The sequence below is a fragment of the Jiangella sp. DSM 45060 genome (assembly GCF_900105175.1).
GTDB lineage: Bacteria > Actinomycetota > Actinomycetes > Jiangellales > Jiangellaceae > Jiangella.
In genome coordinates, this window is record NZ_LT629771.1 from 1,249,071 (window position 1) to 1,306,741 (window position 57,671).

The following is a 57,671-nucleotide window of genomic DNA, read 5'->3' on the forward strand; positions in this document are numbered from 1 at the left end:
CGGATCGTGCTGCCGCTGGCCTGGCCCGGCATCGCGGCGGCCGCCGTCCAGGGCTTCATCAGCGCCTGGAACGAACTGCTCATCGCCGTCACGTTCCTGCGCAAGGAGGAGCTCAAGACGCTGCCCGTCGCGCTGCAATCGTTCTTCAACGAGTACTTCGTCGACTGGGGCGGCGTCATGGCCGCTTCGACGCTGTTCTCCATCCCGATCCTGGTGTTCTTCGGGCTGATCCAACGGCGACTGGCCCAGGGCTTCGGAGGCGCCGTGAAGGGATGATCCGGCCCGCTGTGCCCAGCCGCTGAACCCGGGGCGGCTCCCGAGCCCGCCAGATTCGTGGACGGCCTCCGAGGGTTGACGGCGATTCACCCGGAGTGGTTTCATCGGGATCTTATCTCATACAACTCTGTTGCACTATACACAACAACTGGAGTTGCCATGGATGCCGACTTCCGACCCACTCCTGTCAGCCGTCGGCGGCTGCTTCAAGGTGCCGCAGCCGTCGGCGCGGCCACGGCCGTGCCGGCGATGCTGGCCACGCCGGCGCACGCGCTCGCCGGCTGGCCCACGTTCACCTATGCCGGCCTGCCGTTCGATCGGGAGAGTCTCGCCTACAACCCCACCGGCGAGCTCATCTTTCCCTGCATACGGCGAGCCGAGGGGCGGGCACCGGATCCGCTGGCGCGGTACTACCTGTACTACGCGCCGCATGACGCACCGGGCGGCATCTGTCTGGCGTACGGCGACTCGTTGTCCGGGCCGTTCACCGAGTACGCCGGAAACCCGATCGTGTCGCGCACGTGGTCACCGCACTACAGCGTCTCGCACGTCTCGTCGCCGCACGTCCTGTGGAATGAGTCGAATCGCCGCTTCTACCTGTACTTCCACGGCGAGAACACCACGACCCGGCTGGCGCGGTCCGACGACGGCGTCCACTGGACGTACGACAGCATCGTGATCACCACCGCGATGCTGCCGAGCAACGTCACCGAGACGTCGTACGCCCGGGTGTTCCGCCACACCATTCCGAGCAAGTCCAACACGTACCTCATGCTGTTCATGGGCAACCAGGCCGGCACCCGGAAGATCTTCCTCGCCTGGTCGAACGACCAGCGTGCGTGGTCGGTGCGACAGACTCCGGTGGTGTCCCCGGCGGCCGACGGTGAGGCACAGATCGGCAATCCGCACCTCGTCATCAAGGACGGCGTCCCCCACGTGATCTACAACGGCTCCTCGGGGCCGATCTATGTGACCCGGGTCGGTGCGGAGTTCGACCAGGAGGCACACCTCGGTGTCCTGCATCGTGGCTCGGCGGGCTTTCCCGACCACGGCCGTACGGCGGCGCCGTCGTTCGCCCAGGAGGGCGGCACCATCCACATGTTCACCGAGAGCGGCCCGAGGCTCGACGCGCGCATCGCCCGGTCGACGGCTCCGGCTGTTGCGGGCATCTCGTTCCCGACCTGATCGTCGACCGCCGGCAGTGCGGGGCGACTACGCACCGAGGTCGTGGCTGACGAGGCGAGCGGTGCGGACACAGGCTGAGCCGAGCTCGTCGCGGTGGTCCTTGACGCGATAGGTCGGTCCGGACACGGTGACGGCGGCGACGGGTTCTCCTGACGCATCGGTGATGGCGGCGCCGAGCCGGATGACGTCGTCGTGGCGGTTGACCGTGGCCCAGCCGTGGGCCGCGGCCCGTTCGATCTCGGTGCTGAGATCGGCGAGATCGGCATGGTTCTCGACCGGCTCCGGTGCCAGCCGCGCCAGCACCGCGGCCCGCTCGTGGGGAGTCAGAGCAGCGAGGATGGCCCGGCCCATGGCCGTCACTCGCAGGTCGAGCCGGCGCCCCACGGAGGAGCGGACGAACAACGACCTGTCCGGCTGGTACTCGTCGAGGTACACCACCGAGTCCCCCTCGCGGACCGCGAGGTGGACCGTTTCTCCCGTCTGATCCCGCAGCGCGCGCAGGTGGGGGCCGGCGACGTCGCTTAGGTGGGCCTTGCTGACCTGGAACGCCTGGGTCAGGCGCATCGCCCTGCCGCCGAGCGTGTAGTGACGATCCTTCTCGCGCTGGCGCACGTAGCCACGCTCGCGCAAGGCGCTCAGCAGGCGTGAGGTGGTGCCTTTGTCGAGATCGGCTGCCGCGGCGACGGCGGTGACGCTGATGCCGTCGGGTGCGGCCGCGACGATCTCCAGCAACGTGAGCCCGCGGAGGAGTGTGCGGGCGGCTGGCGGATCCGGCGCCTCAGCGGCCATGCGGTCATCGCCTCCGACCTGGGTTGACCGGTCTCATCTGACGCAACGTGATCGCGCCGAAAACAAGCTGCCATCGCAGGTCCTGGTCGTCAAACGTGCTGGCCGCCGCCGATGCCAGGCAGCGTACGGGCGAGCTGCGGGTCTTGACAGGTCGTGCCCGGCGGACCACCATGTCTCACATGTTAAGTCTATGTTGCATAGAATGCAACAGCGCCCAGGGTGTCGGGCTGTGACCGCCGGTGCGCTGCGGGGGAAGGTCGTCGTGGTCACCGGCGCGGCGGGTGGCATCGGCGCGGCGATCGCCAGTGCCTGCCACCATGCCGGTGCGACGGTCCGAGCAGCAGACCTGCGGCCCGGCGACGTCGAGGCTCCGTGGCGGAGCGACCTGCTCGACGTGACCGATCCCGCGGCCACCCGCGCCTTCGCCGAGGCGGTCGCGGCCGACCACGGCGGCATCGACGGCCTCGTCAACAACGCCGGCATCAGCGACAAGCGGCGTCTCGAGAACCTGGACGACGCGACGCTGGCGGCCATCCACGCGACCAATCTCGTCGCTCCCGTCACCATGGTCCGCTCCGCGCTGCCGGCGCTGCGCGATGCGGCGAGCATCGTGAACATCTCGTCCATCAGGGCGCGTCTCGGCTTCTCCGGCGACGTCGCCTACCTCGCCGCGAAGGGCGGCCTGGAGGCGGCAACCCGCGGCCTCGCCGTCGAGCTGGCGGCACGTGGCATCCGAGCCAACGCCGTGGCTCCCGGCGCCATCGAGACCGACCTGAATCGGCAGGTGCTCGACGATCCCGACACCCTCGCGCGGGTGGTGGGGCGCATCCCACTCGGCCGGACCGGGAAGCCGGCAGACGTCGCCGGCGCCGTCGCCTTCCTGCTCAGCGACGCCGCCGCGTTCATCACCGGAACCGTGCTCGACGTGGACGGCGGCCAGACGATCTACGGCTGACGCCGTACCCCTACCCGGCCTCGGCGCACAGCGCCGGCGCCTGGATCCCCAACCGAGAGGACACTGCCGTGACCGGCATCTACGACTATGACGTTCCCGTACTCGACCTCGTGAAGCGCTACCAGAACCTGTACTCCGGCGCTGTGTACGACGTCCTGGACGAGATGGGGCTGCCGCATCAGGCGCTGGCCACCGACCTCAAACCGGTCCTGCCGACCATGGTGGTCGCCGGCCCGGCGTTCACCATGAAGGGCATCCCGGACTCCGCGGGCAACCCGGAACTGCGGGCCCGGCGCATCCATATGTTCACGGACATGAAGGCGACCGGCGTTCCGCTGATCGACGTGCGCGACTGCAGTTTCGACATGCAGGCGGCGCACTACGGCGAGATGAACGCCACGGTGGGCAAGTCGTGCGGGGTCGTGGGCGCGGTGATCGACGGCGGCTGCCGCGACACCGCGTTCCTCATCCGCGACGAGTTCCCGGTCTTCTGCCGCTACCAGTCGCCGGTCGAGGCCTACCGCCGCTGGAGCTACTACGAGTGGCAGCAGCCCGTCGCGCTTCGCGGAGCCCTCACGGCCGTCGTCCCCGTCAACCCGGGCGACTTCGTCTGCGGCGATCTCGACGGCGTCGTCATCGTGCCGAAGGACGTGGTCGTCGAGGTGCTCGAGAAGACCGAGGACCTCGTCGAGCGGGAGAACGGCGTGCGCGCGGAGTTCGTCTCGGGCGGTGACCCGGTCGAGATCTACCAGCGTCACGGCCGGCTGTGACCTGAGCGCCGGTCCGGCTGGTGAGGGAGGATCGATGGCAGACGTGCTCATGACGGCGCCGGCGCGGCCGAACGAGGCGACGCGCCCGCCGGCAGGCGGGGACGGCCGGGCCCGGCGCGAAGCGCTCTGGGGCTACGGCTTCATCGCACCGCAGGTGCTGGGCTTCCTGGTGTTCGTGCTCGGGCCGCTGGTCGCCGTCTTCTATTACAGCTTCCACGACTACAACACGTTCACCGGCGACATGTCCTTCATCGGCGTGGAGAACTATCGGGAGCTCGCGTCCAGTGGGACGTTCGCCACCGTCCTGCGCAACACGGCGGTGTTCTCGCTGGGCGTCATCCCCGCCAACATCGTCCTCGGCATCGCGCTGGCCGTCCTGGTCAACCGGCAGTGGCCGGCCATCGCCTTCTTCCGGACGGCGTTCTTCGTGCCCGTCGTCATCTCGCTCGTGGCGTGGTCGCTCGTCTGGGATTACCTGCTGCAGGCCAACGGCGGGCTCAACGCGGCTCTCGACGCCGTGGGCATCGACGGCCCGAACTGGCTGGAGGATCCGGCATGGGCCATGGTCGCCGTCGTGGTCGTGCAGGTCTTCAAGGTGGTGGGGATCAGCATGATCCTCTTTCTGGCCGCTCTGCAGGAGGTGCCGCAGGAGGTGGTCGAGGCCGCCCGGGTGGACGGGGCCGGGACGTTCGCGATCCTGCGGCGCATCACGCTGCCGCTGATCAGCCCGACGATCCTGCTGGTCGCCATCCTCGCCACCATCAACTCGCTCAAGGCGTTCGCGCAGGTCTTCCTGCTCACCGAGGGCGGGCCGGGACTCTCCACGACCATCCTCGGCTACTACATCTACGACCAGGCGTTCGAGGCGTTCAAGAACGGCTACGCCAGCACGCTCGCGGTCGTGCTGTTCGTGATCGTCCTGGCCCTGACCATCGCCCAGTGGTGGACCCGCAGGAGGTGGGTCTTCAATGAGTCGTGACGACACCGCCACCGTCCCACGCTCCACCGGACGAGCACGCCGGGCCACTGGGCGAGGGGCGACGTATCTCGTCCTCACCGTTCTCGCGGTCCCGTTCGTCTTCCCGGTGTACTGGATGGTGGTCACCGGACTGAAACCGCTCGGCGAGGTGTTCGCGAACCCACCCGTCCTGTGGCCGGCCTCGCCGCAGTGGTCGAATTACCTGACACCGTTCCGCGACGGCGAGTTCGCCCGTCAGTTCCTCAACTCGACCTACATCGCGACACTCTCGACGCTCGGCGTGCTGGTGGTGGCCTCGTTGGCCGGCTACGCGTTCGCCCGGATCCGGTTCCGTGGCAACACGGTGTTGTTCATCATGCTGCTCAGCGCGCTGCTGATCCCCGTCGAGGTGACCATCATCCCGCTGTTCCGGCTGATGGGATGGTTCGGCTGGATCGACACCCACTGGCCGCTCATCCTGCTGCCCGTCTTCGGCGGGTTCAGCGTCCTGGGCACGTTCCTCATGCGCCAGTTCTTCCTCGCCCTGCCCGCGGAGCTGGAGCAGGCGGGGCGCGTGGACGGCCTCGGCCGCTGGGGTCTGTTCTGGTACGTCGCGCTGCCGCTGGCCCGCCCGCCGCTGGCGGCGCTCGCGATCCTGGCTTTCCTGAACAGCTGGAACGAATTCCTCGAACCGCTCGTCTTCCTGCGCTCGCGGGAGCTGTGGACGATCCCGCTCGCGCTGAACTCGTTCGCCGATCCCAACACCGGAATCCCGATCTGGAACGTCCAGATGGCCGCTACCAGTCTGAGCGTGCTGCCGGTCCTGATCGTGTTCGTCTTCGCCCAGCGGCATTTCGTCCAGGGCATCGCCGGTACCGGCATCAAGTGAGGCACGTCGACAGGCCGCGATCCATCCGACTCGAGAAGGGCAGTACCCGATGAAGAGATACCGCCGGTCCCTCGTCGCGACGACGACAGCAGCGTCGCTGCTGGCAGTCGCGGGCGCATGCAGCGGTTCCGACAACACCGCCGGCGACGACGACAGCCCGGTCGACCTCACCATGACCGTCTGGACGGCCGACGAGGAGGTCATCGGCACCTACGAGACGATGGCGGAGGAGTTCCGTGAGATCGACCCCCGCCTCGGCAGCCTGACCGTCCAGTCGATCCCGTTCGACAACTACCTGGGCCGGCTGACCACGCAGCTCAGCGGTGGCGACGCGCCCGACCTCGGCTGGCTGGTCGAGGCGAACATCCCGGCTCTGGCCGAAGCGGGCGCGCTCGTGGACGTCGGCGACGCGCTGCACGACTTCGAGGGCTACGACTTCGACGACATCGTGCCCGGCACCCTCACCGGGGTCGAGCGCGAGGACGGCCTGTTCGGCTATCCGTTCGCCAGCACAACGCATCCGATCATCGTCAACACCGACCTGTTCGCCGCCGCGGGCGTCGACAGCCCGGTCGAGCTGTTCGAGCGGGGGGAGTGGACGTGGGAGAACCTGGCCCGCGTCTCGCGCGAGCTCGTCCAGTCCGGTGCAGCGGCCTACGGCTTCGACATCCCGCAGTTCCAGTACAGCCAGTACACCCAGATGACGCCGTTCCTGAAGGCCTTCGGCGCCGAGGCGTGGCCGGAGGGCACCCAGTGCGGGTACGACAGTCCCGAGGCGGTCGAGGCCGTGGAGTTCATCCGGACCATGGCGTTCGTCGACGACTCCTTCCCGGCGCCGGGAGAGACGTCGAGCTTCCCGACCGGAGACACCGGCATGTACCTCGGCCCGCCCAGCACCCTCAACAACCTGACCGACGCCGGCTTCGCCTTCGACCTGGTCCCGCAGCCGGAGGGATCGGCAGGGTTCGACCCGTTCTTCGGTCAGGCCGCGGTGGTCGCGTTCAGTAGCGGCGACGACATCGATGTGGCGTCGGACTTCCTGGCGTACATCAGCACCACCGAGAGCTCTCGGCGGCTGATGAAGTTCTTCATCCCGCCGCGCGCGTCGCTGCTCACCCCCGAGCTCGTCAGCGAATCCAACCCGATGATCAGCCCGGCGGCGGCACAGCGGTCCCTGATCGACACTCTCGACACGGCCGAGCAGCTGTCCTTCCCGCTGGCCATCCCCGAACTCGAGAGCGCGATCCGTCCGGTCATGGATGGGCTGTGGCAGCCGGAGGCCGACGTCGCCGCCGTGCTCGCCGAGGTCTGCGACGTGGCCGAGCCCATTCTGGAGTCGCAGTGAAGATCGCGGAGTACCTGCGCGTCGACGATCCGCCGCATCTGTGGCCGCTGATGCGCCAGTGCGGCGTCGACCACGCGGTCCTGCGGTTGCCCGAGGCCGCGGACGGCACGATGCCCTCCGATCTCGCGGCGGTGCGCACTGCCGTCGAGCGGGTGGAGAAGGCGGGGTTCGCCGTCGAGGCGATCGAGCCGATTCCGCCGATGGAGAAGGTCAAGCAGGGGTTGCCCGGGCGCGACGAGGAGATCGAGCACGTCCACCACCTGCTGGCCACGATGGAACGGCTCGGCGTGCAGATCCTCTGCTACAACTTCATGGCGGCCTTCGGCTGGGGCCGGACGCGGTGGGCCGAGCCCGGCCGGGGTGAGGCGCTGGTGACCGGATTCGACGTCGACGACCTCGAGGCGCTGCCCGCGCACGACGTCGCGCTGTCCGAGGACCGGATGTGGGCGAACTACGAGTACTTCGTCCGGGCGGTCGTCCCGGTGGCCGAGCGGCACGGCATCCGGCTGGCGATGCACCCGGACGACCCGCCGGTCTCGCCCTATCGAGGGGTTGCCCGCATCATGCGCACACCCGAGGCCATCGAGCGGGCGATGAGTCTCAGCGACAGCCCGGCGCACGGTCTGACGTTCTGCCAGGGCACGTTCTCGACGATGGGTGCCGACATCCCGGCCACCATTCGGCGCTTCGCGGACCGGATCCGGTTCGTCCACTTCCGGGACGTCCGAGGGACGCCCGACCGGTTCGTCGAGACCTTCCACGACGAGGGGCAGACCGACATGCGCGCCGCGATGGCCGCGTACGCCGAGATCGGCTTCGACGGCCCGCTGCGCCCTGACCACGTGCCGACGCTGTTCGGCGAACCCCACGACCGGCCCGGCTACGAGGTGCTGGGCCGCCTCTACGCCGTCGGCTACCTACGCGGCTTGTGGGAGGCCGTGGCCCACCCGACGGACCTGGAAGGGGATCGAGATGACCGGTGACGTCCGCCCGTCCCGTTCGCTGAACCGGCGCACCCTGCTGCGTGCGGCCGGCGGCGCCATGACCGCCCTGGGCTGGACCGGGGCCGGCGGGCTCCTGGCGCCGGTCGCGGCACGCGCCGGCGCCGCCGACCCGCTGGCGCTGATCCGGGAACGGCGACGACACCTGCTGGTGGGCGACGGCTCCTCCGGCGATCCCGACCTGGCGCGCATCGTGGCCGGCGTCGACGCCGAGGCGGCCCGGCTCTGGGCGGCGATGGAGCGGGACCCGGCGCGGCTCTTCCTCTGGCCGGACGTGGCCAGTCGTACGGATCCGAGCCATCACCGTGTGTCCTACGACAGGCTGCGCACCATGGCATCGGCCTACGCGACGCCAGGTTCTGTGCTCGCGGACGACCCGGCCCTGGCCGGCGACCTGATCGCCGCGCTGGACTGGCTGTACGACCACCGTTACAACCCGGAGCTGCCGGCCGTGGGCAACTGGTGGGAGTGGGAGATCGGCGCCCCGCTGCGGCTGAACGACATCAGCGTGTTGCTGCGCGACTCACTGGGGCCGGAACGGCTCGGCCGCTACATGGACGCCGTCGGGCATTTCGCCCCGAACGTCAGCGGCAGCGGCGCCAACCTGGTGTGGCGCTGCTCGGTCGCCACCCTGCAGGCCGCGAACAGTGGCGACCCGGCACGGCTGGCGACGGTGCGCGACCGGATCGGCGAGGTGTTCCCGTATGTCGCCGACGGCGACGGCTTCTACCGCGACGGCTCGTTCATCCAGCACCAGGACTTCGCGTACACCGGCGGCTACGGCACGTCGCTGCTGCTCTACCTCAGCGACTTGCTCGCGCTGCTGGCCGGTACCCCATGGGAGAGCACGCACCCGGATCGCGACAACGTCTTCGCCTGGGTGTTCGACGCGTTCGACCCTTTCCTCCACCGGGGCGCGATGATGGACATGGTCCGCGGCCGGGAGATGTCGCGGTACTACCAGACCGACCGCATCACCGGACATGTCGTCCTGGGCGCTGTGCTCTCGATCGCCCAGTTCGCACCCGCGCCCGAAGCCGCCGCTATGCGGGCCATGGTCAAGGGCCACCTGCGAGCCGACACCCATCGAGACTTCTTCGACTATGACCCTGAGGCGACCGAACGCACGCGGGTCGGCACGGCCGCCCTGGCGAAGGCCGTGCTCGCCGGCGCGGCTCCGGGCCGCGGTGACCTCGTCGCGCACCGTCAGTTCCCGGCCATGGACCGCGTCGTGCACCTGCGCGAGGGGTTCGGCATCGGCATCTCGATGTCGTCTCGCCGCACGCGCACCTACGAGGCCATCAACAACGAGAACTCCCGAGCCTGGTACTCCGCCGACGGCATGACCTACCTCTACAACGACGACCTCGGCCACTACACCGACCAGTTCTGGTCCACCGTCGACTGGTACCGGCTGCCCGGCACCACCGTCGACGACCGCTCGCGGGAACGCGCGACCACGTACCGTCCGCCCACGTCGTGGGCCGGAGGCGCGGTACTCGACGACCGCTACGGCGCGGTCGGGATGGACCTGAAGGCCGACGGCGCGAGCCTGGTGGCGCACAAGTCGTGGTTCTGCCTCGACGACCAGGTGCTCTGTCTGGGCGCCGGCATCACCAGCACCGACGGCCGCCCGGTCGAGACGATCGTGGAGAACCGCAAGTACGCCGAGGGCGCCGCACCGGCGGTCACGATCGACGGCCGCGCCGTCACGCTCCCTGACGGCGAGGACGTGGTCCTGGCCGGGGCCCGGTGGCTGCACCTCGACGGCGCCGGCGGCTACGTGTTCCCGGCGCCGGCCACCATCCGCGTCCGCCGCGACACCCGCACCGGCCGGTGGACGGACATCAACCGCCAGGTCAGGCAGGACCCGACACCCCACACCCGGACGTACGTCTCGGCCGCGATCGACCATGGGACCGACCCGGACGCGGCGACCTACGCCTATGCGCTCCTCCCGGGAGCGTCGGCTGCCGACCTGCGCCGGTACGCCGGCAGCACGGTGGACGTCGTCGCCAACACGGCTGCCGTGCAGGCCGTCCGGGTCCGCCGGGACGGCCTGGTGCTCGCCACCTTCTGGGCAGCGTCGGGCGGCGAGGCCGCCGGAGTCGCGGTCGACTCCATGGCCGCGGTGGTGACGCGGCGTTCTGGCGACCGGCTCGACGTCGCGGTGTCCGATCCGACCCAGGAGAACACCGGCGCGATCCTCGTGGAGCTCGATCACCCGGCCGGTCGGCTCGTGGAATCCGACGACCGGATCACGGTGCTCCAGCTCGCGCCCACGGTCCGGTTCGAGGTCGCTGTCGACGGCGCGGCGGGACGCAGCCTCGTCGCCCGCTTCGCCGTGTGACGAGGCGATCTCCAGGAGCCATTAATCGACAAGGAGTCTTAGTAGGCACTTGTAGAAAGATGCCGTGAATCAATAACGTCGGTGCCGTGACGAGACACCATCGAACCGACGAGCTGGTCCGGGCGCTGTCCGGGGTGAACTCCTTCCCGGTCACGCCGTTCGACGCCCGCGGCGGGCTGGACCTCGACCGGCTCGCCGAGCACGTCGACCATCAGGTGCGGCACGGCGCGACGTCGGTCTTCCCGGCGTGTGGCACCGGCGAGTTCGCGGCGCTGTCGCCGGGTGAGTGCCGCGACGTCGTCGAGCAGACGGTGCGCACGGTGGCCGGCCGGCTCCCGGTGATCGCCGGCGTGGGCATCAACCTGTCCGTGGCGCGGGAGCAGCTGGCCTCCTTCGAGCAGGCCGGGGTGGACGGCGTCCTCCTGCTGCCCCCGTACCTGGCGCCCGGTGATCCCGAGGCGCTCGCGGACTACTACCGCGGCGTGATCACGGCCACCGATCTGCCGGTCCTGCTCTATGTGCGCCCCGAGGCTCCCCTCGACGCCGACGCGCTGCTGCGGTTGTGCGAGCACGCCAACGTGCTGGGGGTGAAGGACGGCAGCGGCGACGCCGAGCGGCTGTCCCGGCTGGCCGGCGCGCTGGGCGAGGAGCGCGTCGTCGTCAACGGCATGCCCACGGCCGAGCTCTCGGCGGCGGCGTTCCGCGGTCTGGGGGTCGGCGGGTACTCGTCGGCCGTCTACAACTTCGTCCCCGACATCGCGATGGCGTTCCGGCAGGCCGCCACCGATCTCGACGGCGCGCGGCAGGAGCAGATCCTCGAGGCGTTCTACCGCCCGTTCGGCGCGCTTCGCGATCGTCGTCGCGGCTACGCGGTCAGCCTGGTCAAGGCGGGGGTCTCGGCCCTGCTCGGGAGCGTCGGCGCCCCTCGGGCGCCGTTGCCGGCGGCGGACGACCGGACCACCCGCGCCCTGATCGACCTGGTCGAGAAGGCGCGCGCCGAGATCGGCAGCGACTCCGAGCGATAGCCAGAAGGAAGGACGCGACGATGCGTGCTCCGAGACACCGAACCTGGGCCGCCGCCGGCGGCGGGGCGCTGGCCGTTGCCGTGCTCGCCGCGCTGGTGCCGGCCCAGGCGGCCCAGCCGCCGCATCCGGGCCCGCCGGCGCACGCGATGCCGCCGGCGCAGGCCGAGGCGACCGTGACGGTCGTCGTCGCACCGGACGGCGACGACGACAATCCGGGGACGGCCGGTGCGCCGCTGCGCACCCTGACGGCGGCCCAGCAGGCCGTCCGCGATCTCAGCAGCATCCCGGACGGCGGAGTGGCGGTGCTGCTGCGCGGCGGACGGTACGAGCTGGACGACACGCTCGCCCTCGACGCCCGCGACTCCGGCCGCGACGGGCACCCGGTCACCTGGGCGGCCTGGCCGGGCGAGCGGCCGGTGCTCGACGGCGGCCGGGTGATCGGCGGGTGGACGGTGCACGACGCGGCGGCGGGCATCTGGTCGGCCCCGGCCGGCGGGCTCACCGCGCGCCAGCTCTACGTCGACGGCGTCCGCGCCACCCGCGCCCGCACCGAGACGTTCACCGGCGCCACGTCCACCGACGACACCGGCCACGTCACCACCGACACCGGCCCGCTGAGCTGGCACCGGCCCGAGGGAGTCGAGCTGGTGTACCGGCGCATCTGGACCCAGCCGCGCAACCTGGTCGCGTCGGTGGCGCGGACGTCGGACGGCCGGACCCGCGTCACGATGGCGCAGCCGGGCTGGGGCTACAACCGGCGCAAGGGCGGCACCGCCACCACCACGCCGCCCGCATGGATCGAGAACGACTACACGTTCCTCGACGAGCCGGGCGAGTGGTACCTCGACCCCGTCGCCGACACCGTCTACTACCTCCCGCGTCCCGGCGAGGACCTGACCACCGCCGACGTCGTGCTGCCCGCCGTCGAGCGGCTGGTGACGGTGCACGGCACCGCGGCGGAGCCGGTCCACGACATCGTGCTCGACGGCCTGACGTTCGCGCACTCGACCTGGCTGCAGCCCAGCGGCGAGCTCGGCGGCCACCCGGACATCCAGGGCAACCTGGTGCGGCTGCCGGAGCCGGGCCAGGACAACCGCGTGGCGCCGATGCTCGTCACGCCCGGCGCGGTGCACCTGGAGCACGCGCACCGCGTCGACGTGACGGACTCCGTGTTCACCCGGCTCGGGAACGCCGCGATCGACGTCGCCCGCGGGTCGCGCGACGTCGCCGTCGCCCGCAACCGGATCGAGGACGTCGCCGGCGGCGGGGTGCAGATCGGGGAGGTCGACCTCTCCGACGGCTCGCTCGCCTACGACACCACCTCGCCGTACGACACCAAGAACTACGCCCCTGCCGACCAGCGCGACATCATCCGCGGCATCGACGTGACGGCGAACCTGATCACCCGCATCGGGCTGGACTACGCGTCGGCCGTCGGGGTCTTCGCCGGCTACACGCAGGACGTCACCATCGCGCGCAACGAGCTGGCCGACCTGCCCTACAGCGCCATCAGCCTGGGCTGGGGCTGGGCCCAGCCGCAGCTGCTGGCCGGCTCCGTCGCCCGCGACAACGCGATCGTGGGCAACACCATCCGCGACGCGATGTCCACGCTGCAGGACGGCGGCGCCGTCTACACGCTCGGCGCCCAGCCCGGCACGGTCATCCAGCGCAACCTCGTCGCGAACTCCGCTCTCGCGTTCTACCTGGACGAGGGGTCCAGCGGCATCGACCTCGCCCAGAACGTCTCGACCGGCTCGGCCGTGCTCAAGCTGCAGCAGGACTTCACCAACCGGCCCTACCCGACCGGCGCCTTCGACAACACCGTGAGCGAGACCTACTGGCAGGGCGCCTCCGGTCCCGCGGCCGACGGCGTCGTGTCGCGCCAGAACGGCGACACGACGCTCACCGGCAACGTGCGGGTGCCCGCCGGGACGCAGTGGCCGGCCGCGGCGGACCAGATCGCCCGCGAGGCGGGCATCCCCGGCGGCGACTGGGCGGTCGGCGACCCCTACGCCGCCTTCCACCTCACGTCGACGACCGGAGGCCTCGAGGACGGCGAGGCGGTGGCGAACCTGACGGCGCGGGTGGCCCGGGCCGCGAACGTCGACCCGGACGCGGAGGTCCGCTGGGTGCTCGACGCCGGCCCGGACCTCGCCGGGCGTACCTTCGCCATCGGCCAGAGCCAGGTCACCACCGACGCGGCCGGCCGGGCGGTCTTCGGCGCGCCGCAGCGGTTCGGCGACGCACTGGACCTGCAGGGCATGGACGGCCGGGTGCTTCAGATCAGCGGGCCCGTGCCACCGGGGACGCACGAGTTCCGGCTCGGTCTGGCCGACGTGGCCGCCGCCGGAGCCGAGGCGCTGGTGTGGTCGGCGCCGCACGAGGTGGTGGTCGCACCGGAGACGGTGCTGTTCACCGAGGACTTCGACGCGACGGCGACCGGCTCGCTGCCCGCGGGCTGGAGCACCACCGGGACGCCGGGCACGGCGTCCATCGTGGCCGATCCGGACGGCACGGGCCACAGCTTGCGCGTCGACCACCCCACCACCGGGTCGTCGTCGTTCACCACCCAGCTGCCGTTCGCCGCCCAGGGCGGTGACCTGGTGCTGCGGCTGCGGATGCGGGCGGAGCAGACGACGGCGATCGGCTACGGCCCGTGGCTGCGTGACGCGGCCGGCGTTCAGGGCCCGATGGTGGCCTTCCTCGACGACGGCTCGCTCGGCGTCTACCGCACGAACGCCTGGACCGGCATCGGGCCCTATCAGGCCGGCCGCTGGTACGACCTCACCCTGAGCATCGACGTCGCGGCCCGCGGCTACGACGTCGCCGTCGACGGCGTGGTGCTGGCCACCGGTGTGCCGTTCCGCGGCGCCGCCGGCGACCTCGCGCTGCTGCAGTTCGGCGCCTACTCCGGCGACACCGGCCGGTTCCACGTGGACGACATCGCGCTGTCGCGCATCGACACCTGAGAAGGAGACACCTGTCATGAAGGCTGGATGGACGGCGCGGGCCACGGCCGCCGCGGTGGGCGCCTTGCTGCTGACCGGCTGTTTCGCCGGCTCGTCGGACGACGACACCACCGGGAGCACGAGCGGTGACGGCGACACCGTCAGCCTGCGACTCGCACACGGGTGGACCGGCGAGGTGCCGCAGGCACGGGCGTTCGAGCCCGCCGTCGAGCGGTTCCAGGAGGAGCACCCGGAGATCGACCTCACCGTCGAGACCGCGGCCGGCAACGAGATCAAGACGCTGGTCTCGTCCGACATGGCGGCGGGTCGCGAGCCCGACGTGTTCCTGCACTGGGGGACCCGCGACACCTCGCCGTACGTCGAGGACGACCGGCTGGCCGACCTCACCGACTACCTGGACGAGAACCCGGAGATCCGCGACCGCTACGAGGACGGCGCGTTCGACTCCGTCACCTGGGACGGGCGCGTCTACGGGCTGCCCATCGGCGCGTACGCCCAGGTCCTGCTGATCAACGAGGCGGTCATGGACGCCGCCGGCGTGGAGCCGCCGGCCGACGAGGCCGACGTGCTGCGCGCCGTCGAGGAGCTCGTCGCCGCCGACGTCATCCCGCTGGCCGTCAACGGGACCGCCGAGCGGTACCTGTTCGAGCTGTTCCTGGCCCGTGAGCTGGGCGCCGACGGCCTCGACGGCGTCGCGACCGGCGACGCCGCCACCCGCGACGCGATCGCCGCGGCGGCGGCGAAGGTCATGGAGTTGCGCTCGGCCGGCGCGTTCCCGGAGGGCGCCGAGACGCTGCAGACCCTGCAGGCGCTGGAGCTGTACAACTCCGGCGCGGCCGCGATGTTCTACAACGAGACCTGGACGATCGGGAACCTCGCCGAGTCCGTCATCGAGACGACCACGCTGTCGACCTACCCGGGCGAGGACGTGCGCACCCTGGCCGGCGCCGGCTACTACGTGTACATCAGCGCCGACGCGTGGGCGGACGAGAACCGGCGCGAGGCCGCGCTGACGCTGGCCGAGTACCTGGCCGGGCCGGAGGTCAACACCGACCTCGTCGACATCTCCTGGTATCCGTCGCCGATGCTGGCCGACCAGCTCGACGTCGACACCGCCGCGCTGCCGCCGCTGGTGCAGGACATGCTGCAGACCCGCACCGACGCCGTCGCGTCCGGGGAGTTCGCCGACAAGCTGGACGAGAAGCTCACCGCCGGGGCGTTCGAGAGCCTGACGTCGCTGTCCGAGCGGTTGTTCATCGGCGAGCTCACGCCGGAGCAGTTCGCCGACGAGTTGCTCGCGGCGACCGCGGCCGACCCGGCGAGGCTCTGACGTCCATGGCGGCACCCTCGGCGTCCAGCGCCGTCACCCACGCGGACCCGGCCGGGCGTACACCGTCCGGCCGGGCCGCCGGTTCCGCGCCGGCGGCGCGCGGGCCGGTCCGGCCGCGGCGGCGCTCCCGGCTGCGGCGCAACCGGTACCGCGGCCGCAACCTCGTGGTGCTGGCGGCGTTCCTGCTGCCCGCGGCCGCGCTGTACGGCTGGCTGTTCGTCGGCGCGGTGGGCCAGACGGTCCTCTACAGCTTCTACGACTGGAACGCGGTCAGCGACCCGGTCCCCGTGGGCCTGGACAACTTCACCCGGCTGGTGTCGGACCCGGTGTTCGGGCAGGCGCTGGTCAACACGCTCTACATGACCGCGTTGCTGGTGTTCGTGCAGCTGCCCGGCGCGTTCCTGCTGGCCTGGTTCCTGTACCGGCGGGTCCGCGGCTGGCGGTTCCTGCGCACGGTGTACTTCCTTCCGGTCGTCATCTCGACCGCCGCGGTCGCGCTGCTGTTCGGCTTCCTCTACGAGCCCAACTTCGGCGTGCTCAACGCGCTGCTGGAGCGCGTCGGCCTGGACGACCTCGGCCGCGACTGGCTGGGCGACCCGCTGACCGCGATGACCGCCGTCTCCGTCCCGCTGTTGTGGAAGGAGGTCGGGCTGATGATGATCATCCTGCTGGCGGCCATGCAGGGGCTGCCCGGCGAGGTCCTCGAGGCGGCCGAGATCGACGGCGTCAACGGCTACCAGCGGCTGCGTCACGTCGTGCTGCCGCTGCTGTCGCGCGCCATCGGCCTGTGCTTGCTGCTGTGCATCACGACGGCGTTCAAGGTGTTCGACTTCGTGCTGCTGATGACCGGCGGCGGGCCCGGCAACCGGACCGAGATCACCGGTTCCTACCTGTACGCCCAGGGGTTCGAGCGGTTCGAGTACGGCTACGGCAGCGCGGTCGCGGTGGTCATCACGGCGGTCGTCGTGGTGGTCGTGAGCATCCCGCGGCTGTTCCGGCTGGTCACGGGGAGGAGGGCGGCATGACGACGGCACCGACAGGGGCGCGGCGGCGGCCGCTGCTGGCGGCGGCCCGCGGGTCGTTCGTCTGGGGCTACGCGGCGATCACCGTGTTCGGGTTCGCGTTCGTGGCGATCTCGGCGTTCAAGTCCAACGCGGAGATCTTCGCCGACCCGTTCGCACTGCCGGAATCGTGGGGCTTCGCCAACCTGACCCGGGCCTGGACCACGGCGCACATCGGCGACTACTTCGTCAACACCGCGTTGGTGGCGGTCGTGACGACGGTGCTGAGCACGGGGCTGGCGGCCACGGTGGCGTACACGATCGTGCGGATGCGCTTCCCGGGGTCGTCGCTGGTGTATCTGGCGTTCGCGATCGGCGTCGGCGTCCCGCTGCAGGCACTGCTGGTGCCGACGTTCATCGTCATGAACAACGCCGGCCTGCTGGACAGCCTGACCTCGCTGGTCCTCGTCTACACCGCGTTCGCGCTGCCCAAGGCGGTGTTCCTGCTGGCCGCGTTCATGAAGGACGTGCCGGCGGAGCTCGAGGAGGCGGCCCTCATCGACGGCGCGGGCGAGCTGACCATCTTCCGCCGCGTGGTGCTGCCGCTGTGCAAGCCCGCGCTGGCGACGGTGGCGGTGCTGGAGTTCCTCGGCGCGTGGAACGAGTACGTGTACGCGAGCGTGCTGATCCGCAGCCCGGAGAACCGGACCATCTCCCTGGGCCTGGCCTCGTTCAGCTCCGAGTACGCCAGCGACTACGGCCTGATCGCCGCCGGTGTGCTGATCACCGTCGTCCCCGTCGTCATCGTCTACGTCCTGCTGCAACGGCACGTCGTCGCCGGGCTGTCCACCGGCGCACTGAAGGGGTGAGCACGTCATGACCGCACGGACCATCGTCGACGTCCGGGCCACCGCGCACACGCTGCCGGTCGACCCGCCGTTCCGATGGCGCGACGGCCTGCCGGCGTCGGGGACGACCCGCGACGTGACGCAGCTGGAGATCGTCGCCGACGACGGCACCGTCGGCGTGGCGGTGCTGCCGCGCGGCGCCATCGGCGTCGACCTCGTCGAACGGCGCATCCGGCCCACGCTGACCGGCCGCGACGCGCTGCTCACCGAGGACTGCTGGGCGGCGCTGCACGAGGCCGACCGCGTCGAGCACTTCCCGCCGTACGCGCTCGGCCCGGTCGACGTCGCGCTCTGGGACCTCAAGGCGAAGGCGGCCGGGCTGCCGCTGTACGCACTGCTCGGCGGCGCCCGCACCCGCATCCCGGCGTACGCGAGCACCGTCACGTACGACGACGTCGACACCTACCTCGCCGTCGCGGACGAGTGCCTGGGCGCCGGCTTCACCGCGATCAAGTTGCACGCCTGGGGCGACGTCGCACGCGACGCGGAGCTGGCCCGGCGGCTGCGCCGGCACGTCGGCGACGACGTCGACCTCATGTACGACGGGTCGGGCGCGTTCGACCTGCGCGACGCGGTCCGGCTCGGGCACGTCCTCACCGACCTCGGGTTCGGCTGGTACGAGGAGCCGATGCGCGAGTGGGCGCTGGGCCCGTACGTGCGGCTGCGCGAGGCCGTGGGCGTGCCGATCCTCGGGCCCGAGACGACGCCCGGCGTGCACCACGCCGTCGCCGACTGGATCGCCGCCGGCGCCGTCGACCTCGTCCGCACCGGCGTGCACTACAAGGACGGCGTCACCGGCGCGCTGCGCATCGCCCACCTCGCCGACGCGCACGGCCTGCGCGCCGAGGTGCACGGCGGGGGCGCGGCGAACCTGCACCTGGCCTGCGCCATTCCGAACACGACGTACTACGAGGTGATCGTCGCCGGGCGGCCGGCCCGGCCGCGGTTCCCGGTGACGGCCGACGGGTACGCCGAGGCGCCGCAGGGGCCGGGGACGGGGGAGAGCGCGCTGTGAGCCGGGGAGCGGTGCTGCTGACGGGTGCGACCGGACTGGTCGGCGACGCGCTGGCCGAGCGGCTGCGCGCCGACGGCTGGCGGGTCGTGGGGGTCGGGCTGGACGCGGGCGGGCCGGACGACGTGGTGGCCGACCTGGCCGACGACGCCGATCTCGCGCGAGTCGAGCGGCTGGTCGGTGAGGTGCCGGAGTTGCGCGCCGTCGTCACCAACGCGGGCGTCACCGGGCCGCGCCGCCGTCCGCAGGACGTCACCGTCGCCGACTGGGACGCCGCGCAGGCGATCAACGTGCGGCCGGTGCTGGCGCTGTCGCTGGCGGCCGCCCGCCGGTGGATCGCCGCGGGCGAGGCGGGCGCCGTCGTCACCGTCTCGTCGCCCGGCGCCACGCGCGCCCACCTGCACCGGGCCGTGTACGACGCGACGAAGGGCGCGGTCGAGGCGTTGACCCGCGCACTGGCGGTCGACCTGGGGGAGCACGGGATCCGGGTGAACGCCGTCGTGCCGGCGGCCGTCGGCGGCGACCACCCCGACCTGCCGCTGGGCCGCGGCGCCGCGCCGGAGGACGTCGCCGCCGCGGTCGCCTTCCTGGTCTCGGACGAGGCGCGGTCGACCACCGGGCACTGCCTGGCCGTCGACGGCGGGCTGCTGGCGCAGGCGCGCAGCCGCGGCGTCGCGATGCGGGCGGACCGATGAGCGGCGACAGCACGGTCCGGGCGGTGCGGCTGACCCCGGTCGCGTTCGCCGAGCCGCCGCTGCGCAACTCCGCGGGCGTGCACGGCCCGGCCGTGTCACGGCTGGTCATCGAGGTCGAGACGGCGGCCGGCGCGGTCGGCCTGGGCGAGACGTTCGGCGACCCGGCGGTCCTTGCGGCCGCGCGCTCGGCGGCGGAGCGGCTGCCGGGGGTGGACGTGTTCGACCTCGCCGCGCTGGGGCGCGTGGTGGGCGTCGACCCGCTGGTCGACGGCCAGCCGGACATCACCGGACCGGCCGAGGTGCGCGAGCCGGGCACCTTCGCCGGGACCACGCGGGTGAAGGCGTACTCGGCGTTCGAGGTGGCGTTCCTCGACGCGCAGGGGCGGCTGCTCGGGCGGCCGGTGCACCAGCTGCTCGGCGGCCGGGTCCGCGCCGAGGTCGACTTCTGCGGGTACCTGTTCTTCAAGTTCGGCGCGCATCCGGGCGAGCCCGTCGACGACTGGGGCGAGGTCCTCGATCCCGCCGCGATGGCCGGGCTGGCCCGGCGGTTCGTCGGCGAGTACGGCTTCGGCGCGCTCAAGCTGAAGGGCGGCGTGCTGGAGCCCGCGCTCGAGGTCGAGACGCTGCGGCTGCTGGCCGCGGAGTTCCCCGGCGTCGCGCTGCGGATCGACCCGAACGCCGCCTGGACCGTCCCCACCAGTGTCGGCGTCGCCGAGTCGGCGGCCGGGCTGCTGGAGTACCTGGAGGACCCCACCGCCGGGCTGACCGGCATGGCCGAGGTCGCCGCGGCCACGCCGACGCCGCTGGCCACCAACATGGTCGTGACGTCGTTCCGGCAGATCCGCCGCTGTGTCGAGCTGGGCAGCGCCGGAATCGTCCTGGCCGACCATCATTTCTGGGGCGGGCTGCGGGCCACCCAGCAGCTCGGCGCCGTCGCCGCGTCGCTCGGACTGCGGCTGTCGATGCACTCCAACTCCCACCTCGGCATCAGCCTGGCCGCCATGGTGCAGGCGGCCGCCGTGCTGCCCGGGCTGGCCTACTCGTGCGACACCCACCACCCGTGGACGGTCGAGGACGTCGTCGACGCGCCGGTCATCAAGGAGGGCCGCGTCACCGTCGGCGATGCTCCCGGCCTCGGCGTCACCCTGGACCGCGACCGGCTGGCCCGGATGCACGAGCGCTGGGTCCGCCACGGTCGGGGCCCGCGCGACGACGTCGCGGCGATGCGCCGGCACGTGCCCGGCTGGGCGGACCGGAGGCCGCGATGGTGAGCGGTGCGGCGCTGCTGGCCTACCCCTGGGAGTTCGCCCTGGATCCCCCGGCGGGCGAGGCGATCGCCGCCGCCGGGGTGTCCGCGGTCTGTGTGGCCGGCGCGTACCACGCCGTCCGGGCGCTGCGGCCCCGCGGCGACGCGCCGCGCGTCGTCGACGTTCCGCACAGCGCGGCCTACTGGCCGGTCGAGGCGCGGCGGTACCCCGCGCGGCTGCGGCCGGCCGCCCCGCCGCGTCCGTGGGCCGGCAGCGCGGTCGCGGCGATCGGGTCGTGCCGCTCGGCCGGCCTGGCCGCGGGTGCCTGGCTGAGCGTGCTGCACTCCACCCGGCTGGCATCGTCGGCGCCCGACCTGGCGCTGGTCAACTGCTTCGGCGACGTCTATCGCCACGCCCTGTGCCCCGCCCACGCCGAGGTCCGCGACTACGCGGCCGCGCTGGTGCGTGACGCGACGGACCGGCTGGCCCCGGACTGGGTCGAGCTGGAGGCCGTCGGCTACCACGGTTTCCGGCACGCGTCCCTGCACGACAAGGCCGGGGTTCCGGTCAGCGACGACACCGTGTACCTGCTGTCGCTGTGCTTCTGCACGGCCTGCCGGCGGCTGTTCGGCGCGCGGGGCGGCGATCCCGGGCGGCTCGCCGGAGCCGTCCGCGACGAGGTCGCCCGGCGGCTCGCGGGTGGGGGCGACGCCGAGCTGGACGTGGCGCTGCGGGCCGAGCTGGCCCTGCTCGCGCAGATGCGCGACGGCGTCGGCGCGGAGCTCGCCGCGGCGGCGGCCGAGCCGGCGCGGTCGGCGGGGCTGCCGGTGGCCGTGCACGTCGGGGTGTCGCCGCAGACGGTCGGATCGCGCTCGCCGCTGACGCCCGCTCTCGCCGGGCTGGCCGACGCCGTCGTCGTCAGCACCGACGGCCGGGCGCCGGACGATGCCGCGCGGGACCTCGCGGGCGCGGTCGCCGCGGCGGGCGACGCGTGTGCGGTGCTGGCCAGCGTGCGGGCGTTCCCTCCGGATGTGCGGTCGTGCGACGAAGTGGCCCGGCGGGTGCAGGACGCCGCGGCCGCCGGCGCCGCGGGGGCGCGGGTGCACACCTTCGGGCTGATTCCCGACGAGCGGCTCGAGTGGATCGGCTCGGTGGCCGCGTGGTGATGGCTAGGATCGTCGGCGTGCCCGACGAGTCGTGGAACGGACGGGTCGAGCTGCGGCAGCTGCGCTATTTCGTGGCGGTCGCCGAAGAGCTCCACTTCGGCCGCGCGGCTGCCCGGCTGCAACTCGCGCAGCCCGCGCTCAGCCAGTCCATCATCGGCCTCGAACGCGCCATCGGCGTGCAGCTGCTGCGCCGCACCACGCGCACGGTCGAGCTGACCGCCGCCGGGCGGGTGTTCCTCGACGAGTGCCGCCGGGCGTTGCTGCAGGTCGGCGCCGCCGTCCAGAGCGCTCAGCGGGCCGAGCGCGGCGAGGCGGGGCTGCTGCGCATCGGCTACGTCGTCTCGGCGAGCTACGAGATCCTGCCGCCGATCCTGGTGGCGTTCCGGCGCCGGCACCCCGGCGTCGGCCTGCAGCTCATGAGCCGCAGCGCGACGGAGCAGGTCGCCATGGTGCTCGACGAGGCGTTGACGGTCGGGTTCGTCCGCGAGTTCCAGGAGACCGACGAGCTGGACAGCGAGCTCCTGGTGGACGAGCCGCTGGTCGCCGTCCTGCCCGCCGACCACCCCGCCGCGCAGCGAGCCAAGGCCCGGCTCGCGTCGCTGGCGGACGACTCACTGCTGATGTTCGACCGCGACCGCGCTCCCGGCATGTACGACAAGATCGTCTCCAGCTGTGTCGACGCCGGGTTCACGCCGCGCATCGTTCAGCAGTCGTCGGACGTGCAGAGCGTGCTCGGCCTGGTGGCCGGCGGCATGGGTGTCACCGTCGTGCCGGCGTCGTTCCGGCACCTGTCCATCGACGGTCTCGTCTACCGGCCGCTGTCCGGCACCGGCACCCGGATCGGGCTGTACGCCGTCTGGCGGAAGGACGGACGCACCAGCGTGCTCGACGGTTTCCTGGACGTCGCCCGCGAGCACGCCGGTCAGGTGCGGGGCCGGCGATGACGGCGGTGGAGCTGCCGTCACTGGGTTTCGGCGGCGCGTCCATCGGCAACCTCAGCACCGAGGTGAGCGACGCCGACGCCGCCGCCACGGTGGCGGCCGCGTGGGAGGCCGGGATCCGGTACTTCGACACGGCGCCGCACTACGGTCTGGGGCTGTCGGAACGGCGCCTGGGCTCGGCACTGTCGTCGTACGAGCGCGACTCCTACCTCGTCTCCACCAAGGCCGGCCGGCTGCTGCGGCCCGTGGACGGCGCGGAGCCGGGCGTCGACCGCGGGTTCCGTGTGCCGGCCACCCACGAGCGGGTCTGGGACCTCAGTGGCGACGGCATCAGGCGCAGCCTCGACGAGAGCCTGGTTCGCCTGGGCCTGGACCGGGTCGACGTCCTCTACCTGCACGACCCCGAGCAACGGCTGCCGGAGGCGCTGTCGACCGCCCTGCCCGCGCTGGTGTCGTTGCGGGAGGAGGGCGTCGTGCGGGCGATCGGCGTCGGCTCGATGGACCTGCCGGCGCTGTCGGTGCTGGTCGCCACCGGCGCCCTGGACGTCGTCATGATGGCCGGGCAGTACTCGCTGCTCGCCCAGCCCGCCGCGGCGTCCTTCCTGCCCGAGTGCGCCGGGCGCGGCGTGGACGTGGTGGCGGCGAGCGTGTTCGGTTCGGGTCTGCTGGCGTCGCCGTCGCCCGGCGCCGACGCGACCTTCCGGTACGCGCCGGCGCCGGCAGCGCTGCTGGAACGGGCCCGGGTCCTGGCCGGGCTGTGCGCTCGCCACGGCGTCACCCTGCCGGCGGTGGCCCTGCAGTACGTCCTGCGGCATCCAGCCGTCCGGTGCGCCGTCGTCGGCATGCAGCGGCCGGACGAGGCGGCCGCCAATGTCCGCGCGGCCGCACAGGCGGTACCGCTGGAGCTGTGGTCCGAGCTCGCGGCCGCCGGCGTCTCCGTCCCGGCGTTCTGACGCGGCCGCTCGAGGATCCGCGGTCTCCACCGGCGCCACGGGCCCTCAGCGTGGCGCTGGGGCGCAGCTGGCGCGGCAGTGGTGGTCGAGTGGGATCATCACCCGCGCCGGATCGTCACCGGCTGACCGCCCGTGCAGGAGGCCGGCCAAGAGGAGGGCGGCCCGTTCGCCGGTGGTGTGGAAGTGCGGGTCGTAGCTGCACACGGCCGGCCACAGGAACCTGCTGATCGAGTTGTCGAACCCGATCACCGTGAGTCGCTCGGGCACCGGGACGCCCAGCTCGCGGGCGGCGTCGAGCACGCTGTGCGCGACGTGGTCGTTGTAGGCGAGGATCGCCGTGGGCGGCTGGCCCGACACGGGCAGGCCGTGCGTGAGCAGCTGCCGGGCGAGGTCGCCGCCGGCGGTGTCGGTCAGGGGTCCGGCCGCGCGCACGATCGGCGCGTCGGCGGGGTCGAGGCCGAGTTCGGCGACGGCATCGTGCCAGCCCTGCTCGTGGTCGAGCGCCGTCGAGGTCGGGGCGGAGCCGCGAGGGAAGACCGCGGCCATCCGGCGATGGCCGAGGCGGTGCAGACGGCGGACGGCGTCGCGGGTGCCGGCCACCCAGTCCGGGGTCACGCAGTTCACCGCGAACGCGTCCGGCTCGTGCCCCAGATGACGGTTGACCAGGACGTAGGGCGTGCCGGCCCGTTCCAGCGGCTCGAGGTCGCGCGCACCCAGCGCGGCCGGCGCGACGATGAGCAGACCGTCGGCGCGGTCCTCGGCCACGAAGCCGGCCAGCTCTGCCGACGGATCCTTCGACTCCATGGCGGCGAGCTGGACGTCCATGCCCTGCGCCGCCGCGCCGGACAGGATGCCGGTCAGCGTCGGGCCGTAGGCCGAGCCGTGGAAGCGAGCCGCGGGCAGGCCGAGGCTGACCACCGCGCAGCGCAGGCTCGCCTGGCGGCCCATGGCGAGGTGGCGGGCGCGCAGACTGGGACGGTAGCCCAGGCGCTGGGCGAGCTGGGCGACCCGCAGCCGGGTGGCCTCGGCGACGTCGTCGTAGCCGGCCAGGGCGCGCGAGACGGTGGTGATGCTGAGCCCGGCGGCCGTGGCGACGTCGTGGAGGGTGACGCGGCGCCGCTGGTCGCGTGCCGCGGCGCTGTCGTTCTGTGTCACGTGCGCCCTCCGATCGCGACCGGCCGGCAGGGGAGCGCGACCTCGCGAAACTCGGCCGAGCGTAGCACCAACGCTCGTCCAAAGCGATGTGGGCTGCCCCTTGCCGGGACTCCGCCGGGCTGATTGGATTCTCCCACCGCTCCACGTCACCGACGCAAGGGAGTTCCGAGTGCCGGCCCAAAGCGCTTTGAGAACGGACCAGATCGCCGAGGACCGGGAGGGCGCGCCGTTCACCGGCTGGACCCGTGCGCACTGGGAGGCGACGGCCGACGCGTTGCTGCTCGCGCCGCGCCGCTACGCCACGGCGTCGAACGCCCTGGTGCACCTGCCCGGGCCGGCCAGCAGGTCGGGGCGCTGGAGCGACGGCCTGGAAGGCTTCGCGCGCACGTTCCTGCTGGCCGGCTTCCGGCTCGCCGGCGCCGGCGGCGACGACCCGCACGACCTCGCCGGCTGGTACGCGCGCGGCATCGCGGCCGGCGTCGATCCCGAGTCGCGCGAGCGCTGGCCGCGGCTCACCGAACGGCGGCAGGCGCACGTCGAGGCGGCGTCCGTCGCGATCGGCCTGCACGAGACCAGGCCGTGGATCTGGTCGCGGCTCTCCGACCGTACCCGCGCACAGGTCGTCGACTGGCTCGGCGACATCGTGGGGCAGGGCGGCTACGGCAACAACTGGGTGTGGTTCCAGAACATCGTCGAGGCGTTCCTGCGCACCGTGGGCGGCCCGTGGGACCCCGCCGACATCGAGCGCAACCTCGCGGCGCACGAGAGCTGGTACGTCGCCGACGGCTGGTACACCGATGGTGGCGTCCGCAACTTCGACTACTACGTCGGCTGGGCGATGCACTTCTACCCGGTCTGGTACTCGCGCATCCTGGCCACGGACGCCGATGCCGGGTTCGCCGCGACGGTCCGCGACCGGCTGCGCCGGTACCTGCAGGATGCTCAATACCTGGTCGCCGCCGACGGCGCACCGGTGCTCCAAGGCCGCTCGCTGACCTATCGGTTCGCGATGCTGGCGCCGTTCTGGGCGGGCGCGGTCGCCGACGCACAGGCGCCGGGCGCCGCGGTCGACGCCGCGACGGTGCCGCCCGGCGTGACCCGGCGGCTGGCCAACGGCGTGCTCCGGTACTTCCTCGGCCACGGCGCCCGCGACGAGCGCGGCCTGCTGCCGATCGGCTGGCACGGCGCGTTCCCGCGCATCCGGCAGTACTACTCCGGCCCGGGGTCGCCCTACTGGGCGAGCAAGGGCTTCGCCGGACTCGTGCTGGCGCCGTCGCACCCGGTGTGGACGGCGGAGGAGCGGCCGCTGCCGGTCGAGTCCGGCGACGTGCACCGCGTCGTCGAGCCGCCCAGCTGGATCGTCGCCGCGACCCGGTCCGACGGCATCGTGCGCGTGCTCAACCACGGCACCGACCACGCGGCGGTCCCGGCGGCCGCGGCCGACCTGCCGTTCTACGCCCGGCACGGCTACGCGACGCACGCGGCGCCCGAACTCTCGCACGGCGACGCGCAGGCGCCGTTCGACTCCCACGTCGCGCTTCTCGACGCCGAGGGCCGGCCGAGCCATCGGACGCCGCTGCGGCGCGTCGACGCCGGTCCGGATGCCCTGGCGTCGAGCGGCCGGGCCCACTGGCTCGAGCTGTCCGCTGCCGCCGGCACCACCCAGGACACCGAGAGCATGCGGGTCGGCCCGTGGCTCACCACCGCGACGCTGGTCCGCGGCGGCGTCGAGGTGCGGCTGGCTCGGGTCGACCCCGTCCCGCCGGACTTCGGCCGTCCGGGCACCGCCGCCGCTGACGACCCGGACGCCCATCGGCTGGTCGATCCCGGCCCGTGGCGGCTGCGCTTCGGCGGCTGGGCCGTGGCGAGCGACGCGGCCGCGCCCGCGCACCGACTCGGTGACCGGCACGCCGCAGCGACGACCGAGAGCGGTCTGACCAGCGTGGTCGTCGGCTGCGACGGTGTCGACGACGCCGGCGTGCGTGCGTCCGCTGGGTCGAACCCACTCGGGCGGTGGTCGGCGACGCCCTGGGCGCGGACGAGCGCGCCGATCCGCACCGGAACGGTCTACGCCGCCGTCGTCGTGCTGGCCGGAGTGCCGTCGGCGGCCGACGACGCCGACCGCACCGCGGTGCGCATCGCCGACGCCGACGCGAGCGTCACCTGGCCCGACGGCACCTCCGTCAGCGTGCGGCTCGCCGCACCGGACGCGGCCGGCTCGCGGTGACGGCGCCGGCGGCGTTCCTCATCCCCGATCGAGCCTGGGACGAGGTGACGCGCAGCCTGGCGGCCGACGCGCGGGCGCGGGCCGTCCTCGCCGCCGAGTGCGCCGAGCTGCGCCGGGGCGGATTGCGGAGCGTGACGGACAAGCCCGTGCCGGCGCCGAGCGGCTCGCCACACGACTACCTGAGCATCGCACCGTACTGGTGGCCCGATCCGGCGCGGCCCGGCGGCCTCCCGTGGGTGCGGCGCGACGGTGAGGTCAACCCCGCCTACCACGACCACGACAACGCCCGCCTCGACGCCATGTGCCTCGCGGTGTCCTCGGCGGTCGTGGCCCATCGCGTGACCGGCGACGCCGGCCACGCCCGCTTCGCCGGGCGGTATCTCCGGCACTGGTTCCTCGATCCGGCCACGCGGATGAACCCGAACCTCGTCCACGCCCAGGCCGTTCCGGGCGTCACCGAGGGCCGCGGCATCGGCATCATCGACACCGCCGGGTTGATCTACCTGCTCGACGCGGTCTGCCACCTGGAGCCCGGACGGCACTGGTCCGCCGGTGACCTCGACGGCCTGCGGCAGTGGTTCTCCGACTACCTCGACTGGCTGCTCATCAGCGAGCACGGCCGCGTCGAAGGCGCCGAGGCGAACAACCACGGCACCTGGTACGACGCCCAGGTGGTGGCGTACGCGAGCTTCACCGGCCGGACGGACGTGGCGGCGCGGCAGCTCGAGCGGTGCTCGATGGACCGGCTGACAACGCAGATCGCGGCGGACGGCAGCATGCCGCACGAACTGCGGCGCACGCTGTCGCTGACGTACTGCGCGTTCAACCTGCTCGGTCTGCTGTGCCTCGCGTCGCTGTCCCAGCACGCCGGCATGGACCTGTGGCGGCACGGCGACGCGCTGCCGCGTGCGGTCGGCCACCTGGCGCCGTTCCTCACCGGGGAGCGCGCCTGGTCGCATCCGCAGATCGTCCCGTTCGACCCGTACGTCGTCGCGCTCGTGCTGACGCTGACGCCGGGGCGCGGCTCCGACGCGGCCGCGCACGCCGAATGGCCGCACCACCGGCTGATCTTCTCGCACGCCAGGGTCGCCAGTCGCCGGTCCGGCCGGGGCGCCGCCCCGGCCGGACCGCCCGCTCAGGGGACGTCCTGAACGGTGGCCACGACCTCGTCGAAACGGACACCGCCCGTCTGGCCCGAGACCAGGCCGGACTTGTCCAGCACCAGCGCGACCCTGGTCGCGGGACCGTGCCACACGCCATCGTCGGCGCCGCCGAAGTGCAGGTAGCCGGCGCCGCTGTCGAAGTCGGACACCACGATCTCCTGCCAGGCGCCGGACGGCGTGAAGGCCAGGTTCTGCTGGTGGGTCTGGCCGGTGCTGTCGGTGACCCGCAGCCCGACACGCTGCACCGTCGTCGCCCGCACCCAGAACGTCAGCTTGCGCAGCGCGAGGCCGGAGACGGGGCGGGAGATCTGGACGTAGTTGCCGCCGCCGGTGAAGTCGCCGTGCAGCACGCCGGCCAGGGCGCCGCCCATGACGTAGGTGTCGTTGCGCTGGAACGTCCCGGTGGCGCCGGGGAACTCCGGGCCGAGGCCGAGCGCCCAGCCCTCGCTCGGCCCCTCGAAACCGCCGATCACCACGTCGGCGCCGATGATCCGGCGCGGCAGCTTCTTGTACGACCAGTCGGTGTGGTCCATGGTGACCGGGTCGAAGTTCGGGAACGAGACCAGCCCGTAGTTGGCCTCGGTGTAGGAGTCCGTCCGCACCGGCTGGGTGAGCAGTTCGTAGAGGACGAGCGCCTCGACGTGCGGATGCGCCTCGCAGATGGCGCGGATCTGGTGGTACCAGTTGACCTGGCGCTGCTGGTTCTCCGCGTCGCTGCGCGTCTGCGACGGCCGCTCGTTGGTCTCGGCCACCCAGATCGGCAGGCCGTACTCGGACCAGAGCCAGTCGAAGACGTTGGTGATTCCGCTGACCGGGAGGCCGGCGATGCCGCGCTGCATCTCGGCGTACCAGTGCCAGTCGATGAAGTCGAGGTCCACGTTGTCCAGGACGTAGCCCTGCCACCAGATCGGGAAGTAGCCGGACACCGACACCGACGTCTTCGCCGTGGGCCGCACCGACTTCAGGCCGGCGTTCGCTCCCTTGATCCAGTTCATCGCCCGTTCGCATTTCGGCAGGTCGAAATCGCCGGCGACCTCGCCGTCCGGGCTGAGCAGCAGTTTCTTGAACAGCTCCCACTCGTTGCCCAGGTTGTAGTGGGTGAACATGTGGCCGTAATCGGTGGCGAACCCGGCCATCAGCGCGTAGCCGCGGTCGTAGTTCTCCTGTGGCGAGATGTCCGGCGAGTAGTTGTCGTACACCATCGGCAGGCAGTCGATGCCGGCGTCGGCGAGCAGGCCCTGCATGGTGAGGAACTTGGTGTGGTTGGTCGACCGGCCGGCGGCGTCGGTCTTGATGTCGGTGCGGTAGACGTCCATGCCCATCGCGGTGAGCATGGCCACCTGGGTGGCGTAGGGGACGCCGGGCTCGGCGTCGGCGTCGTACGCCTTGGTGTTGTAGGGATGGCCGTTGGCGCCGAAGCGCAGCGGCGTCGCCGCGGACGACTGGCCGGCCGTGGCCAGAACGGCCGGGAGGGGGAGGGCCGCGCCGGCGGTGGCCAGGCCGGCGGCCTTGAGCAGTTCTCGACGGGTCGGTCGCATCGTTGCCTCCGGTGGTCGAGTGGAGCGGGGGTGGGGTCGGGGCCCGGCCGGAGCCGCCGGTGACGGCTCCGGCCGGGCCGGCGGTCACGGGTCCAGGCGGAAGGGGAGATAGCGCGCGGGGTCCTTGGTGGTCGCGATCCCGTCGCCCCAGGCGATCCAGCCGTCGCGGCCGGTACCGTCGTTCTCGTTGACGATGAGCGAGAAGCTGATCAGCCGGTCCGCGGGCCGGAACGGGGTCAGCTCCGACCAGGGGACGGCCAGCTCGTAGACGGTCTCGTCGGTGTCGTCGTGCCGGACGATCGCGACGTCCACCCCGTCGACCACGCCGACCGGACGGCCACCGGCGGCGAGCCAGCGGTAGACCTCCGGGCCGTCCGCGGTCAACGTGAGTCCGAGCTCGTCCCAGGCCCGGGTCTCGCCTGGCAGACCGGCGGCGAAGCCGAACTGGAAGCCGTCGCCGGCCCAGACGCCGTCACCGGAGGAGGTCTGGCTGTGCACGTCGTCGTGGATCCGCGCCGACAGGTAGACGTTCTCCTCGTCCCACGTGGTCCAGACCTGGCCGGAGAGGTCGTCCGGGCCGATGTGGCCGGAGAGCCGGTTGACGCCGTCGGCGAGCAGGTCGAACCCCGGCACGTCGCCGAGGTCGTCCAGGACGCCGTCGACGGTGATCGGCCGGTGTGCGATGGGCGCGATCGTGTCGTCGGCGACGATCGACACCGAGCCCGCGCGCACGACGTCGGCGACGCCGGGAGCGGTCAGCCGCAGCTCGTACGCGTGTCTCGCCTCGGCGAGCCCGTCGAGCGGGAGGTCGACGTCGACGCCGGCCCCGCCGGCCAGCGTCGCCGGCACCTCGGCGGTGCCCGAGGTGTCGCCGATGGTCCACTCCAGCGCAGTGAGCTCGACGTCACGGCTGGCGGCGTTCGTGACGGTCGCCGTCAGCACGTGCGCGCCGGTGTCGTCGAGCCGGTGCGCGGCCGTGACCGTCAGCGGCTCGATGACGGTGACGCCGGTGGCGAGCCGGGCCGTCGTGCCGCGCCGCTCCTCGAACGTGCCGACCAGTTCTCGCGGCCCGAGCTCGTCGGTGGCCGGGAGCGTGACCGGGACGGTCGCCGTCCGGCCGGGCGCCACGTGGACGGTCACGGACCGGCCGCCGAGGTGGAAGGTGCCGACGATCGGCGCGCGGGGCTCGCCGGTGTTGTCGATCGCCAGCTCCAGCTCGACCGGGTCGCCGGCGGCCACGGTGGCGCCGGCGACCGGCCGCAGCGCGAGCGTGTCGCTCACCTCGATCGAGGTCACGTCGCCGGTGACGTAGACGGGGTTGTCGCCGAGCGTCAGGTGGATGCGGCCGGCGTTGGCGTCGTACCGCTCGGACGCGCCCGTCAGGTCGGTGACGGTGAGCCGGTCCTCCGACGCGATCGCCACCGTCGTCGGTTCCTCGGCCCAGAGCACGCGCACCGGGGTTCCGGCGTTGTCGAACAGGTAGCTGCGCACACCGTCGGCGACGTCGTCGCGGCTGATGAAGTCGGCGGTGCCGAGCGCGCGGGTCATCGTCGCGTAGCTCACATACGCGGGCTTGGGCACCCAGCGGCCGCGGGGGTTGTCGTGGTGCCGGATGATCCCGAACCGGTCCTCGTTGGACGCGTCGTTCAGGCCCTTCTCCGACATGTTGTACATGATGTGGCGGTCGACGCCCGAAGCCAGCGAGAGGACGTTCGCCCGCACGAAGTTGGCGGCCTGGGTCGCTTCGCTGACGCCGGTGGCTCCGGTGTTGGTGGGCCAGCCCTGCTCGGTGATCCAGATCGGAATCGGCTCGCCGCCGTTGTACTCACGGACCAGAGCGTCGAGCCGGGCGAGCACGTCCTCCACGCCCTCGGGGTCGCCCGGGTAGCGGTAGGGGTGCACCGAGAGCACGTCCATGTACTCCAGGCCGCCGAGCTGGAACAGCTGCTCCAGCCACTGCATCGGCACCGAGGACGTGACGCCGCCGACGACGGTGACGTCCGGCCGCTCGGCCTTGACGGTCTCGTAGGTCGCCTTCAGCAGCGGGAAGTAGTAGTCGGCGCGGCTGTCGGCCGGACCGTCGCCGCGGTCGCCGAAGCCGATGTTGAACTCGTTGTACACCTCGGCCCACGGCAGGTCGTAGTGCTCGACGGTGGCGGCCACGTAGTTCGCGTAGGCCTGGCGGCCGGCGTCGGTGTAGGGGGTGGCGTTGCCGTCGTGGTGGGCGTTGGTGTAGCCGAACATCGCCAGCCACGTGGAGCCGGCGGCGTCCAGGCTGTCGACCATGCCGTCGTACCCGTCGAAGACGTACTCGCCCGGACGCGGCTCGATGGTCCCCCAGCCGGCGTCCTGGCGCACCGTCGCGGCCCCCGCCATCGCCGCGATCTCCGGGAGCAGGTAGCCGGGGTCCTTGGTCGAGTCCCAGGACAGGTGCTCGGCCAGGCCGAACGGGGACTCCGTCGCGGACAGCCGCTCAGTTGCGGCCAGCAGCGCCACGTCGGTCTCCCGGGTGGCGATCACCTCGCCGTCGAGGGTCGCGGTGGCCGCGAAGACGTAATGACCCGGGGTGTCGATGGGCAGGGTGAGCTGCGTCTGGGTGTCGATGGGCGTGTCACCCGCCGCGACCTGCTCACCCCAGAAGTCGGTGACCGTCCAGTTCACGGTGTCGCCCCGCGACACCAGGCCGAGCGTCACCTCGTCGGGCTGCTCGACGATGTTGCCCGGCGTGGTCTGCTCGATGACCAGGGCCGGCGGCTGGGCCGTCACGGTGACGGCGTCGAGCCGCACGCTGCCGGTGAGGCTCGCCGCCGGCACGCTGGCTTTGTCGACGATGAACGCGATACTCGTCGCCGGGCCGTGCCAGACGCCGTCGTTCGCGCCGCCGAAGTGCAGGTACCCGCTGCCGCCGGCGAAGTCCGTGACCGTGATCTGCTGCCAGCCACCGGGCGTGAGGGCGAGGCGCTGCTGGTGGGTCTGGCCGGTGGAGTCGACCAGGCGCAGCCCGAGCCGGGCGACGTCGTCAGTCCTGGCCTGGAAGCTCAGCCCGACCGCGTCGAGCGAGATGCTCTTGCGCACCTGGACGTAGTTGCCGCCGCCGGTGAAGTCGCCGTGCAGGACGCCGGACGACGACCCGCTGACGGCGTCGGTGGCGTCGATCGTGAACGAGCCCTGGGCGCCGGGGAACTCCGGTCCCAGGTCGAGGCCCCAGCCGTCTCCGGCGGCCTCGAAGTCGCCGATCGTGGTGGTGAGGTCCAGGGCCTGTGTCGCCGCCGGCGCCGCGACGAGACCGGCGGCCGCCGCGGCGGCGGCCGCGATGGCCGCGGCGATCCTTCGGGGGATGTGCATGCGCTCTCCTCGAGGAGTGGTGGTGATCAGGGCACGTCCTGGACGGTGGCGACGACCTCGTCGAACCGGACGGCGCCGGTGACGCGGCCGGCGGTGAGCCCGCCCTCGTCCAGGACGAGGCCGACCCTGGTCGCCGGCCCGTGCCAGACGCCGTCGTCGGCCCCGCCGAAGTGGACGTAGCCGGCGCCGCCCGCGAAGTCGGACACGGCGACCTCCTGCCAGACGCCGTCGGGCGCGATGGCGATCGTCTGCTGGTGGGTCTGGCCGGTGCTGTCGGTCATCCGCAGCCCGATGCGCTGCACCGTGCTGCTCAGCACCCAGAACCTCAGCGTGCGGACGGGCAGGCTCGCGACGGTCCGCGACACCTGGACGTACGCCCCGCCGGCGGTGAAGTCGCCGGAGAGCAGGCCGGCGAGCTCGCCGCCCATGTGGTGGGCGTCGTTGCGCTGGAACGAGCCCGTGGCGCCGGGGAACTCCGGGCCGTTGGCGAACGTCCAGCCCTCGCTCGGCCCTTCGAAGCCGCCGATGAGGACGTCGGCGCCCATGAGCCGGCGGGGCAGCTTCCGGTACGACCAGCCGGTGTAGTCGGGGTTCGCGCGGTCGAAGCCCGGAAAGGCCACCATGCCGTAGTTCGCCTCGACGTACTCGGCCGGGACGGTCGTGTCGCGCTGCGGCTGGGTCAGCAGCTCGTACCAGATCACGGCCTCGACCCGCGGATGCTCGAGGCACAGCTGGTGGATCTTCTGGTGCCAGTTGACCTGGAGTTGCTGGTTCTCCAGGTCGCCGCGGTTGCGGTTCGGCCGATCGTTCGTCTCCGACACCCAGATCGGCAGCCCGTACCGGGTCCAGAGGTCGTCGAAGATGTTGTCGACGCCGATCTCCGACTTGTTCCGCTCCATGTCGGCGTACCAGTGCCAGTCGACGAAGTCGAGGCCGACGTTCTCCAACACGTAGCCCTGCCACCAGACCGGATACCAGCCGGCGGCCGCTATGGACGTCTTCGCGGCCGGCTTCACCGACTTGAGGCCGTCGTTCGCGCCCCTGATCCAGTGCATGGACCGCTCGGCCATGGTCAGGTCGTAGTGACCGGACGACGCGCCCGTGCCGGTCTTGAACCCGTCGTTCAGTTCCCACTCGTTGCCGAGGTTGACGTGGGTGAAGTACGGGCCGTAGTGGGTGGCGAAGCCGGCCGCCTTCGCGAAGCCGCGGTCGTAGTTCTGCTGGTTGGTCAGCGCCGGGTCGCAGTTGTCGCCGAGCATCGGCATACAGGCGATCCCGGCGTCGCCGAGCAGCCCCATCATCCGCAGCACCGAGTTGTGCACCGGTGCCCGGCCGGACGCGTCGGTGCCGATGTCCGTGCGGTAGATGCCCATGCCCAGCGCGCTGAGCATGGCCACCTGCGTCTCGTAGGGGACGCCGTTCGCGGGGGTGTACGCGTCGTTGTTGTAGGGGTGGCCGTTCACGCCGAGCAGCAGCGGCGAGGCCGCGGGAGCGAAGCCCGCCGCCTCCTCCGCCCCCGCGGCCTGGCCCTGCCAGGGCAGGGCCAGGCCGGCGATCCCGAGACCGGTCGATCGCAGGAACTGCCGTCGAGTCGATCGCATCGTCGTCTCCTTCGACGTCGCGGGACCGGGGGGTTCGATCAGGGCAGCGGATCCAGGCGGAACGGGCTGTAGCGGGCCGGGTCCTTGGCCGTGGCAATGCCGTCGCCGTAGCGGATCCAGCCGCGCCGCTCCTGTCCGTCGTTCTCGTTGAGGATGATCGAGAAGCTGAGCAGCCGGTGGTCGGGCTCGAACGGAGTGAGCTCGCTCCACGGGATGGCCAGCTCGTAGACGGTCTCCGCGGCGGCGTCGTCGCGGGTGATGGCGAGGTCGGCGTCCTCGATGAGCCCGGTGGGCCGGCCCTGCGCGGACAGCCAGCGGTACAGCTCCGGGCCGTTCTCGGTGAGCGACATGCCCAGCTCGTCCCAGGCCCGCGTCTCGCCCGGCAGCCCCGCGGCGAAGCCGAACTGGAACCCGTCGCCGAACCAGACCGCGGTGCCGGTCTCGGACTGGAAGTGGACGTCGTCGTCGATCCGCGCGCTCAGGTACACGTTCTCGTCGTCCCAGGTGGTCCAGAGCTGACCACCGAGGTCGTCGGGGCCGCCGTGGTCGGAGATGGCCACGACGCCGTCGGCGAGGAAGTCGACCGACGGGACGCCGGCGAGGTCGTCGAGGACGCCGTCGACCGTGATCGACCGCTGGGGGAACGAGCCGATGGCGTCGGTCGCGACGACCGCGACCGTGCCCGTGCTGACGACGTCGTCGACGTCCGGACCGGTCAGCCGCAGTTCCCGCGTGTGCCGGCCGGCCGGGAACCCCGCGAGCGGGATGTCGACCTCGTAGGTGGCGCCGCCCGCGATGGCGGCGGGGACCTGCGCGGTGCCGGTCTGGCCGCCGATCGTCCAGGCGAGGCCGTCCAGGGCCACCTCGTCGACCGAGGCGTTGGCCACGCCGACGCGCAGGACGTCGGCGCCGGCGGCGTCCAGGCGGTGCGTGGCCGTCATCGTGAGCGGTTCGACCACCTGCACCTGGGTGGTGAGGCGGGCCGCGGGAGCGCCGGACAGTCGCAGGGTGCCGACGAGGTCGCGCGGGCCGAGCGTGGTGGTGCCCGGAACCGTCACCGGGATGGTCGCGACCTGTCCCGGCCGCACCGACACCGGGACCGACGTGCCGGCGATGTCGAGGCTGCCGCTGATCGGCGCGCGAGGCGTGACGGAGTTGTCGATGGTCAGCTCGAGCGCGATGTCGTCGCCGGCCGCGACCGCGTCGGCCACCGGGGCGAGCGTGATCTTGTCGTCGGGCGCGATGCCCTCGACCTCACCGGTGAGGTAGATCGGCGCCGAGCCGAGCGTGAGGTGGATGCGGTCGGCTCGGCTCCGGTAGGTGTCGGAGGCGCCCATGAGGTCGGTCACCGAGACGGTCGTGTCCGGCGCGGTCTGCACCGAGACGGTCGTCGGCTCGTCGGACCACAGGACCCGGACGGGGGTTCCGTCGCGATCGAAGACGTGGCTGTGGATGCCGTCGGCCACGGTCTCCTCGTGGTCGTACGCGGCGGCGTCCAGCGCTCGGGTCATGGCCGCGTAGGCGGCGTAGCCGGGCTTGGGCGTCCACTTGCCGCGGGGGTCGTTGGTGTTGCGGATCAGGCCGTACCGGTGCTCGACGTCGGTCTCGTTCAGGCCCTTGTTCATCATGTTGTACCAGGTGTAGCGCTCGACGCCGTTGGCGAACGCGACCACGTGGGTCCGCACCAGGTAGGCGGCGGAGGTGGCCTCGCTGACGCCGGTGGCGCCCGTGTTGGTGGGCCAGCTCTGCTCGGTGATCCAGATCGGGATCGACTCGCCGTCGTTGTACTGACGGACCAGCGCGTCGAGCCGCTCGAGGTCGGCCTCCATGCCCTCAGGAGCGCTGGGGAACCGGTACGGGTGGACGGACAGCACGTCCATGTACTCCAGGCCGCCGAGCTGGAACAGCTGCTCGAGCCACTGGAACGGGATGGACGACGTGACGCCGCCGACCACCGTCACATCGGGGTGCTCGGCCTTGACCGTCTCGTAAGTGGTCTTCAGCAGCGGGAAGTAGTAGTCGGCGCGGCTGTCGGCGGGGCCGTCGCCGCGGTCGCCGAAGGCGATGTTGAACTCGTTGTAGATCTCGACCGACTCGAGGTCGTACTTCTCGATCGCGTCGACGGTGTAGGCGGCGTAGCCGGCGCGGGCCTCGTCGGTGTGGGGCGTGGCGTTGTTGTCGTAGAACTTGTTCGTGTAGCCGAACATCGGCGCCCAGCTCATGCCGGCGCCGTCGAGGGCCTCGACCATGGGGTCGTAGCGGGTGTACGTGTACTCGCCCGGCTGCTTCTCGATCTCGCCCCAGCCGGCGTCTTCGCGGACCCGCTGGGTGCCGAGCTTGTCCGCGATGCCGACCAGCTCGTAGTTCGGGTCGCCCCAGTCCGGGCGCGTGAGGTGTTCGGCGATCATGAACCGCTCGTCGGACGGTGAGGGGTCGAACTCCTCGACGACGGCGAAGTCGGTCTCGGAGCTGCCGATCACGGCGCCGTCCTGGACCGCGGTGAAGGCGATCGCGTAGTAGCCGGGCGTGTCGACCGGAACCGTCAGGCCGGCGGTGACGTCGACGGCGGTGTCGCCGGACGCCACCTGGTCGCCCCACGCGTCCGTGACGGTCCAGCTCACGGTGTCGGCGCGCGAGGTGAGGCCGAACTCGACCGGCTGGCTGTCCTCGAAGATGTTCCCCGGCGCCGTCTGCTCGATCTCGAGCACCGGCGGGGGAGCGGTCACCGTGACGGCGTCGAACCGCACGTCGGCCGTCTTGTCCGCCGGCAGCACGAAGCCGCGGTCGATGATCAGGCCGATGGACCGGGCCGGACCGTGCCAGATGCCGTCGTTCGCGCCGCCGTAGTGGATGTTGGACTCGCCACCGGCGAAGTCGGTGATGGCGACCTGCTGCCATGCGCCGCCGGGCGCGATCGGGACGCGCTGCTGGTGGACCTGGCCGGTCGAGTCGGTCAGCCGCAGCCCGATCCTGCTGACGTCGGCCGACCGGACCTGGAACGACAGCTCGGTGAGGTCGAGCCCGAGCGACCGTCCGAGCAGGACGTAGTTGCCGCCGCCGCTGAAAGCGGCCGTGACCAACCCGGACCGCTCGCCGGTGGCCGCGTCCGTCGCGTCGCGGGTGAAGGTGCCCTGCGCCCCGGGGAACTCGGGCCCCAGGTTGAGGTTCCAGACCTCGGCGGTGCTTTCGAAGTCGCCGATCACTTCCTCGATCTGCGCGGCCTGCGCCGCGGGTGGGCCGGCGGCGATCGCGGCGGCGACGGCCACCGCGAACGAACCGATGGCGGCCAGGATCCTTCGTGGAGCGCGCATGCTGTCTCCTCGACGATGAGTCGACGGCGGCCGGCGCTGAGTGGCCGGACGCAAAAGGCTTTGTGGAACGTATCGGAGTGAACCGGTCATCCGCAAGACATCGGTGCGAAACGCTTTGCGTCACCCGAAGGCGCGTGGAGTGCCGCTCAGCGGATTGACGTCAGCGCCGTGCGGGCGCGGTCACGTGCGGTCCGGTGAGCCAGCCGTCGGCGTGGTCGAGCCAGGTCGCCCAGTCGGCGGGGGTGAGATCGTGGCCGCCGGGGCGGAGGCGGAAGCCGAGCCGGCCGCCGATCAGCCGGTCCTCGGGCGGCGACGCGCCGACGCCGAGGCCGTCGAGACCGAGGTCGTCGGCGCCGAGGAGCTCGTAGACCGGCGACGCGGCGCGCAGGACCCCCAGCTGGCCGGCCGGGTCGGCCCACTGGTCTCCGGCGGCGCAGGTGAACAGCACCGGGCGCGGCGCGCACAGCGCGACCAGGCAGTGCTGGTCGACCGGCAGGCGATCGGGGTCGGCGGCATGGGTGGCGAACCGGTCGGCGAACCAGTGCGGGAACGCGGCCGTGATGTGCGCGACCGTCTCGGCCCGCGGGTTGCTGGTGCGGCTCGGTGCGCTGCCGCCGCAGCCGGCCTGGTTGACCAGCGCGAGGCCGATCCGGTCGTCGAACGCGGCCGCCAGCAGCGCCGCCTTGCCCAGCCGGGAGTGACCGCCGGCGGCGACCCGGCCGGCATCGGCCTCCGGCAGACCGACCGCGACGTCCACGAGCCGGCTCAAGCCCCAGGCCCAGGCGGCGATCGCGGGCACCCCGGCCGGCGCCGTGCCCGCGTCGTGGGGCGCGCCGGGATCGTCGGGCCGGAACCGCTCGTAGTCCGCGGTCACGACCGCGTAGCCGCGCCCGGCGACGAGCCCGAGCGGCCACCGGGGATGCCCGGCGACGCCGCCGGGACCGGCGGCGTTCAGGCTCACCACCACCGGCGCCGGCCCAGCCGACCGGGCCGGGAGCGCGGCCTGGACCGTCACCGGCGCACGGCCCGGCCAGGTCAGCGCCAGCTCGCGGAGTATCACCTCGCCGGACCGGCGTTCCCGCACCAGCTCGGCCGGCGGCGCCGGGCCGGCCGGCGGGACCGGCCCGTACACCTCGCGCCGGAAGATCGCCGCCAGCTCCGGGCGGCGCCGCGACCACCACTCGGCGGCGGAGTCGACGCGGGTGCCGTCGGCGCACCGGAGCGGATCGGGCAGCCTCACCAGTCGATCGTGGCGAGAGTGTCGGCGATCGAGGCCGCAGGGTGCTCGCCGGTGGCGACGACGACCCGGTACCGCCGGTGCAGGGCCTCACCGGCGGGGATCACCAGCGGTTCGTGGAAGGCCCAGGACGGATTGATGCCGGCGAAGTCGCCGGTGCGGGTGAACCAGTGCGCGCTGTCGCCCTTGTTCTCCGGCGCGGTGGTGAAGACCAGCGTCGACGAGCGGTCGACGTCGTCGTGGCGGCCGATGTACGCGACCCACGGGACGTCGGCGACGCTGCGCCCGCGCAGCTCGTCCTCGGGGACGACGCCGTCGGCGGTGACCAGGGCGCCGTCGGTGAACGACCGCGGACCGCGCCACCACAGGCCGCTGTAGCCCGAGCCCGTCATGCCGCGGACGTTCGGGCTCTCCAGGGTCAGCGCCGCGTCGCCGGCGCCGCTGACGCGGGTCGTGACGTCGAGCGCGTAGGTGCCGGCGTCGAGGTCGACGGCGTGCAGGCGCAGCGTGCGCCGCTCGGTTGCAAGGGGAGCATCCGTGGCATCGACCCACACCAGGTCGTGGTCGACGGTGACGTCGCCCGGCGCCGGGTGGATCGCGGGCGGCCCGCTCGGGCGCATCGCGCCGAGGTTGTCCAGCACCTGGTAGCCCTCGCCCCGGACGTACGTGTGCCCGCCCCAGATGTTCGTCCCGGACACGTCGGTGGCGGTGAGCTGCAAGCCCTTGTGCCACCGGTGGTCGTGCGGCCGGAAGATCGTCACCACGTCGCCGGCGAGGGTACGCAGCGGGTGGATGTAGGGCTTGGGCGCCTCCCAGCGCTGGGGGAACGGTTCGTAGACGTAGCGGGCCAGCTCGACGTCGCCGGCCCGCACCGACACGTCGTGGCCATGGGTGTGAGTGACGACCAGGGTCATGGGAGCTCCATCCCGCCGTTGACGGCGGTGTAGAAGGGATCGCCCGGACCGATCGAGCCGCGGGCGACGGTCCGGCCGGTGAGCGCGGACTTGTACATGGCGGTGATGAACTCGAGGGCGGCCCGGCCGCTCCCGCCGCTGGTCGCCGGTCGCCGGCCGGCGCGCAGGTCCGACAGCAGCGCGGCGAGCTGCGGCCGGTGGCTGCTCGGCTCGCCCGGCTCGGACGGCAGCCACGCCGCCACCTGTTCCGGCGGCGTGCCCGGCGACGGCGTGTAGGTCCAGTCGTCGTCGGTGTAGCCGTAGAGGTGCTGCAGCTCGACGGTGGCGGCTTCGCAGTCGATGCGCAGGTAGCTGGTCTGACGCGGCGAGAGCGACGAGTTGACGACGGTGCCCAGCGCGCCGTTCTCGAACCGGACGGCGGCCGTCGTGACGTCGTCGGTGCGGACGTCGCGGGCGAGCCGTCCGGCGAACGCGGTGACCTCGGACCAGGGGCCGAGCAGGTGCAGGAAGAGGTCGATCTGGTGGATGCCCAGGCCCATCGCCGGCCCGCCGCCCTCGGTCGCCCATTGCCCACGCCAGGGGACCGCGTAGTAGGCGTCGTCACGGAACCAGGTCGTCTGGCAGTGCCCCACGAGCGGCCGGCCGAGCAGGCGCTGGTTCAGCAGCCGGCCGGCCCGCCGCGCACCGCTGCCGAAACGGTGCTGGAACACGATCGCGGCGTACGGGCCCCCTTCGGCCTCGGCGGCGGTGATGTCGTCGTACTCGGCCAGCGACAGCACCGGCGGCTTCTCGCACCACGCCCACGCCCCTGCCTCCAGCACCGCGATCACCTGCTCGCGGTGCACGGCCGGCGGCGAGCAGATCACGACGAGATCGGGGCGGGTCTCCTTCAGCAGCAGGTCCAGGTCGTCGTAGGTGGCGCCGATGTCCCAGCGCGCCGCGGTCGCGGCCAGCCGCCCGGCGTCGATGTCCATCGCCGCCTCGACCCGGACCGCGGCGCCGAGCGACCGCAGTGCCGGTAGGTGGACGTTGTCGGCGATGGCGCCGGTCCCCACCAGGGCGACGCGGACCGGCGGATCGGGAACGGGCGGCGGATTCGACACAGGGCTCCCTCGGAACTCGGCACCAACGACGCAAAAGGCTTTGTGGAGCGTACACGGAGAGTGGGGTGCGTCCACAAGGGGCGTCGCCGGCCGGAATGCGGGAGCTCCGAATCGCCGACATCGGTTCGCTCACGAGCGCCGCCGGCGCCGTGAGGAGATGATCATGGTCTCGATTCCGCCTGGTCACTCTCTGGAAACGAACCGTTGACTCGACTGCCTCGGTGTGGCACGTTGGGCCAACACAAAAGGCTTTGCAACGCGAGCCACCGCTCCGTCCCGCCGCGGCCCGATCGGACGTGCGGCCCCCATCATCTCTGTACGTCACAAGGAGTTCCGATGGCGAAACCCCTCTTCAGGCGCACGGTCGTGGCCGTGCTGAGCACCACGTTCGTGGCGGCGCTGGCGGCCTGCGGGACGTCGAGCAGCGACGACGATCCCGCGAGCGGCAACGGCGGCGACACGCCCGACGTCGACGCCCCGGTGACCATCTCGATCAACGACCTGCCGCCCACCGAGGAGCCCGAGCGCCGCCAGAGCATGCTCGACAAGATCGAGCGGTTCGAGGCGGACCACCCGCACATCACCATCGAGGCGACCGAGTACCGCTGGGCGGCCGACACTTTCCCGGCCATGCTCGCCGGCGGCACCGAGCCGACCGTGACCGCTCTCCCGTTCACCGAGGTGCAGGGTCTGGCCGCGCGCGGCCAGACGGCCGAGATCTCCGAGCAGCTCGAGGGCGCCGGGTTCCTCGAGGACCTCAACCCGGGCCTCATGGACGTCGTCACCGCACCCGGCGGCGGCGTCTACGGAGTGCCGTACGCCGCGTACACGGCCGGTCTCATCTACAACCGCGCGCTCTTCACCCAGGCCGGCCTCGACCCCGACGACCCGCCGAAGACGTGGGACGACATCCGGGCGGCGGCGAAGACGATCCAGGAGAAGACCGGCGTCCCCGGCCTGATCAGCATGACCACCGAGAACGTCGGCGGCTGGACGCTGACCGCGATGTCGGCGGCGTTCGGCGGCCAGATGGAGGAGATCGACGGCGAGACCGCCACGGCCTCGTTCAACGCCGAGCCCACCAAACAGGCGCTGGAGTTCCTCCGCGCGCTGCGGTGGGAGGACAACACGATGGGCTCCAACTTCCTGGTCAACTGGGAGGACTCCCGCAACGAGTTCGGCGCGGGCCGGGCCGGCATGTTCATCGGCGGCGCCGACGCCTACAGGGACCTCATCGACACCCGCGGGCTGCCGCCGGACGACTTCGGCGTCGCGCCCCTGCCGCTCGAGGGCGACGAGGCGGCCGCGCTGTCCGGCGGTTCGGTCGACGTGATCAGCGCCCGGGCGACCCCGGAAGAGGTCGACGCGGCCATCACCTGGATCCAGTTCAACCGCTTCGAGAAGTACTACAGCGAGCAGGCCGCGCGCGAGAGCGCCGACGGTGCGTTCAAGGACGGCCGTGCGGTGGGTGCGCCGGAGCTCCCGATCGTCAGCCAGGACATCTACGACCAGTGGCTGGTCTGGATCGACGACATGATCAACGTGCCGCGCGAGAACGCCGAGTACTACCTCACGTCCATCGAGGACGTCCCGCTGGTCGCCGAGCCGCCGGTCAAGGGGCAGGAGCTCTACGCCGCGCTCGACCCCGTCGTCCAGGCCGTGCTGACCCGCGAGGACGCCGACATCGACGCGCTGCTGGCCGAGGCCGAGGACAACGTCAACGCCCTCATCCAGGCGGGCTGACCCTCGATGTCAGGGATGTCCGGGGTCCCCGCAGCGGGCCCTGGACGTCCCTCGCGCACGACGGAAGGAGTGCGACCGTGGTGGTGATCGACAAGGACGTCGCGAGCGCCGTGCGGCCGGCGCCGCCGCCTCGACGGCGGCGGCGCACGCCGGTGACGTGGGTGCGGGGCGGCGGGCTGAGCACGCTGGTCTTCCTGCTGCCGCTCATCGTGCTGTTCTCGCTGTTCTCCTGGTGGCCGGTGCTCAAGAGCCTCGTGCTGAGCTTCCAGCAGACGAACTTCATCGGCCCGGCCGAGTGGGTGGGCTGGAACAACTTCGAGCGGGTCCTGGCCGACCCGCTGCTGGGGACGGCGGCGTGGAACACGACGTGGTTCACCATCCTCGCCGTGGTCATCGGCTACCCGGTGCCGGTCATCACCGCGGTGTTCATCGCCGAGCTGCGCAAGGCCCGCGGCTTCGCGGCGGGACTCGCCTACATCCCGACGATCATCCCGCCGGTCGTCTCGGTGCTGTTGTGGAAGACCTTCTACCGTCCGGACGAGAGCGGTGTGTTCAACACGATGCTCGGCTGGGTCGGCCTGGGGCCGTATCCCTGGCTGCAGGACGGCACGGCGGCGATGCCGAGCATGGTGGTGCAGGCGTGCTGGGCCGGTTTCGGCGCGGCCACCATCATCTACCTGGCCTCGCTGATGTCGATCCAGTCGGAGCTCTACGAGGCGGCCGAGGTCGACGGCGCCAGCATCTGGCGGCGCATCTGGCACGTCACGCTGCCGCAGCTGCGCGGCATCATGCTGATCATGCTGCTGCTGCAACTCATCGGCACGTTCCAGGTGTTCACCGAGCCGTTCATCATGACCAACGGCGGTCCCGAGAACCGCACCGTCACGATCCTCATGCTGATCTACCGGTACGCGTTCCTGGCCAGCGACTACGGCAAGGCCACCGCGCTCAGCCTGATGCTGGCCCTGGCGCTGTGTCTGCTGTCCGGCATCTACCTGTGGGCGACGCGGAAATGGAGCACGACATGAGCGCGACCGTCGACACCGCCGCAGAACACGCCGAGGACGCGGCCGGGGGCGACTCCCGCGGCCGGCGCCGCAAGGAGCCGACGTTCGCCGGCGAGCGCAGCGTGCTGTCGGCGAACGACCGGCGGCGCCCCGGCGTCCGGCTCGGGCTGCGCGTCCTGGTCGTGGTGGTCGTCGCTGGGCTGCTGCTGATCAGCGGGGGCCCGCTGCTCTGGCTGTTCAAGTCGGCGGTGTCGACGAGTCAGGACATCATCCGCGCGCCGTTCGGGCTGTGGTCGAGCGGCATCCAGTGGCAGAACCTGAGTGACGCGTGGACCCTGGTGCACATCGGCCGGGCATTGCTGAACACGGTGTGGATCGCGCTCGGTTCCTGGTTCTTCGGCCTGCTCGTGGCGCTGACCGGCGGCTACGCATTGTCGGTGTTGCGGCCGAAGTACGGCCCGATCATCACCGGGGCGGTGCTGGCGACGCTGTTCGTGCCCGGCGTGGTCTCGCTCGTGGCGTCGTACCTCATCATCCTCGACGTCCCGATCGTCGAGCGGAACCTCATCAACACGTTCTGGGCGGTCTGGCTGCCCGCCGCGCCGAGCGCGTTCAACGTCCTGCTGATGAAACGCGTCTTCGACCGGCTGCCTCGGGACCTGTTCGAGGCGGCGAAGGTCGACGGGGCCGGGCCGTTCCGCATCTTCTGGAGCATCGTGCTGCCCATGTCGAAACCGATCATCGGCGTCATCTCGCTGCTGACGATCATGGCCGCGTGGAAGGAGTTCCTCTGGCCGATGCTGGTGCTGCCCGATCCCACCCTGCAGCCGTTGTCGGTGGTCCTGCCGCGGCTGGAGCAGACGTCGGAGATGAGCCTGCTCATGGCCAGCCTGTTCATCTCGGTGATCATCCCGGTCCTGCTGTTCCTCGTGTTCCAGCGTCAGTTCCTCCGCGGCGCCGGGCAGGCCGGGGCGCTGAAGGGATGAGCGTCGACCACGTGCTGGTCACGGGTGCCGCCGGCATGATCGGCCGGGCCGCGGTCAGGCGCTTCCGGGAGCTCGGCGTCGCTGTCACCGCCCTCGTCCTCGACGATCCCGGCGACCTCAAGGCCGACCGCGTCGTGGTGGGCAGCGCCACCGACCGGGCCGCCGTCCGTGACGCGCTGGACGGCGTGGACGCCGTCGTCCACCTGGCCGCGATCCCCGCGCCCACGCTGGGCACGCCGGACGAGGTCTTCGCCGGCAACACCGCAGCCACCTTCACCGTGCTCGACGCGGCGGGCGAGCACGGCATCCGGAACGCCGCCATCGCGAGCAGCATCAACGCGCTCGGGTTCGGCTGGTCGCCGCGGACGGAGGTGGCGCCGGCGTACGTGCCCCTCGACGAGGACCTCCCCACCGAGGCCGCCGACCCGTACTCGTTGTCCAAGTACGTCGACGAGGTGACGGCCGACGCGATGGCCCGCCGGCACGACCTGACCGTGGTGTCGCTGCGGTTCCCGTTCGTCGGCGGACTGGGGGAGGTGGACGAGCTCGACGATCGCCTGCCCGAGCACGCCGCACAGGTGACCGCCGACCCCGGGATCGGCGCCCGCGACCTGTGGCTGTACCTGGAGACCCGCGACGCCGCCCGGGCGCTGGACCTGGCCCTGCGGGTCGACCTGGCGGGGTCGCACGTCGTGTTCGCCGCCGCCCCCCGGACGTCGGCGCCGTACCTGACGAACGACCTGCTCGACGCCTATTATCCGGCGGTGCCGCGCCGCCGGGACGCGCCGGGCCGCACCGCGCCCGTCGACCTCTCCCGCGCCGAGCAGCTGCTGGGGTTCGCCGCCCAGCACCTCCTGCCCGACTCCGACGAGATCCGCGACCTGCCGACCGAGATGAGGAGACCATGACCGTGACCACCTCGACCGCCGACCCCCAGCTGGAGGTGCCCACCCAGCTCGGGAACGTCGCGCCGCCGTGGCCGCACCGCGACGGTCTGCGCATCACCGGCGTCAGAGCCGTCGCGACGGCGCCGGGCGGCACGCCGCTGGTCATCGTCCGCGTCGACACCAACGAGCCGGGACTGTACGGTCTCGGCTGCGCCACGTTCACCCAGCGCTGGCACTCGGTCGTGGCCTACGTCGAGCAACACCTCGAGCGCCTGGTGGTGGGCCGGCACCCGGCCGACATCGAGGACATCACCCGCGCCGTGCACTACGGCAGCTACTGGCGCAATGGCCCGGTGGGCAACAACGCGCTGTCGGGTCTGGACATGGCGCTGTGGGACATCGCCGGCAAGCGGGCCGGGATGCCGGTGTACGAGCTGCTCGGCGGGCGGGTCCGCGGGGCCGCCGCCACCTACATCCACGCCGGGCGGGCGACCGTCGAGGAGACCCTGGCCGACGCGCGGCGGTTCATGGAGGCCGGCTGGACCCATATCCGGCTGCAGGTCGGGCAGCCCGGCCTGGGCACCTACGGCGCGCCCGGCGCGCGGGGCGGCTACCCGGGCGCGCCGAACCCGGACGGCTGGAGCGTGCACCGCTACCTGCGCACGACCCCGGAGCTGTTCGCGGCCGCGCGGGCCGAACTGGGCGACGACGTCGAGCTGCTGCACGACGTCCACTCACGGCTCACGCCCAAGCAGGCCGTGCTGCTGGCCCGGTCGCTCGAGCCGTACCGGCTGTTCTTCCTCGAGGACGTGCTGGCGCCGGAGTACTTCGACCGGCTTCCCGAGGTGCGCGAGGCGTCGCCGGTGCCGATCGCCGTCGGCGAGTTGGCCACGTCGTTCACCGAGGCGGTCCGGCTGGTCCGCGACGGCGGGGTCGACCTCATCCGCTGTCACATCTCCGCGATCGGCGGACTGTCGCCGGCGCGCAAGATCGCCGTGCTGGCCGAGCTGACCGGCGTGCGCACGGCCTGGCACTCGCCGGCGGACGTGTCGCCGATCGGCGCCGCCGCGAACGTCGCCCTGGACGTGACGAGTCACGCGTTCGGCATCCAGGAGGGGCATGTGTACCCGGAGCCCGTGCACGAGGTCTTCCCCGGAACGCTGCGCATCGAGCGCGGGTGGCTGCGCCCCAACGAGGCGCCCGGCTGGGGCATCGACCTCGACGAGAAGGCGGCCGCCGCCCACCCGCCCGGCCTGGCCCGGATGGACGAGTGGGTCCTGGGCGTCCGCGGGCCCGACGGCGGCTTCGCCGCGCCGTGACGCCCCGACGACGCCGGTCAGGCCGACTCGCGTCGTCGGAGTTGCGCCGAGAACACGAGCTCCTGGGGCTCCGGCGGGCCCTCGCCGGCGATGCGCTGCAGCAGCAGCCGGCCGGCGGCGAAGCCGATCTGGTGCGACTGGTTGGCCATGGTGGTCAGCTTCGGGGTGATCAGGCCCGCGGCCTCGATGTCGTCGAAGCCCATGACGGCGACGTCGTCGGGGATGCGCAGCCCGCGGGCGAGCGCGGCCTGCATCGCCCCGATGGCGACGACGTCGTTGGTGGCGATGACGGCGTCGGGTGGCTGCGGCAGGTCCAGCAGCGCCGCCATGCCCACGCCGCCACCGTCGCGACTGACCGGCGCGCGCATGAGCAGCGCGGGATCGGCCGCCACGCCGGCCTCGCGCAGCGCGGCGTGGTACCCCTCGACCCGGACGGCGGGGGCGCCGACCCCGGCGGGCGCGGTGATGAAGGCGATGCGGCGGTGGCCTCGCGACAACAGGTAGCGCGTCGCCTCCGCGGCGCTCTCGTGGTCGGCGCCGTTGACGACGTCGTAGCCCTCCTCGGGGCGGTGGCTGCCCAGCAGCACCACCGGGATGCCCACCGAGACCGCCGGACGGATGTCGTCCTGATGCTGGTAGTAGCCGGAGAACGCGATGCCGTCGACGCGCCGCTTCACCAGCTGCTGGACGGTCCGGCGCTCGATGTCGGGCTGGGCGTCGGTGTTGCACACGATGCCGAAGTAGCCGTCGGCCAGGATGGCGTCCTGCAGCCCCCGCGCCACCGACGTGTAGAACGGGTTGGTGATGTCGGGGATCACCAGCGCGATGGTGTTGGTGCGCTGGCTGACCATGCTCCGCGCGAGGTCATTGGGCTCGTAGCCCAGCTCGGCGATGGCCGCGAGCACTCGCTCGCGGGTGGCGGCGGACACCGGACGGCGCCGGCTCAGCGTGTGCGAGACCGTCGTCATGCTCACGCCGGCGAGTGCGGCGACGTCGGCGATGCCGGCGTGGCGGCGTGGTCGCGTGGTCATCGCGCGCGGTCCCTCGGATCGGTCATCGACACATCGTAGCGAGTGACGCAGAAGGTTTTGCGTCCGAGCGGGCGCAGACGAAGAGGAGTGGTTCTCGTGCACGCTGACCTGCGCCGCGGACTGGTGGCGGCGGCATGCTCGGCCGGCGACGACGCATACGACCCGGGCTGGGGGTTGCTGCGGGTCGAGGCGACGTACAACCCGATCCACACCCGCATCGTCTCGGGAGTCGCCCACCGGTACGTCGCGAGCCTGTCGTACGCCCTTGCGCTGTGTGAGGCCGGCCGGTACGAGCGGGCGGAGCGGGTCCTGCTGCGGTGCGTCGCGGACCAGGACACCGATCCGCGCTCGGACACGTACGGACTCTGGAGCTACTACGCCGAGGAACCGCTCGGTGACATGCGGCCGCCGGACTGGAACCAGGCCGACTTCAACGGCCGCGCCCTCGCGATGGTCCTGCTGCGGCACCGGCAGGCCCTGACCCCGGCCACGCGGGAGGCCGTCGGGACCGCCCTCCATCACGCTGCCCGCTCCATCGCGCGACGTGACGTCTCGATGGACTACACGAACATCGCGGCCAAGGGCACGTTCGTGACGCTCGCGGCCGGCCGGTTGCTGGACGATCCGGTCCTCGGCCGCTACGCGATGGAGCGGCTGCGGCGCTTCGCCGCGAACGTCGACGCCACGGGCAGCTTCGTCGAGTACAACAGCCCGACGTACTGGACCATCACCACACAGGCCATCACCGCGATCGGCCAGTACCTCGCCGACGACGAGGTCCGCGCCACCGCCGGGCGGCTGAGCGAGGTCGCCTGGCGGCACCTGGCCGCCCGGTGGCACGCTCCGTCCGGTCAGCTGGCCGGGCCGATGTCGCGTACGTACGGCGACGACACCGCCGGCAACCAGGGGCTGCTGCTGTTCCTGCGGACCGCTCTGGGCGACGTGGCGCCGTTCGGCTCGGTCGAGCCGCGCCCCGACGTCGAGCTGGTCTGGCCGGCGGTGCTCGAGCCGTCGGTGCCCGCCGGCTGCGCGGCCGCCTTCACCGCGCCGCCGGCGGGGATCCTGCGCCGCGAGCTGTTCGCCCACGGCGAGGCCATCGATGACGCACCCGAGCAGCGGGGCGGCGCCGCCGTGCCCGAGATCGTCGGGACGACCTGGCTGGATCCCGTGCTGGCGCTCGGGACCATCAACCAGGCGGACACCTGGCTGCAGCGTCGCAACCTCCTGGCCCAGTGGGCGGTGGCGGGCGAAGCGCCCTGGCGCCGGCCGGCGAGGTCGGTGCGGCTCAGGGTGCTCAAGGACGGCGCCGACTTCGCCTCGGGCTCGTTCTCCTCCGTCCAGGACGGCAGCGCCGCGCTGTGGGTCGTCGGGTTCGCGTCGCCGGGTGGGGATCGGCACCTGCACCTGGACCTGCTGGACCGGGGTGCGACCTTCCTCGCGGCCGCACTCGTGGTCGCGTTCGACTTCGCCGGTGCGGGCGACGCGGTCGTCCGGGTAGGGGAGCAGGCGGCGACGCCGGGCGCGGTGTTCGGGCTCGGCTCGACGGTGAGCGTGCTCACGGGCGGTGTGGAGTGCCGGATCGGCCTGGTGGACGGGGACTTCGGCGGCGCCCGGCCGTGGGGGCGGATCCGGCGCGACGGCGACCGCCTCGCTGTCGAGATCGTCCTGCTGGCGGCCCAGCACCCCGTGGAGCTCGACCTCGCCTCCGCCGGTCAGGCGTTCGTGGCCGGCACCTTCGAGCTCGCAACGGCGGGAGGAGGCCGGTCGCCGTCGCCGCCGGAGACGCGCCGGTCCGCCGACGGCATCGAGCTCGCCTGGCGTGAGCTCTGGCTGCGGGGCCGGACCCGCGTCGGTACCCGGGGCGACCACGCCGCCGGGTTCGCGTCGAGCGCGCCTGGCATGCGGCCCGGCCGGTGAGGCCTCGATACCCGCGGCCGTCAGGCCACCCAGCCGGCGGACGACAGCCAGGCGGCGCAGAGGCCGGTCCAGCGCCGGGCTTCGAGGTGGGCGGCGTCCGGCTGGTCGGCGAGACCGAGCCCGTGGTGGCCGGCACCGAAGACGTGGAGGTCCACCGGCACGCCGTGGTCGACGAGTGCTGAGGCGTAGCGAAGCGAGTGGCCGGCGGGCACGGAGGTGTCGCTGGCGGTGTGCCAGAGGAAGGCCGGCGGGTGCCGTTCATCGACGTGGTCGTCGGGCGAGACGCGGCGCCGCAGCTCCGCGTCGGCGCCCGGACCGAGCAGGTTGACGCGGCTTCGCGCGTGCGGCTGGTGGACGAACGAGATGACCGGGTAGCCGAGGACGCAGAGGTCGGGCCGCGTGCCGGGGTCGCCCACGCACAGCGACGCGGCGAGATGGCCGCCGGCGGAGAACCCGATGACGCCGACCCGCCGGGGGTCGACGGGGAGGCCGTGGTCGCCGCCGCGGATCCAGGCCAGCGTGTCGCGGGCGGCGTCGACGGCGGCGGGGTGACGCATCGGCGCCACGGGGTAGCCGAGCACGAACGCGTGGATGCCCAGCGACGTGAGCCACCGGGCCACCGGCTCGCCCTCGTGCGGCGCGTGCCGTTCGTAGGCCCCGCCCGGGAGGACGAGCATCGCCGGCGCGCCGGTCACGCACCGTCCCGGAAGGTGAGGCCGAGGCCGGGTCGGGTGTGGGCGGTGAGGTGGCCGCTGGTGATGGTGACGGGGCTGGGTGTGGTGAGGCAGTCGAGGGCGGTGAAGGAGGCGTCTTCGACGTCCTCGACGAGGGTCGGTTCGGTCAGGGTGAGGGCGAGTTGGCCGGACAGTTCCGGGAGGAGGTGGGGGGCGAGGGTGGCGCCGTGGGCGCGGGCGAGTGCGGTGATGCGCAGGAACGGGGTGATGCCGCCGACGCGGACGATGTTGGGTTGGATGATGTCGCAGGCGCCGGCGTCGAGCAGGTCGCGGAAGCGGTGCAGGGTGTGGGCGTTCTCGCCGAGCGCGATCGGCACGTCGACGGCGCCGCGGAGCTGGGTGTAGGCGCGGGTGGCGTCGGCGAGGAGGGGTTCCTCGACCCAGGTGAGGTCGAACCGGGCGAGGGCGGTGATGGCGCGGCGCGCGGCGGGCAGGTCCCAGCGCTGGTTCGCGTCGACCATGAGCCGGCGCCCGGGCCCGATCACGTCCCGCACCGCCGCGACCCGTTCGACGTCCTCGCCCAGGTCGGGCCGGCCGACCTTGATCTTGACCGCTCGGTGGCCGGCGGCGACCCACCGCCCGGCCTGGGCGACCAGCTGGTCGAGGGGGTAGTGCAGGTTGACGCCGCTGCCGTAGACCTCGACGGAGTCTCGTTGCCGGCCGAGCAGGTCGGCGAGTGCGGTGTTGTGGTGGCGGGCGCGCAGGTCCCACAGCGCCAGGTCGATGCCGGCGAGGGCGAGGGTGGTGATGCCGCCGCTGCCGGCCTCGTGCAGGTGCCGCCACAACCCGTCCCACACGGGTTCGGGGTGGGCCGGCTTTCCGACGACGAACGCGGCGCAGTCGTCATCGATCAGGGCCCGGATGGCGGTGGCGCCGATGGTGGGGGTCCAGGAGAACCCGGTCCCGGTGGCGCCGTCCGCGGTGGTGACGTCGACGACGATGACGTGCACCCGCGGCACGTCCGGCCCCCACGGACGCCGCAGCGGCAGCCGCAGCAGCCGCGTCGCCACCGAGGCGATGAGGTCAGGCGAGCCCATCGGCCACCGCGAGCAACTGGCGCAACTGGTCGAGGTGGGCCGGGGACGGGTCGGTCAGCGGTGGGCGCACGGCGCCGGCGTCGAGGCCGCGCAGCCGGACGGCGGCCTTGACCAGCGACACGGCGTAGCCGGGCACCTGATCGCGCAGCCGCACCAGCGGGGTGAAGAACTCCGCCAGCAGCCGCTCACGCTGGGCGTCGTCGCCGGTGGCCAGGGCGTGGTGGAACGCCAGGGACACGTGGGGGGCGAAGCAGAACACCGCCGACGAATACAACGGCACCCCGATCGCCCGGTAGGCGGCCTGGGTCTGCTCCGCGGTGGGCATGCCGTTGAAGAACAAGAACCCCTCACCGGCCTCGGCCCGGACCGCGAGCACGATCCGCTGCATCAGGTCCAGATCACCCAGCCCGTCCTTGAACCCCACCACCCTCGGGTGCCGCGCCAACCGGGCCACCGACTCCGGGGTGAACCGCACCCCGCCGCGCTGATACAGCACCAGCGGCAGACCGGTCGCCGCGGCGACCGCCTCGACGTAGGCCACCAGGCCGTCGCCCGGCCCGGCCACCAGATACGGCGGCAGCACCAACAACCCGTCCGCGCCGGCCCCCTCCGCGCGGCGGGCGCAGGCGATCGCGTGCGGGAGCGGACCGCCGGTGCCGGCGAACACCGGCACCGCTGCGTTGACGGCCTCGACCGCGGTCGACACCACCAGCTCGTGCTCGTCGGCGTCCAGGGCGTGGAACTCGCCGGTCCCACACGCCGCGAACACCGCCCCCGGCCCATGCTCCAACCCGCCCTTCACGTGGAGGGCCAGCACGCCCGCGTCGACCGCCCCGGACCCGTCGAACGGGGTCACCGGGAAGAACAACACACCATCGAGTTTCATCGCAGCTCCGTCCGCCAAGATCGTGCCGGTTTCCAGCCCAACAACCGTTCCGCGTTCGCGTTCCTGAAGGCCGCCGCGTCACCCACCAACGCCGACGCGAGACCAGCCGTGCCCGGGTGGAACCGCGGCAACAACTCCGCCAACGGCGCCCGCGCCAACGCATCCGCCGCCCCGGCGAAGAACGTCTCCCCATTCGGCACCTCATCCCCCCTCGACAACAGCAGCCCGATGAGGTCCGCGGCGTCACGGGCATCGACATAGTTGAACAACGACCCCGCCGCCAGCGACGGATCGTCCAGCCGCTCCCGCACCGTGTGCCCCAACTGCGTCGGCGCCCCGGCCCACTCCTCCTCGCCGATCACGTAACACGGCCGGACGACGCTGACCCGCATCCGCTCACCGGCCCGGGCGGCGAACATCCGCACCACCTGCTCGGCCACCAGCTTCGACAACCCATACGCATGCCACGGCGCCACCGGATGCGCCTCATCGATCGGCAGATACGACGGCACCCACCCGCCCGGCGCGCCATACCCCACCACCGTCGGACTACTCGCCACCACCACACTGCGGACCCCGGCCTCCAGAGCGGCCGCACACACGTGGTGAGCCAACGCCGTGTTCACCCGCAAGATCTCCCCCTCCGGCCGGCTGAACGGCACCGCCACCGCCGCCAAATGCACCACCGCGTCCGGACCCACCCGCCCCACCGCCCACCGCGCCTCCTCCGCCACCGCCAGATCAGCCGCGAACCACTCCCCACCATGACGCCGGCCCGGCGCACACCGGTCCACACTCACCACCTCATGCCCCAACCCCAACAACCCCTCCACCACCGCCACACCCAACCGACCCGACCCACCCGTCACCAGCACCTTCACCGGTCGAACCCGATCCCGAGGTCCAGTCCGGCGAGGTCGACGGCTTGCCCACTCGCGAGCGAGGCGTTGCCGGCGATGCCGACCGCGACCGCCGCGATTCCGTCGACATGCGACGACACCCGGCCGAGCTCCGGTTCGGCCACGGCCGGACCGAACAGGTCGTCGAGCAGCAGCGGGTCCGCGCCTCCGTGGGAGCCGCTGACCTCGGGCAGTTCGTGCACCACGGCGGACTCCCAGTGCCGCTGGACGCGCAACTCGTCGCGGCGCGGACGCACGGGGTCGTGGCCGCTGGCCTCGCGGATGACGCTCGGGTCGATGACGGTGTGCCCGTGGCCGTCGACGAGGACGGCGGAGCGTTCGACGACGTCGAGCTCGATGCGCCCGCGGGTCCCGGTGAACGCGACCCGGTAGCCCTCGTACGGGCTGTGCGCCGTCAGGCTGTAGGTGAGCGTGGTGCGCGACCCGTAGTCGACGACCAGCCCGACGGTGTCCTCGATGGTGATGCCCGGTCCGAAGACGTTCTCGTTGCGGGTGTAGCCGTCGTGGTGGGCGTGATCGGTGTAGAGCGCGCGGATCGAGGGGTCGCCGTCGATCGTGAGGTCGAACCGGTCCCGGACGTCGTCGCCGGCGTCCCGCACGATGCCGTGCTCGCCGTAGAACCGCAGCCCGCCCGACGCGTAGACGCGGGTGGGCCGGTCGGCGAGCCACCAGTTGACGAGGTCGAAGTGGTGGCTGGACTTGTGCACCAGCAGCCCGCCGGAGATGTCCTTCTCCCGATGCCACCGCCTGAAGTAGTCGGCTCCGTGCGCGGTGTCGAGCAGCCACTCGAAATGCACCGCGGTCACGCGCCCGATCGTGCCTGCGGCGAGGAGCCGCTTGACCTCGGTGTTCCGCGGCGCGTACCGGTAGTTGAACGCCAGGCGCACGGAGCGCCCGGTCCGCTCGACGGCGGCGGCGATCTGCCGGGTCTGCGCGGCGGTCACCGCGAGCGGCTTCTCGACGATGACGTCGACCCCCGCGTCGACGGCTCGCTCGATGTACTGCGCGTGCGTCGCGTCGGGTGTGGCGACGAGGAGCACGGTCGCCGCCGTGTCCCGCAGTGCGGCCTCGAGCTCGTCCGGCCCGAACCGCACGACGTCGCCGCCGATGCGGCGCTGGTAGTAGTCCAGGCGTCCCGGGTTGCTGTCACCGATCGCGACCAGCTCGGCCGCGTAGCGGCCCGCGGTCAGCGCGTCGATGAACGTGCCGGCACGGGCTCCCGTGCCCAGCACCGCCACCCTCTGCACTGGTCGACCCATGTCTCGTCGTGCTCCTCTCATCGTGGCGTCAGTAGCCGAGCACTCGCGGCCAGTGCGGCTCGACGCCGAGGCCGGTCAGCGTGGCCTGCAGCTCCCGGGTCGCGGCCGGTGACGTGGCCACGTCCTGCGGCCGCGTGCGCCGCTCCAGGCAGTGGACGGCCAGCGCGCCGGCCGACTCGCCGACGTTCCACTCCACGGGGTGCAGCCGGTAGGCGCCGTTGGTGATGTGCGTCGTCCCGATGTTCTTGCCGGCGGGCAGCAGGTTGGCCAGGCGCACGGGCACCAGCGACCGCAGCGGGATCTCGAACGGGCGGCACTCGACGTCGATGTAGTTGTCGCCGCCGGTGGTGGGGTGGATGTCGATGCGGTACATGCCGACGCCGACGCTGTCGTCGAACCGGGCCGGCTCGGCGGTGCCGCCGGCGGCGACCGCGACGTCCTGCTCGACGACGGTGTACAGCGCGCGGATGCGGCGGCCCTCGCGCACGTACGGCGCCATCGCCAGTCCGTCGGCCGTGCCGAGAACGTCGCCGCGCAGCCGCAGCCCCGGCCAGCCCTGCCCGCCGTCCGGCCGCGGCGCCTCGGTCTGCAGCCAATGGACGTAGGACAGGCTGAGCGAGCGGGCGCCGTCGAGATGCGCCTTGGCGTCGGCGGTCTCGATGACCGGCCCGCCGAGGTAGTCGAGCATCGGCCAGTTGGCCAGCACGACGTCGGAGCCGAGGAACCCGTCCTCGAAGGTGCGGCGCGCGGCGATGCGCCGGAACGTCCACAGGTCCTTGTCGCCCGCGGCGTCGACGGCCGCCTGCTCGTGCGACGGGTTGACGTGCATCGTGCGGGTGACCGGGCGCAGCGTGCGCGGGTCGGGTGCGGTGAACGACAGCAGCGGCGCGCCCCAGAACTCCGGCGCCCACGAGCGCCAGTGGTCGTACTCGGGCGGGCGCGGGATCGTGTGGTCGCCCGGCGCGTGGTCGAAGGCGAAGCACCAGGTCACGGCCTGCATGTTGAGCGGGTCAGCGGTCTCGGCCGCGTGCGGTTCACCGGTCTGCGACCTCGACTCCGCTCCGGTGACGTACTCGGCGCCGGCCAGCGGCAGCAGATCGCCGGTCTCCGTCGCGTCGAGCACCATGGGCGCCTCGAGCCGCGTCTCGCGGCCCACCTCGTCGCGGACGACCACCGCGCGGACGGTGTCGCCGTTCACGTCGACGCCGTGCGGCCGGACGTGGTGCAGCACCGTCAGCCGCCCGCTGCTGCGGTACGGCGCCAGCAGCTGCTCGATGACCGCCACGGCGACGCGCGGCTCGTGGCACAGCCGGCTGACATGACCCAGGCCCGGGTTCAGGTAGGGGTCGGCCCGCGCGGCCGCCGTCAGCGGGTAGTGGTCGCGATAGTAGGCGCGGATGCCGTCGCGCAGGGCGCGGTAGGTGCGCGTCACGCCGAACTGCTCGACCCAGACGTGCTCGTCTGGCGGGACACCCTGCGACGTCAGCTGGCCACCGAGCCACGCGGTCGGTTCCGTCAGCACGACGGTGCGGCCGAGGCGCAGCACCGACAGCGCGGCCGCCACACCGCCGAGCCCGCCACCGACGACGGCGACGTCGGGCCTCAACGTGGTCATGTGCGACTACCCCTTCAGTGAGCCGGTGTTGCCGGCGGCGCGCAGGAACTGGCGCTGGAAGACGAGGAAGAACAGGATCGGCACGATCGCGCTGATGAACAGCGCCGCCATGTAGGGGCCGTACTCGGTGCTCTCGGCCAGCCGCGGCAGCACGACCGCGATCGGCTGCACGTCCGGGCTCGGCAGCACCAGCAACGGCCAGAGGAACTCCTTGTAGGCGCCGACGAGCATGAGCACCGAGAGCACGCTGAGGATGGGCCGCGACATCGGCAGCACGATCGAGACGAACAGCCGCACCGGCCCGGCGCCGTCGACCTTCGCCGCCTCGAAGATCTCACCGGGGATCGACGCGAAGAAGCGCTGGACCAGCAGGACGCCCACCGCGTTGGCCGCGTTGGGCAGCCACACCGCCCAGAACGTGTTGATGAGGCTGATGTCGAGCAGCGGCACGTCGACCACCGTCATGTACAGCGCGACCAGCGACACCACGCTGGGGATGAACAGCGTCGCCAGCACGAGCGCGGACACGATGCCGCGGCCGCGCGGCTTGAGGACGGCCAGCCAGTAGCCGCCGGTGGTCGCCACCAGCAGGCCGAAGACGAGCGAGCCGGCCATCAGCCAGACCGTGTTGAGGAAGTACTTCGCGAAGTCGACCTGGTTCCAGATGATCGAGAAGTTCTCCCAGTGCAGGCCGCTCGGCCAGACCGACAACGGATCGGCCAGCGTCTCCGTCGACGTCGACGTCGCCGCCTTGAACAGCCACGCCATCGGGCCGGCGCAGGCCACGGCCAGCGAGGCGATCACCAGCGTCGCGAACAGGCCGATCAGGGTGCGGACGAACGGGTCGCGGCGGCTCAGCGTCGAGACGAGGGTCCGGTCCTCCGCGGCGGCCTTGGTGCGGGTCATGAGGTGCTCCAGCGCCGGGTCGCCCGCAGGTAGACGAGCGAGAGCAGGGAGAGCGCGACGGCGAG

General features: G+C 72.3%; 46 protein-coding genes (2 of these 46 cut by a window edge). 28 read left to right on the top strand and 18 right to left on the bottom strand.

The window, feature by feature from the left end:
- Together BLU82_RS05605 and BLU82_RS05610 are read left to right on the top strand one after the other, a co-directional pair.
- Positions 1 to 276, top strand: the 3' end of a protein-coding gene (locus tag BLU82_RS05605) for a carbohydrate ABC transporter permease (RefSeq protein ID WP_092616751.1). The gene continues 564 nt to the left of window position 1, outside the view; the window shows 276 of its 840 coding nt (coding positions 565-840); its start codon lies beyond the left edge, outside the window; its stop codon occupies positions 274 to 276.
- Positions 277 to 435: 159 nt separating this feature from the next.
- On the top strand, positions 436 to 1,461 hold the full coding sequence (locus BLU82_RS05610; protein ID WP_092616754.1) for a twin-arginine translocation signal domain-containing protein: 1,026 nt from the start codon (positions 436 to 438) through the stop codon (positions 1,459 to 1,461).
- 27 nt (positions 1,462 to 1,488) lie between these two features.
- On the opposite strand, the gene BLU82_RS05615 is transcribed toward BLU82_RS05610, so the two are convergent.
- Positions 1,489 to 2,250 (bottom strand): IclR family transcriptional regulator, encoded by a 762-nt coding sequence (locus BLU82_RS05615; RefSeq protein WP_092616757.1) that lies wholly within the window; start codon positions 2,248 to 2,250, stop codon positions 1,489 to 1,491.
- Positions 2,251 to 2,479: 229 nt separating this feature from the next.
- On the opposite strand from BLU82_RS05615, the gene BLU82_RS05620 reads away from it, so the two are divergent.
- From BLU82_RS05620 to BLU82_RS05700, 18 genes are all read left to right on the top strand, one after another.
- Positions 2,480 to 3,205 (top strand): SDR family NAD(P)-dependent oxidoreductase, encoded by a 726-nt coding sequence (locus tag BLU82_RS05620; RefSeq protein WP_157740598.1) that lies wholly within the window; start codon positions 2,480 to 2,482, stop codon positions 3,203 to 3,205.
- Positions 3,206 to 3,273: 68 nt separating this feature from the next.
- Entirely contained in the window at positions 3,274 to 3,975 is a 702-nt protein-coding gene (locus BLU82_RS05625; RefSeq protein ID WP_092616765.1) for an RraA family protein, read from the top strand.
- Positions 3,976 to 4,009: 34 nt separating this feature from the next.
- On the top strand, positions 4,010 to 4,954 hold the full coding sequence (locus tag BLU82_RS05630) for a carbohydrate ABC transporter permease (RefSeq protein ID WP_197682757.1): 945 nt from the start codon (positions 4,010 to 4,012) through the stop codon (positions 4,952 to 4,954).
- A gap of 115 nt (positions 4,955 to 5,069) precedes the next feature.
- Complete coding sequence (locus BLU82_RS05635) at positions 5,070 to 5,822, top strand: carbohydrate ABC transporter permease (protein ID WP_370246309.1); 753 nt, start codon at positions 5,070 to 5,072, stop codon at positions 5,820 to 5,822.
- A gap of 49 nt (positions 5,823 to 5,871) precedes the next feature.
- Positions 5,872 to 7,167: an ABC transporter substrate-binding protein gene (locus tag BLU82_RS05640; protein WP_092616771.1), complete on the top strand. Its 1,296-nt coding sequence runs from the start codon at positions 5,872 to 5,874 to the stop codon at positions 7,165 to 7,167.
- Positions 7,164 to 8,150, top strand: coding sequence for a mannonate dehydratase (locus BLU82_RS05645; RefSeq protein WP_092616774.1), 987 nt, complete (start codon positions 7,164 to 7,166; stop codon positions 8,148 to 8,150). The genes BLU82_RS05640 and BLU82_RS05645 overlap by 4 nt, the downstream gene beginning before the upstream one ends.
- Positions 8,140 to 10,518, top strand: coding sequence for a polysaccharide lyase 8 family protein (locus BLU82_RS05650; RefSeq protein WP_092616777.1), 2,379 nt, complete (start codon positions 8,140 to 8,142; stop codon positions 10,516 to 10,518). The genes BLU82_RS05645 and BLU82_RS05650 overlap by 11 nt, the downstream gene beginning before the upstream one ends.
- Positions 10,519 to 10,604: 86 nt before the next feature.
- Positions 10,605 to 11,543: a 5-dehydro-4-deoxyglucarate dehydratase gene (locus BLU82_RS05655; protein WP_157740600.1), complete on the top strand. Its 939-nt coding sequence runs from the start codon at positions 10,605 to 10,607 to the stop codon at positions 11,541 to 11,543.
- Positions 11,544 to 11,563: 20 nt separating this feature from the next.
- Positions 11,564 to 14,512 (top strand): hypothetical protein, encoded by a 2,949-nt coding sequence (locus tag BLU82_RS05660; RefSeq protein ID WP_157740602.1) that lies wholly within the window; start codon positions 11,564 to 11,566, stop codon positions 14,510 to 14,512.
- A 16-nt stretch (positions 14,513 to 14,528) separates the two neighbouring features.
- A complete protein-coding gene (locus tag BLU82_RS05665) occupies positions 14,529 to 15,842 on the top strand; it encodes an ABC transporter substrate-binding protein (RefSeq protein WP_092616787.1) in 1,314 nt (437 codons plus the stop codon).
- Positions 15,843 to 15,847: 5 nt separating this feature from the next.
- On the top strand, positions 15,848 to 16,867 hold the full coding sequence (locus BLU82_RS05670; protein WP_092616790.1) for a carbohydrate ABC transporter permease: 1,020 nt from the start codon (positions 15,848 to 15,850) through the stop codon (positions 16,865 to 16,867).
- Positions 16,864 to 17,712, top strand: a complete 849-nt coding sequence (locus tag BLU82_RS05675; protein WP_092616793.1) for a carbohydrate ABC transporter permease — start codon at positions 16,864 to 16,866, stop codon at positions 17,710 to 17,712. The genes BLU82_RS05670 and BLU82_RS05675 overlap by 4 nt, the downstream gene beginning before the upstream one ends.
- A gap of 7 nt (positions 17,713 to 17,719) precedes the next feature.
- A complete protein-coding gene (locus tag BLU82_RS34015) occupies positions 17,720 to 18,766 on the top strand; it encodes an enolase C-terminal domain-like protein (protein WP_157740604.1) in 1,047 nt (348 codons plus the stop codon).
- On the top strand, positions 18,763 to 19,458 hold the full coding sequence (locus BLU82_RS34020) for an SDR family NAD(P)-dependent oxidoreductase (protein WP_157740606.1): 696 nt from the start codon (positions 18,763 to 18,765) through the stop codon (positions 19,456 to 19,458). Before BLU82_RS34015 ends, BLU82_RS34020 begins: the two co-directional genes overlap by 4 nt.
- On the top strand, positions 19,455 to 20,729 hold the full coding sequence (locus BLU82_RS05685; RefSeq protein WP_092616796.1) for an enolase C-terminal domain-like protein: 1,275 nt from the start codon (positions 19,455 to 19,457) through the stop codon (positions 20,727 to 20,729). Before BLU82_RS34020 ends, BLU82_RS05685 begins: the two co-directional genes overlap by 4 nt.
- A complete protein-coding gene (locus BLU82_RS05690) occupies positions 20,723 to 21,871 on the top strand; it encodes a hypothetical protein (RefSeq protein ID WP_092616896.1) in 1,149 nt (382 codons plus the stop codon). Before BLU82_RS05685 ends, BLU82_RS05690 begins: the two co-directional genes overlap by 7 nt.
- 17 nt (positions 21,872 to 21,888) lie before the next feature.
- Positions 21,889 to 22,815: a LysR substrate-binding domain-containing protein gene (locus BLU82_RS05695; protein WP_172885537.1), complete on the top strand. Its 927-nt coding sequence runs from the start codon at positions 21,889 to 21,891 to the stop codon at positions 22,813 to 22,815.
- Complete coding sequence (locus tag BLU82_RS05700) at positions 22,812 to 23,765, top strand: aldo/keto reductase (RefSeq protein WP_092616903.1); 954 nt, start codon at positions 22,812 to 22,814, stop codon at positions 23,763 to 23,765. Before BLU82_RS05695 ends, BLU82_RS05700 begins: the two co-directional genes overlap by 4 nt.
- A 45-nt stretch (positions 23,766 to 23,810) precedes the next feature.
- Here BLU82_RS05700 and BLU82_RS05705 read toward each other — a convergent pair whose 3' ends face one another.
- Entirely contained in the window at positions 23,811 to 24,920 is a 1,110-nt protein-coding gene (locus tag BLU82_RS05705; protein ID WP_172885538.1) for a LacI family DNA-binding transcriptional regulator, read from the bottom strand.
- Positions 24,921 to 25,107: 187 nt separating this feature from the next.
- Between BLU82_RS05705 and BLU82_RS05710 the strand changes: the two genes are divergently transcribed.
- Both BLU82_RS05710 and BLU82_RS05715 read left to right on the top strand, forming a co-directional pair.
- Complete coding sequence (locus BLU82_RS05710; RefSeq protein WP_197682758.1) at positions 25,108 to 27,147, top strand: DUF2264 domain-containing protein; 2,040 nt, start codon at positions 25,108 to 25,110, stop codon at positions 27,145 to 27,147.
- Positions 27,148 to 27,191: 44 nt separating this feature from the next.
- A complete protein-coding gene (locus BLU82_RS05715; protein ID WP_157740612.1) occupies positions 27,192 to 28,298 on the top strand; it encodes an alginate lyase family protein in 1,107 nt (368 codons plus the stop codon).
- Here the strand turns inward: BLU82_RS05715 and BLU82_RS05720 are convergent.
- The 7 genes from BLU82_RS05720 to BLU82_RS05750 all read right to left on the bottom strand — a co-directional run bounded on the left by BLU82_RS05720 (position 28,283) and on the right by BLU82_RS05750 (position 41,359).
- Entirely contained in the window at positions 28,283 to 29,848 is a 1,566-nt protein-coding gene (locus BLU82_RS05720) for a glycosyl hydrolase (protein WP_092616909.1), read from the bottom strand. The genes BLU82_RS05715 and BLU82_RS05720 overlap by 16 nt on opposite strands.
- Before the next feature lie 84 nt (positions 29,849 to 29,932).
- Complete coding sequence (locus BLU82_RS05725; RefSeq protein ID WP_092616911.1) at positions 29,933 to 33,193, bottom strand: sugar-binding protein; 3,261 nt, start codon at positions 33,191 to 33,193, stop codon at positions 29,933 to 29,935.
- Between the two features lie 26 nt (positions 33,194 to 33,219).
- Positions 33,220 to 34,794, bottom strand: a complete 1,575-nt coding sequence (locus BLU82_RS05730) for a glycosyl hydrolase (protein WP_092616914.1) — start codon at positions 34,792 to 34,794, stop codon at positions 33,220 to 33,222.
- 38 nt (positions 34,795 to 34,832) lie between these two features.
- A complete protein-coding gene (locus BLU82_RS05735) occupies positions 34,833 to 38,105 on the bottom strand; it encodes a glycosyl hydrolase (protein WP_092616917.1) in 3,273 nt (1,090 codons plus the stop codon).
- Between the two features lie 160 nt (positions 38,106 to 38,265).
- The gene (locus tag BLU82_RS05740) at positions 38,266 to 39,345 is read right to left on the bottom strand and encodes a hypothetical protein (RefSeq protein WP_092616920.1); all 1,080 of its coding nucleotides are present in this window, start codon (positions 39,343 to 39,345) and stop codon (positions 38,266 to 38,268) included.
- Positions 39,342 to 40,256: a PmoA family protein gene (locus tag BLU82_RS05745; RefSeq protein ID WP_092616923.1), complete on the bottom strand. Its 915-nt coding sequence runs from the start codon at positions 40,254 to 40,256 to the stop codon at positions 39,342 to 39,344. Before BLU82_RS05745 ends, BLU82_RS05740 begins: the two co-directional genes overlap by 4 nt.
- A complete protein-coding gene (locus tag BLU82_RS05750) occupies positions 40,253 to 41,359 on the bottom strand; it encodes a Gfo/Idh/MocA family protein (RefSeq protein WP_092616927.1) in 1,107 nt (368 codons plus the stop codon). The genes BLU82_RS05745 and BLU82_RS05750 overlap by 4 nt, the downstream gene beginning before the upstream one ends.
- 336 nt (positions 41,360 to 41,695) lie before the next feature.
- Here BLU82_RS05750 and BLU82_RS05755 point away from each other — a divergent pair, with 336 nt between their 5' ends.
- From BLU82_RS05755 to BLU82_RS05775, 5 genes are all read left to right on the top strand, one after another.
- Positions 41,696 to 43,102: an ABC transporter substrate-binding protein gene (locus BLU82_RS05755; RefSeq protein WP_092616931.1), complete on the top strand. Its 1,407-nt coding sequence runs from the start codon at positions 41,696 to 41,698 to the stop codon at positions 43,100 to 43,102.
- 77 nt (positions 43,103 to 43,179) lie between these two features.
- Positions 43,180 to 44,130 (top strand): carbohydrate ABC transporter permease, encoded by a 951-nt coding sequence (locus tag BLU82_RS05760; RefSeq protein WP_092616934.1) that lies wholly within the window; start codon positions 43,180 to 43,182, stop codon positions 44,128 to 44,130.
- Positions 44,127 to 45,095 (top strand): carbohydrate ABC transporter permease, encoded by a 969-nt coding sequence (locus BLU82_RS05765; RefSeq protein WP_092625489.1) that lies wholly within the window; start codon positions 44,127 to 44,129, stop codon positions 45,093 to 45,095. Before BLU82_RS05760 ends, BLU82_RS05765 begins: the two co-directional genes overlap by 4 nt.
- The gene (locus tag BLU82_RS05770; RefSeq protein ID WP_092616937.1) at positions 45,092 to 46,003 is read left to right on the top strand and encodes an NAD(P)-dependent oxidoreductase; all 912 of its coding nucleotides are present in this window, start codon (positions 45,092 to 45,094) and stop codon (positions 46,001 to 46,003) included. Before BLU82_RS05765 ends, BLU82_RS05770 begins: the two co-directional genes overlap by 4 nt.
- A complete protein-coding gene (locus BLU82_RS05775; RefSeq protein WP_092616940.1) occupies positions 46,000 to 47,301 on the top strand; it encodes an enolase C-terminal domain-like protein in 1,302 nt (433 codons plus the stop codon). Before BLU82_RS05770 ends, BLU82_RS05775 begins: the two co-directional genes overlap by 4 nt.
- Positions 47,302 to 47,318: 17 nt before the next feature.
- Here the strand turns inward: BLU82_RS05775 and BLU82_RS05780 are convergent, their stop codons facing one another.
- Positions 47,319 to 48,332: a LacI family DNA-binding transcriptional regulator gene (locus BLU82_RS05780; RefSeq protein WP_172885539.1), complete on the bottom strand. Its 1,014-nt coding sequence runs from the start codon at positions 48,330 to 48,332 to the stop codon at positions 47,319 to 47,321.
- A gap of 96 nt (positions 48,333 to 48,428) precedes the next feature.
- Between BLU82_RS05780 and BLU82_RS05785 the strand changes: the two genes are divergently transcribed.
- On the top strand, positions 48,429 to 50,249 hold the full coding sequence (locus tag BLU82_RS05785; RefSeq protein ID WP_172885540.1) for a hypothetical protein: 1,821 nt from the start codon (positions 48,429 to 48,431) through the stop codon (positions 50,247 to 50,249).
- Between the two features lie 20 nt (positions 50,250 to 50,269).
- Here BLU82_RS05785 and BLU82_RS05790 read toward each other — a convergent pair whose 3' ends face one another.
- The 8 genes in view from BLU82_RS05790 to BLU82_RS05825 are tightly spaced (at most 28 nt apart) and all read right to left on the bottom strand, a layout consistent with a single transcriptional unit that may run on beyond the window.
- A complete protein-coding gene (locus BLU82_RS05790; RefSeq protein WP_197682759.1) occupies positions 50,270 to 50,944 on the bottom strand; it encodes an alpha/beta hydrolase in 675 nt (224 codons plus the stop codon).
- Positions 50,941 to 52,020, bottom strand: coding sequence for a mandelate racemase/muconate lactonizing enzyme family protein (locus tag BLU82_RS05795; protein WP_092616950.1), 1,080 nt, complete (start codon positions 52,018 to 52,020; stop codon positions 50,941 to 50,943). Before BLU82_RS05795 ends, BLU82_RS05790 begins: the two co-directional genes overlap by 4 nt.
- Positions 52,007 to 52,906: a 5-dehydro-4-deoxyglucarate dehydratase gene (locus BLU82_RS05800; protein WP_092616953.1), complete on the bottom strand. Its 900-nt coding sequence runs from the start codon at positions 52,904 to 52,906 to the stop codon at positions 52,007 to 52,009. The genes BLU82_RS05795 and BLU82_RS05800 overlap by 14 nt, the downstream gene beginning before the upstream one ends.
- Entirely contained in the window at positions 52,903 to 53,787 is an 885-nt protein-coding gene (locus tag BLU82_RS05805) for an NAD(P)-dependent oxidoreductase (protein ID WP_092616956.1), read from the bottom strand. Before BLU82_RS05805 ends, BLU82_RS05800 begins: the two co-directional genes overlap by 4 nt.
- On the bottom strand, positions 53,784 to 55,085 hold the full coding sequence (locus tag BLU82_RS05810; RefSeq protein WP_092616960.1) for a Gfo/Idh/MocA family protein: 1,302 nt from the start codon (positions 55,083 to 55,085) through the stop codon (positions 53,784 to 53,786). Before BLU82_RS05810 ends, BLU82_RS05805 begins: the two co-directional genes overlap by 4 nt.
- A gap of 28 nt (positions 55,086 to 55,113) precedes the next feature.
- Positions 55,114 to 56,700: an FAD-dependent oxidoreductase gene (locus tag BLU82_RS05815; protein ID WP_172885542.1), complete on the bottom strand. Its 1,587-nt coding sequence runs from the start codon at positions 56,698 to 56,700 to the stop codon at positions 55,114 to 55,116.
- 6 nt (positions 56,701 to 56,706) lie between these two features.
- Positions 56,707 to 57,606, bottom strand: coding sequence for a carbohydrate ABC transporter permease (locus tag BLU82_RS05820; protein WP_172885543.1), 900 nt, complete (start codon positions 57,604 to 57,606; stop codon positions 56,707 to 56,709).
- On the bottom strand, positions 57,603 to 57,671 hold the 3' portion of the coding sequence (locus BLU82_RS05825) for a carbohydrate ABC transporter permease (protein WP_197682760.1). The gene runs 927 nt beyond the window's last position; 69 of the gene's 996 nt are visible here — the last part of the coding sequence; its start codon lies off the right edge, out of view; it ends in the stop codon at positions 57,603 to 57,605. The genes BLU82_RS05820 and BLU82_RS05825 overlap by 4 nt, the downstream gene beginning before the upstream one ends.

Coding starts and splice junctions, on each gene's coding strand:
- BLU82_RS05610 (WP_092616754.1), top strand. CDS start 436: ATGGATGCCGACTTCCGACCCACTCCTGTCAGCCGTCGGCGGCTGCTT.
- BLU82_RS05615 (WP_092616757.1), bottom strand. CDS start 2,250: ATGGCCGCTGAGGCGCCGGATCCGCCAGCCGCCCGCACACTCCTCCGC.
- BLU82_RS05630 (WP_197682757.1), top strand. CDS start 4,010: ATGGCAGACGTGCTCATGACGGCGCCGGCGCGGCCGAACGAGGCGACG.
- BLU82_RS05635 (WP_370246309.1), top strand. CDS start 5,070: ATGGTGGTCACCGGACTGAAACCGCTCGGCGAGGTGTTCGCGAACCCA.
- BLU82_RS05640 (WP_092616771.1), top strand. CDS start 5,872: ATGAAGAGATACCGCCGGTCCCTCGTCGCGACGACGACAGCAGCGTCG.
- BLU82_RS05650 (WP_092616777.1), top strand. CDS start 8,140: ATGACCGGTGACGTCCGCCCGTCCCGTTCGCTGAACCGGCGCACCCTG.
- BLU82_RS05660 (WP_157740602.1), top strand. CDS start 11,564: ATGCGTGCTCCGAGACACCGAACCTGGGCCGCCGCCGGCGGCGGGGCG.
- BLU82_RS05665 (WP_092616787.1), top strand. CDS start 14,529: ATGAAGGCTGGATGGACGGCGCGGGCCACGGCCGCCGCGGTGGGCGCC.
- BLU82_RS05670 (WP_092616790.1), top strand. CDS start 15,848: ATGGCGGCACCCTCGGCGTCCAGCGCCGTCACCCACGCGGACCCGGCC.
- BLU82_RS05675 (WP_092616793.1), top strand. CDS start 16,864: ATGACGACGGCACCGACAGGGGCGCGGCGGCGGCCGCTGCTGGCGGCG.
- BLU82_RS34015 (WP_157740604.1), top strand. CDS start 17,720: ATGACCGCACGGACCATCGTCGACGTCCGGGCCACCGCGCACACGCTG.
- BLU82_RS05685 (WP_092616796.1), top strand. CDS start 19,455: ATGAGCGGCGACAGCACGGTCCGGGCGGTGCGGCTGACCCCGGTCGCG.
- BLU82_RS05690 (WP_092616896.1), top strand. CDS start 20,723: ATGGTGAGCGGTGCGGCGCTGCTGGCCTACCCCTGGGAGTTCGCCCTG.
- BLU82_RS05700 (WP_092616903.1), top strand. CDS start 22,812: ATGACGGCGGTGGAGCTGCCGTCACTGGGTTTCGGCGGCGCGTCCATC.
- BLU82_RS05720 (WP_092616909.1), bottom strand. CDS start 29,848: ATGCGACCGACCCGTCGAGAACTGCTCAAGGCCGCCGGCCTGGCCACC.
- BLU82_RS05725 (WP_092616911.1), bottom strand. CDS start 33,193: ATGCACATCCCCCGAAGGATCGCCGCGGCCATCGCGGCCGCCGCCGCG.
- BLU82_RS05730 (WP_092616914.1), bottom strand. CDS start 34,794: ATGCGATCGACTCGACGGCAGTTCCTGCGATCGACCGGTCTCGGGATC.
- BLU82_RS05735 (WP_092616917.1), bottom strand. CDS start 38,105: ATGCGCGCTCCACGAAGGATCCTGGCCGCCATCGGTTCGTTCGCGGTG.
- BLU82_RS05745 (WP_092616923.1), bottom strand. CDS start 40,256: ATGACCCTGGTCGTCACTCACACCCATGGCCACGACGTGTCGGTGCGG.
- BLU82_RS05755 (WP_092616931.1), top strand. CDS start 41,696: ATGGCGAAACCCCTCTTCAGGCGCACGGTCGTGGCCGTGCTGAGCACC.
- BLU82_RS05765 (WP_092625489.1), top strand. CDS start 44,127: ATGAGCGCGACCGTCGACACCGCCGCAGAACACGCCGAGGACGCGGCC.
- BLU82_RS05770 (WP_092616937.1), top strand. CDS start 45,092: ATGAGCGTCGACCACGTGCTGGTCACGGGTGCCGCCGGCATGATCGGC.
- BLU82_RS05775 (WP_092616940.1), top strand. CDS start 46,000: ATGACCGTGACCACCTCGACCGCCGACCCCCAGCTGGAGGTGCCCACC.
- BLU82_RS05780 (WP_172885539.1), bottom strand. CDS start 48,332: ATGACCACGCGACCACGCCGCCACGCCGGCATCGCCGACGTCGCCGCA.
- BLU82_RS05795 (WP_092616950.1), bottom strand. CDS start 52,020: ATGGGCTCGCCTGACCTCATCGCCTCGGTGGCGACGCGGCTGCTGCGG.
- BLU82_RS05800 (WP_092616953.1), bottom strand. CDS start 52,906: ATGAAACTCGATGGTGTGTTGTTCTTCCCGGTGACCCCGTTCGACGGG.
- BLU82_RS05810 (WP_092616960.1), bottom strand. CDS start 55,085: ATGGGTCGACCAGTGCAGAGGGTGGCGGTGCTGGGCACGGGAGCCCGT.
- BLU82_RS05815 (WP_172885542.1), bottom strand. CDS start 56,700: ATGACCACGTTGAGGCCCGACGTCGCCGTCGTCGGTGGCGGGCTCGGC.
- BLU82_RS05820 (WP_172885543.1), bottom strand. CDS start 57,606: ATGACCCGCACCAAGGCCGCCGCGGAGGACCGGACCCTCGTCTCGACG.